We start from the raw sequence: 55528 nt of genomic DNA, 5'->3' as shown, positions 1-55528 counted from the left end.
TTGTTGAGGCACACGTAGTTGCGCCGTCCCTTGACGAGCGCGTACGTGGGGCGACGCCCCAGGACCGGCGAGAGCGCGTCGGCCACGCGGGGCATGTCGCGGTCGACGATCTGCGCCTGCAGAGCCAGCGTCGCCGTCGCGACGACCGCCGGCTTGCCGGCCTCGAAGGCGTGCGCGACCGCGGGCACCAGGTAGGCGAGCGACTTGCCGGTGCCGGTCCCGGCCTGGACGAGCAGGTGCTCCCCCTCGTCGATGGCGTGCGCGACGGCCCGCGCCATCGCGACCTGCCCGGGCCGCGTCGCGCCCCCGACCCCCGACACCGCGGCGTTGAGGAGGTCGTCGAGCGCGGGTCGCTTGGCCATTGGGTCAGCGTATGCCGCCCGGCTCGTCTCCCGTCGCACCCGTCCCCCGCTCGCCGGCTCTCGCCCGGCCGACCCGCGCAGGACGAACTGGGGCGAAGGTCACCAAGGGGATCTGGCGATTGTGCGGCGCGCCCGCTCGGACGGGAGTTTCATCGGATCATGAGCGCACCCCTGCCCACCGACCTCGCGATCGCGAACGCGGCGACCCTGCGTCCGCTTGCCGAGGTCGCCGCCGACCTCTGCGTCGGCCCGGACCACCTCGAGCCCTACGGCCGGGACGTCGCCAAGATCGACCTGGCGGTCCTCGACGAGCCGAGCTCACGTCCCCCGGCGAAGTACGTGGTCGTCACGGCGGTCACGCCGACGCCGCTCGGCGAGGGCAAGACCACGACGTCGGTGGGGCTCGCGCAGGCCCTGCAGCGCCTGGGCAAGCGCGCCGTCGTGGCGCTGCGGCAGCCGTCGATGGGCCCGACGTTCGGCATCAAGGGAGGCGCGGCAGGTGGCGGTTACAGCCAGGTCGTGCCGATGGAGCGGCTCAACCTGCACCTCACCGGCGACTTCCATGCCGTCACGGCCGCGCACAACCTCCTCGCCGCGATGCTTGACAACCACCTGCACCACGGCAACGCGCTCGGTATCGACGTCCGCAACATCACCTGGCGGCGCGTCCTCGACGTCAACGACCGCGCCCTGCGCAACATCGTCATCGGACTCGGTGCCCGGCAGGACGGCGTGGCCCGGGAGACCGGGTTCGACATCACCGCGGCCAGCGAGGTGATGGTGCTGCTCACCCTGGCCACCTCCCTCCGCGACCTGCGCGAGCGCCTGGGCCGGATCGTCGTCGGCTACACGACGCAGGGCAGGAGCGTCACGGCCGAGGACCTGCGCGCCGCCGGGGCCATGGCCGCCATCCTCGCCGACGCCTTGAAGCCGAACCTGCTCCAGACCCTCGAGGGCGGCCCGGCGATCATCCACTGCGGCCCCTTCGGCAACATCGCGACCGGCACCTCCTCGGTGACCGCCGACCTGATCGCCATGCGAGGGAGCGACTACGCGATCACCGAGGCGGGCTTCGGGGCCGACATGGGCGCCGAGCGCTTCTTCGACGTCAAGTGCAGGGTGAGTGGGCTGAAGCCCGACGTCGCCGTCATCGTCGCGACCGTGCGAGCCCTCAAGACCCACTCCGGGCGGTATGCCGTGAGCGCCGGCAAGCCGCTGCCCGCCGGGTTGCTCGAGGAACGGCCCGAGGACGTCGAGGCGGGCCTGGTGAACCTGCGCAAGCACGTCGAGATCGTCCGCCGGTTCGGCGTGCTGCCGGTCGTGGCCGTCAACGCCTTCCCGACGGACCACGCGTCGGAGCACGAGGTGATCCGCCGGTTCTGCAACCGGCTCGGCGTCCGGTCGGCGGTCACGCGGCACGTGGCGGAGGGCGGCGCCGGAGCACTGGAGCTCGCGCAGGTCGTCATGGAGGCCGCCCACGAGCCGACGAGCTTCGAGTTCCTCTACCCGCTGGACCTGCCGCTCGAGCAGAAGATCGAGGCGGTCGCCACCCAGGTCTACGGCGCGGACGGCATCGACGTGAGCCCTGCCGCAGCGCGCGCACTGCAGGACTACGAGAAGCTCGGCTACGGCGGCCTGCCCGTCGTGATCGCCAAGACCCACCTGTCCATCTCGTCGGACCCCACGCTGCGGGGCGCGCCCCGGGGCTGGCGCATGCCGGTGCGCGAGGTGCGCGCCGCGGTCGGCGCCGGCTACGTCTACGCGATCTGCGGTGACATGCGGACCATGCCGGGCCTGTCGAGCTCTCCCAACGCCGAGCGGGTCGACCTCGACGAGGACGGCGCGATCACCGGCCTGTCCTGAGTCCTGCCGCCTCGAGCCGGCTGCCCGTCGACCCTGGGAGCCGTCGGGACCGACGGCCGTCGGGCACGTCAGGCTCCTGCTGCTCGACTCAGCCCAGCGGCTGCCCGTCGACCCGGCGGGCCATCGCGACGTCGTCGCGGTAGTCGGTCGCGGTCAGGCGCAGGCCGCGCGGCAGGCGACCGACCTCGCTCCACCCCGCCTTGGCGTAGAAGGCTCCGAGGCCCAGCCCGCCGCGGTAGTCGAGCCGCAGCAGCTCCACCTCGGGCAGCTCGCGCCGTGCGATGCCGACCATGCCGCCGAGCAGGATCCGTCCGAGGTTGCGGCCCTGGGCGGCGGGGTCGACCATGAGCCGCCCCAGCCGGGCGACGTGCTCGTACGGGAACCCGAGCGAGTGCTGCCAGAAGCCGAGGCCGCGCACCGGGCCGTCCGGGTCGCGCAGCACGCAGAGCACGGAGCGCCCCTCCTGCACCTCCCCGAGGTGCCGGTCGAGCGCCGCGCCGACCTCGTGCGGTGAGGCACCCGGCAGGAAGCCGACCGAGCCGCCGGCGTCGTTGACGCGCACCCAGAGCCCGAGCGCGTCCCGCCGCAGCTCCTCGTCGACGTCGGCCCGCGGCACGGTGTCGACCCGCGGCGCCTCGAGGTACGCCATCGGCTTGCCGTCCGGCTCGTCCCGCATCGGGCGCACGCCCACCTGCACGAGCCCGGCCGAGGTCGCGGTGCGCAGCGACGCCGTGTTGACGCCGTCGACCATGGCGGTCACGAGCGAGTCGGGGCGGTGCTCCACCGCCCAGGCGACGACGGCCCGTGAGATCTCGCGGCCGAGCCCGGCTCCGAGCCGGTCGTGGGCCAGACGGTAGTAGAGGTTCAGCGCCCCGTGGTCCGAGTCCTTGTGGCGCAGCCCCGCCCACCCGATGACCTCGCCCGACGCGCGGTCGCGGACGGCGGCATACCCCAGGTGGTCGTGCTCCCAGTCGGTCAGGTCGCCCTCGAGGCGCTCCCGACAGCGCTCGGGGCCGGGCATGCTCGAGGGGGCGTGCGCGTAGGTGCGGGGGTCGGTGTGCAGGCGCACGTAGTCGTCGAGGTCGTCCTCGCGCGGACGGCGCAGCACGACCCGTTCGGTGGCCAGCCACACGTCGCCGGGTGCCTGTGGTTCTCCCGCTCCGGTCACCGTGACCGGCGAGCCCGCGCTCCTGAGGTCCATGCGCTCATCCTCGCCCACCGCACGGACAGCAGGACGGAGGGCCCGAGCGGGCCCTCCGTCCGTGTGCTGTCGGTTCAGCTGGCGACGACGGCGTACGCCGCCAGGTCGGGCTCCAGGGTCGGCGTGACCTTCGCGCGCACCCGGGTGCCCTCCGCCACGTGCTCGCTCTCGAGGATCTCGCCCTCCTCGTGCAGGCGCGAGACGAGGTCACCGCGGTCGTACGGCACGAGCACCTCCACCTCGACGTCCGGCTTGGGCAGCTCCTCGTCGACGAGGGAGCGCAGCTCGTCGATGCCGGCGCCGGTGCGTGCCGACACCGTCACGCAGTGCCGCTCGTGGCGCCGGATGCGGTCGAGCACCTCCGGGTCCGCGATGTCGGCCTTGTTGACGACGATGATCTCCTTGATCTGGTCGCCGCCGACCTCCGCGAGCACCTCGCGGACGGCCGTGATCTGGCCCTCCGGGTCGGGGTGCGAGCCGTCGACCACGTGCAGCAGCAGGTCGGAGTCGGCGACCTCCTCCAGCGTCGAGCGGAACGCCTCGACGAGCTGGTGCGGCAGGCTGCGGACGAAGCCGACGGTGTCGGCCAGGGTGTAGCCGCGGCCGTCGGCCGTCTCGGTGCGGCGCACCGTCGGGTCGAGGGTCGCGAAGAGCTGGTTCTCCACCAGCACGCCGGCGCCGGTGAGGCGGTTGAGCAGCGAGCTCTTGCCGGCGTTGGTGTAGCCGGCGATGGCCACGGACGGGACGCCGCCGGCCTGGCGCGAGTGCCGGCGCGTGTCGCGGCTCGTCTTCATGCCCTTGATGTCGCGGCGCAGCTTGGCGATGCGCGTGTTGATGCGACGGCGGTCGAGCTCGATCTTGGTCTCACCGGGGCCACGGGAACCGATGCCCTCACCGCCGGCGACCCGACCACCGGCCTGTCGGGACATCGAGTCACCCCAACCGCGCAGGCGCGGGAGGAGGTACTGCAGCTGGGCCAGCTCGACCTGGGCACGGCCCTCGCGACTCTTGGCGTGCTGGGCGAAGATGTCGAGGATCAGCGCGGTCCGGTCGATGACCTTGACCTTGACGACGTCCTCGAGGGCACGGCGCTGGCTGGGAGCGAGCTCACCGTCGCAGATGACGGTGTCGGCGCCCTCGGCCACGACGACGTCGCGCAGCTCCAGGGCCTTGCCCTTGCCGAGCCAGGTGGCAGGGTCGGGCCGCTGGCGGCGCTGGATGACGCCCTCGAGCACCGTCGAGCCGGCGGTCTCGGCGAGGGCGGCGAGCTCACGGATGGAGTTCTCGGCGTCGTCGGCGCTGCCGTCGGTCCAGACGCCGGCCAGCACGACGCGCTCGAGGCGCAGCTGGCGGTACTCGACCTCGGTGATGTCCTCGAGCTCGGTGGACAGGCCGTGGACGCGCCGCAGGGCTGCGCGTTCCTCGCGGTCGAGCTGGTCTCCGTCGTAGAGGGCGACCGCGGTGTCCTGCCCGTCGGCCTCGGCGGCGAGGGCCTCGGCGCGGGTGGCGAAGAGGTCCTGGTCGCGCGCGGCGCGGGCGGAGTCACTGGTGCGCTTCATGTGGTTGCTGGTCATGTTCTCCTTATCGTCCCACTGGTCCAACGCCACGAGCCACTCGTTTGTGCCCATCGACCGTGCCCGGTTGAGGCATACCCGCGGCGGCGAGCGGCCACGCCGGTGGCACGGGTCCCGGCCGGTACCGTGACCCGTGATGAGCGAGCCGACCGACCACTACTTCACCGCAGACCCGGCCACGCCCGAGGAGCGCCGCACCATCGAGGTGTCCCTCGAGGGTCGTCGCCTGCGCCTCACCACGGCCCGCGGCGTCTACTCCCCCGACCGGCTCGACCCGGGGACCGCCGTGCTGCTGGCCGGCGCGCCGGACCCGAGCGCGACCGGCGACCTGCTCGACATCGGCTGTGGCTGGGGCCCGATCTCCCTCACCCTGGCGCTGCGGTCCCCGGAGGCCCGGGTGTGGGGCGTCGACGTCAACCGTCGGGCCCTCGACCTCGCGCGCCGCAACGCCACCGCGGCCGGCGTGCGCAACGTGACCTTCTGCGAGCCCGACGAGGTGCCCGCCGACGTCCGCTTCTCGACGATCTGGTCAAACCCGCCGATCCACGTGGGCAAGCCGGCGCTCCACGCCCTTCTCGAGCGGTGGCTGCCGCGTCTCGCCGACGACGGCGTCGCCTACCTCGTCGTGCAGAGGCACCTCGGCTCGGACTCGCTGCAGAAGTGGCTCAACGACCAGGACTGGGGCCTGGCGTGCCGCCGCCTGTCGTCGGCCAAGGCGTTCCGCATCCTCGAGGTGCGCCGCGCCTGACCGCCGGGAGCCGGCAGCCGGCGAGGCTCCCGCTAGAGCGGGAAGTCGCCGTCGGCGACGAGCGCGGCAGGTCCGGCCAGCTCGACCCGCTGGCCGGGCAGCGGGGTCACCGTCAGGCGCCCGCCAGGGACGTCGACGGTCCAGGGGCTGAGGTCCTCGATGCCCGACCAGAAGCGCGTGGCGAGCGCGGCGGCCGCCGCCCCGGTCCCGCACGACCTCGTCTCCCCGACGCCGCGCTCGTGCACGCGCATCGCGATGTGGCCGGGTCCGACGGCCCGCACGAACTCGACGTTGACCCCCTCGGGCTGGTCGGGCTGGACCTCGGGTGCGGCTGTCAGGTCGAGGTGCTCGAGCTCGATGCCCTCGGGGAGCATGACGACGGCGTGCGGGTTGCCCATGTCGACCGTCAGGGCCGGGACCGGCTTGCCGTGGCGCGGTCGGACCATGACGTCGAACCCGTCCCGGCGGGCGGCCTGCTCGTCGCCGAGGCGCCATGGGCCGAGGTCGACGGCATACCCCTCCTCCACGACGCGGACGGTCTTGGTCCCGGCGCGGGTGGCGATGGTGAACTGGCGACCGAAGGCCAGCCCCTCGCGGCGCAGGTAGTCCGCGAAGACGCGGGTGCCGTTGCCGCACATCTCGGCGAGTGAGCCGTCCGCGTTGCGGTAGTCCATGAACCACTCGGCCTCGCGGGACTGCGCGCGCACCGCCTCGTCGGTCGACAGCGCCGCGCGCACGACGCGGATCACGCCGTCGGCGCCGAGCCCGGCATGCCGGTCGGCGATCCGCTGCACCTGGGCGGGCGTGAGCTCGAGGGTGCCCTCGAGGTCGGGGACCAGCACGAAGTCGTTCTCGGTGCCGTGGCCCTTCGTGAAGCGCGTCATGTCACCCATTCTCCGGTATGCCGTGTCGCGGGCCCGCGTCCGCCTCGCGTACCGCCGCGAGCGCCCGGTCGAGCAGGTCGGGGGCCTGGGCGTCGAGCCACACGATGCGCGGGTCGGGACGGAACCACGACTCCTGGCGCCGGGCGTAGCGCCGTGTCGCCTGGGCGGTGTCCTCCCGGGCCTCGCTCTCGCTCAGCTTCCCGTCGATGACCGCCACCGCCTGGCTGTAGCCGATCGCGCGGCTGGCGGTCACGCCCTCGCGGAGGCCGGCAGCCAGGAGGGTCTCGGTCTCGGCCGCGAGCCCGTCGTCCCACATGCGGTCGACCCGGCCCGCGATGCGCTCGTCGAGGACGGGGCGCTCGGTGCGGAGCCCGAGAATCACTGCCGGAGAGGCGAGCTCGCGGGTCGGCATGCTCGCGCTGAAGGGGCGCCCGGTCAGCTCGATGACCTCGAGGGCGCGCACCACCCGCCGCAGGTTGCCCGGCAGGATCGCCGCGGCGGCTGCAGGGTCGAGCTGCCGCAGCCGTGCGTGGAGGGCGTCGCCACCGACGCGAGCCGCCTGGGCCTCCAGGCCGGAGCGGACGTCCGGGTCGGTCGGGGGGATCTCGAGCCGGTCCAGGGCCGCGCGGACATAGAGGCCCGACCCGCCGACGAGGAGTGGGCGGTGGCCCCGGGCGGCGATGTCGGCGAAGTGACCGCGCGCGGCCACCTGGTAGGCAGCCACGCTCGCCTCCTCGGTGACCTCGAGGACGTCGAGCTCGTGGTGCGGGATTCCGCGCCGCTGCGCGACGGGCAGCTTCGCGGTGCCGATGTCCATGCCCCGGTAGAGCTGCATCGCGTCGGCGTTGACGACCTCACCGCCGAGCCGCCCCGCCAGGTCGAGGGCCAGGTCGGACTTGCCCGTCGCCGTGGGCCCGACCACCGCGACGATCGGCACGCTCGGCAGGGTCGGCTCGTCGGGACGAACCCGCTCGACCAGGGAGCTGCTCGCGGGTTCAGGCGTCACGGCATACGGCCGGCCGGCCGGTGCGGGAGGTACGCGTCACGTGCCCGAGCGCTCAGCCGATGAGCTCGTCGGAGTGCCGGTCGCCGGCGTCCCCGCCGCGCTGGTACGCGGGCTCACTGCCGTGCTCGTGCTGGTCGTGGTCGTCGTGCTCGTCATGGCCGAACGGGTCGCGGTCGACTCCCGGGTGCCACGAGTTCCCCGGCTTGCCCCAGCCGTTGCGCTTGACGGCCTTGCGCGCCTTCTTGGCCTGGCGGTCGTCGAGGCGGTCGACGTAGAGCGTGCCGTTGAGGTGGTCGTACTCGTGCTGCATGCAGCGGGCGAACCAGCCCGTCGCGTCGAACTCGACCCGGTTGCCGTCGAGGTCCACACCCACGACGTGCGCGCGGTCGGCCCGCTTGAGCGGGAACGCCTCACCGGGCACGGACAGGCAGCCCTCGGTGTCCTCGTCGGGGTTGGGCCGCTCCTGCGGGATGCGAGGGGTGGTGACGGTCGGGTTGATGACGTGTCCCTGCTCGGGGACGCCGTCCTCGTTGGCCATCTTCCAGACGAAGACACGCAGCCCCACCCCGACCTGGGGCGCGGCGAGGCCCACGCCGTTGGCCGCGACGTTGGTCTCGTACATGTCCTCGACGAGGGTGCGCAGCTCGTCGTCGACCTCGGTGACGAGAGCCGCCGCTCGGTGCAGGACGGGCTCACCGGTGATGACGATGGGGCGCACGCTCATGCGCCAAGTCAAGCACGAGCGAGCGCACCGACCCGAATCGGCTCAGGCGATCGAGCACCCCTGCGCCACGGGCGCGGCAGCAGGCCTGCCGATCGAGGGCATCCCGAGGCTGACCGCCGGCTTGCCGGTGCCGTGCGGGTTGTCCTGCAGGGCCGCCCACGCGTCGCCGCCGCGGGTGCGCCGGACGGCATACGTGCCCCCCTGCACGCCGGAGTCGGCGACGAGGTGGTGCGGGGCGCCGTAGGTGACCTCGACGGTGACCATGTCGCCTGGGCGGGGCACCTCGGCGCCCTCGGGGACCGCGAAGTGCACGAGCCGGTTGTCGCGGGCACGGCCGGAGAGCCGCTTGGTCTCCCCGTCCTTGCGGCCCTCGGACGGCGCGACGAGCACCTCGACCTCACGGCCCTCGAGGGCCCGGTTGCCGGCCCAGCTGACCTCCTCCTGGAGGGCGATGAGCCGCTCGAAGCGCTCCTGGACGACCGCCTTGGGCACCTGGTGCTCCATGGTCGCGGCGGGCGTCCCCGGGCGGATCGAGTACTGGAAGGTGAAGGCGCTGGAGAAGCGGGACTCGCGGACGACGTCGAGGGTGCCCTGGAAGTCCTCCTCGGTCTCGCCCGGGAAGCCGACGATGATGTCGGTCGTGATCGCGGCGTCGGGGATGTGCCGGCGGACGTTCTCGATGATGCCGAGGAACTTGGCGCTCCGGTAGGAGCGCCGCATCTCCCTGAGCACCTTGTCCGAGCCGGACTGCAGCGGCATGTGCAGGCTCGGCATGACGTTGGGCGTCTCGGCCATGGCGAGGATGACGTCCTCGGTGAAGGCGGCCGGGTGCGGGCTGGTGAACCGCACGCGCTCGAGCCCCTCGATCTCGCCGCAGGCCCGCAGGAGCTTGCCGAAGGCCAGCCGGTCGCCGAACTCGACGCCGTAGGTGTTGACGTTCTGGCCGAGCAGCGTCACCTCGACGACGCCCTGCGCCACCAGCGCCTCGATCTCGGCGAGGATCTCACCGGGCCGGCGGTCCTGCTCCTTGCCGCGCAGGCTCGGGACGATGCAGAACGTGCAGGTGTTGTTGCAGCCCACCGAGATGGAGACCCACGCGCTGTAGGCGGAGTCACGCCGGGTGGGCAGCGTGGAGGGGAAGACCTCGAGGCTCTCGAGGATCTCGACCTCGGCCTTCTTGTTGTGGGCTGCGCGGTCGAGCAGGGCGGGCAGCGACCCGATGTTGTGGGTGCCGAAGACGACGTCGACCCACGGCGCGCGCTGGACGATCGTGCCGCGGTCCTTCTGGGCCATGCAGCCGCCGACGGCGATCTGCATGTCGGGGTTCTTCTGCTTGGCCGGCCGCAGCTGCCCCAGGTTGCCGTAGAGCTTGTTGTCGGCGTTCTCGCGCACGGCGCAGGTGTTGAAGACGACGACGTCGGCGACCTCCGGCCGCTCCGCCTCCGGGAGGCTCGAGACGTCGACGTAGCCGGCGGTCTCGAGCAGACCGGCGAGGCGCTCGCTGTCGTGGACGTTCATCTGGCACCCGTGGGTGCGCACGTCGTAGGTCCTGCTCCGGGCGGGCGCCGGCGCGGCGTCGACGGCTGTCGGGGTGGTGGTCTGCGATGTCATGGCACCGACAAGAGTACGACCCGCTGCGCCCGCCTCACGACGAGAGCAGACGCCGCGCCCAGGGGCCCCGGAATAACCGCGACCACCCGCCCGTTCCATTGCTTGACAGTTCAACAACTCCCCCTCATCATGGTTGTTGAAAGTTCAATCACTACCGAAGGATTTCATCATGGGCCTGTTCAACCGAATCAAGGGCGAGACCGTCACCGAGACCCCCTCCGTCGCCGTCGCGGACATCTCCGGCGACTACACGATCGACCCGAGCCACACCCGCATCGGCTTCTCGGCCCGCCACGCGATGGTGACCAAGGTCCGCGGCAACTTCGAGCAGTTCGAGGGCAGCGCGCACGTCGACACCGTGAACCCCGCCAACTCCTCCGTCACCGTGACGATCCAGGCCGCCAGCGTCACCACCGGCAACGAGCAGCGCGACGGTCACCTCAAGACGCCCGACTTCTTCGACATCGCCAACTACCCGCAGATCACCTTCGTCTCGACCGACGTCGAGCGCGACGGCGCCGAGTGGGCCATCACCGGCGACCTCACCATCAACGGCGTCACCAAGTCCGTGACCGTCCCCTTCGAGGAGACCGGGTCGGCGAAGGACCCCTTCGGCAACACCCGCGTCGGCTTCGAGGGCGAGGTCACCATCGACCGCACCGAGTGGAACCTGTCCTTCAACGCGGCCCTGGAGACCGGCGGCGTCCTCGTCAGCGAGAAGGTCAAGCTCGAGTTCGACGTCTCGGCCATCGCCAACGTGCCCGCCGAGGTCTGAGCCGAACGCAGAACCAGCTCGACACCCAGGGGGTGAGGACCACACGGTCCTCGCCCCCTTGTGCTGCGTCGGGGGGCCGACGGCGCCGCGTCGCTCAGTCGCGCCGGTGCTCGGGCAGGCCGTCGATCGCGTCGCGGATGACGGGCCACGCGATTTCGCCGGAGTAGCCCTTGCGGGCGAGCATCCCGGCGAGACGGCGGGACTGGACGGCGGGATCGAGCCCACGCATCGTCCGCAGCTTCTTCTGGACGAGCAGCTCCGCACGCGCGCGCTCGTCGCCGGCGCCCACCTGACCGAGCGCCTCGTCGGCGATCTCCTGGTCGATGCCCTGCTTGCGCAGCTCGTGGGCGAGCGCCTTGCGAGCAAGGCCCTTGCCGGACTGCTTGGAACGCACCAGCATCTGGGCGTACGCCTCGTCGTCGACGAGTCCCACCTCGGTGAACCGGTCGAGGACCCGCGCCGCGACATCGTCGTCGCACCCGCGCTGCCGCAGCTTCCTCTCGAGCTGCGAGCGGCTGCGTGGCGCCATGCTGAGCTGGCGCAGGACGATGGCGCGAGCAACCGCATCGGCGTCGGCGTCAGGCGCCTCGGCCGCGATGTCGTCCGGCGGGGGCACCGGACCCGAGAGCTCTTCCGGGCCCTCCGGCACGGCCCAGTCCGGCCGCTCCCCCGGGTCGACGGCGCCCCAGCCCTTGCCGCCGACCTTCCTGCGCGAGTCGCGCGGGGGTGGGCGGTCGTCGGCCTCGGGCCGCGGCACACCGCTGGCCCGCGCCCGGGCCACGACCTCGGCTTCAGCGAGGGCGGCCGCAGCGCGGGCCAGACGGTCCTGCGTGGTCTCCTGCTCGGAGAACCCCATGATCAGAAGTCGACGGGCACGTCCGCGGCCTGGGCGGGCTGGTCGACGCGCGGCCCGACCCCGAGCTTCTCCTTGACCTTCTTCTCGATCTCGTCGGCGAGGTCGGGGTTGTCCTTGAGGAAGTTGCGGGCGTTCTCCTTGCCCTGGCCGAGCTGGTCGCCCTCGTAGGTGTACCAGGCGCCGGCCTTGCGGACGAAGCCGTGCTCGACGCCCATGTCGATCAGGCCACCCTCGCGCGAGATGCCGTGGCCGTAGAGGATGTCGAACTCGGCCTGCTTGAAGGGCGGGGACACCTTGTTCTTGACGACCTTGACACGGGTGCGGTTGCCGACCGGCTCGGTGCCGTCCTTGAGGGTCTCGATGCGGCGGACGTCGAGGCGCACGGACGCGTAGAACTTCAGCGCCTTGCCACCGGTCGTGGTCTCGGGCGAACCGAACATCACGCCGATCTTCTCGCGGAGCTGGTTGATGAAGATGGCCGTGGTGCCGGTGTTGTTGAGGGCACCGGTCAGCTTGCGGAGAGCCTGGCTCATCAGGCGCGCCTGGAGGCCGACGTGGCTGTCTCCCATCTCGCCCTCGATCTCGGCCCGGGGCACCAGGGCCGCGACCGAGTCGATGACGATGATGTCGATGGCTCCCGAGCGGATGAGCATGTCGGCGATCTCGAGCGCCTGCTCACCGGTGTCGGGCTGCGACACGAGCAGGGCGTCGGTGTCGACGCCGAGCTTCTTGGCGTAGTCGGGGTCGAGCGCGTGCTCGGCGTCGATGAAGGCGGCGATGCCGCCGGCCCGCTGCGCGTTGGCGACCGCGTGGAGCGCGACCGTCGTCTTGCCCGAGGACTCCGGGCCGTAGACCTCGATGATGCGACCGCGCGGCAGGCCCCCGATGCCGAGCGCGACGTCGAGCGCGATCGAGCCGGTCGGGATGACCTCGATGGGCGGCCGGACGTCGTCGCCGAGACGCATCACCGCGCCCTTGCCGTAGCTCTTCTCGATCTGGCCCATCACCGAGGCGAGGGCCTTGTCCTTGTCCTTTTCCTGCACCGATGCCATGTCGGTCACCTAACTGCCGTCTGCGCTGCGGTCGTCTACCTTCGACCCGGGCGACGGCTCGGAATGGAGATTCGCTGTCGGGTCAGACGTTAGGTGCCGGCGCCGACATCGGGTGGACCACGAGACGGCCTGTGGACGATGCGGGTGGTGGCGCAGGACCTGTGGACAACAGTACCGAACACGTGTTCGAAGTGTGCGCCGACACGCCGTCAGCGGCTCGACCGCCCGGCCTGTCCCGCCTGGCCGCCCTGCGCGCCGCGAGCGACGCGGGTGTCCCGGCCGAGGCGCCGCTCGGGCGGCACGTCCATGTCGACGCAGATCGCCTCCCACACCGCGCGCGGCGGCTCGCCGTCCGCCAGCGCCTGCACCACGGTGCGGTTGCCCAGCGCGCCGAGCACGTGGTCGCGAGCGAGGGACCCGGCATACGCCGCGCCGAACTCGTCGTCCATCAAGGTCCAGAAGTGGCTGATCCGCACCCCAGCAGTCTGCCACCGGGCGGGGGGGAACCGTGACGCTCCACCGTGTCGTCGCAGGTTCACCGCAACCGCACACGCAGTGCCGCCGCGGCCGGTATGGTCCATTCGTCCCGCGCCGGAGCGGGAGCACCGACTCTTCAGGGGGAGCACCAGCATGTCCGAGTCCAGTTCCGGGGCGAGCCAGCCCTACACCTATCCGCTGCCTCCAGGGGTGACCCCGACCGTGCCGGGCGAGGTCTCCCTCTCGGACGACCCACAGCCGAACAGGCCCGCCGGCCGCCGGCGTCCCGTCCTGCTCGTGGGGGCGGTCGTGGCCGCCCTAGCCCTGGGCGGCGCGGGCGCGCTGGCCTTCCAGAAGTTCGGCGGGGGCGGCTCCCAGCCGGCCGAGGTGCTGCCGGGCGACGCGTACGCGTACCTCCGCCTCGACATCGACCCTTCAGCCGGGCAGAAGATCGCGGCCGTGCGCTTCCTGGGCAAGCTGCCCCAAGTCAAGGACACCCTCGACAGCGGCGACCCGCGAAAGAAGCTGTGGGAGCTCGCCTCGAAGGATGCGAGCAACGACTGCGTCGCCAAGTTCGACTACGACAAGGACATCGCCCCCTGGCTCGGTGACCGCGTGGGCGTCGCCGTCCGACCCGGCGGCACCGAGAAGGCCCCCAACCTCGCCGTGGCCATCCAGGTCAAGGACGATTCCGCCGCCAAGGACACCCTGACCCGCCTCTTCGCCTGCGACAAGGGCAGCTCCGACTCGGAGGTGCGGATGAAGGACGGCTACGCGATCGTGACGCCCCCCGGCGTCGGCGACTCGACGATGGCAGCGGTCGACAAGGGCTCGCTCGCGGCCAACCCGACCTTCACCCAGGACATGGCCGCCCTCGGCGAGCAGGGTGTCATGTCCGGCTGGTTCGACATGGGTACCGGCGCCAAGGAGCTCGAGAAGCTCGGTGGAGCCGCGGGCCTGGGCGCACTCACCGGGATGACCGGGATGAGCGGCATGAGCAGCAGCATGGGCGGCCTGGGCTCGATGCCGGGAGCCGCGAGCGCCAAGGGCCGCACCGCGATGGCCCTGCGCTTCGAGGCCGACTACGTCGAGCTCGCTGCCGTCTCGCGTGGTCTCGACGGGGCGAAGGCCGTCAAGGGCTCCGGCAGCGAGCTGGCCTCCCTCCCGGCGAACACGATGGCGGCGCTCAGCGTCGCGGGCGGCGACCAGATGGTCAAGAACGCGTGGCCGACCCTCGAGAAGCAGCTCCAGGGCTTCGGGGGCCTGGGAACGGGCTCGTCGGACGTCGTCGGCGAGATCGAGCAGCAGCTGGGGGTCAAGCTGCCCGACGACCTCGCGGTCCTCCTCGGCCGCTCGTTCACGCTCGCCCTGCCCGGCCAGACCTTCGGCCCCGACACGCCCACCATCGGCGCGAAGGTGGTCTCCGACGACGCCAAGGCGGCTGACGCGCTCGTCGGCCGTCTGCTGGAGCGTCTCGGCGCCCCCAGCGATGCCCTGACGCACAGGGTCGCCGGCGACAAGCTCTTCCTCGCCACCAAGCCCGGCTACGCCGACGACCTCCAGGCCGGCGGCAAGCTCGGCGACTCCGACGCCTTCAAGCTCGCCGTGGGCGACGTCAGCAACGCCAACCTGTCGATGTTCGTCGACCTCGACAAGGTCGACGAGGTCGTCAAGGGCGACGTGCACGGGGAGGCCAAGTCGTTCCTCGAGTCGCTGCGGGCCGTCGGCGTCAACGCCTCCTCAACCGGCGACGGCCAGGGCACCTTCACCCTCCGGCTCGTCGGCGACTGAGCACGACAGCACGACAGCACGACAGCACGACGAAGGGCCCCGCTACGCGCGGGGCCCTTCGTCGTCTCGGTGGAGCGGCTCAGGCGTCGGCCGTGAGGCGGGAGATGCCGAAACCGCCCGTCGCCGGGACGTAAATCTCGTTGCGGCAGTAGGAGACTCCCCCGACCACGGGTGAGGCTACCGACCACCACGCGGCGTCGAGGTCACTCACCTCGGTCGTGGGCTCGGCGGCGACGAGCGCGGCCGCTGCTCCCACGCCGATGTGGCTCTCCATCATCGAGCCCACGATCGTGCGCAGGCCCTCGTCGTGGGCGCGGCGCAGCATGTCGCGACCGACCGTCAGCGATCCGCACTTGGCGAGCTTGACGTTGACGAGGTCGGCGGCTCCGAGCCGGATGATGCGCTCGAGGTCGTAGGGCCCGTAGCAGGACTCGTCGGCCATGACCGGCAGGCCGACGCGCTCGCGCACCCACGCGAGACCCTCGACGTCCTCGGCGACCACGGGCTGCTCGACGAACTCGACGCCGAGGTCCGCGACCTCGAGCGCCCGGATCACCTGCACGGCCTCCTCGCGGGTCCACCCCTGGTTGGCGTCGAGGCGGATCGCCACGTCCGGACCCACGGCGTCGCGGACGGCGGCCACGCGCTGCACGTCGGTGCTCGCATCGGTGCCGACCTTCATCTTCAGGGTGGTGAAGCCCTCGGCGACGCGACGCCGAGCGGTGTCGGCGAGGGCGTCGGCAGCGCCCGCCGAGAGCGTCACGTCGGTCGTCAGCACGTCACGTATGCCGTCCGCCCGGGTCGTCAGCACCGACGCCACGGACGTGCCCTCCGCCTGTGCGAGCAGGTCGTGCAGTGCCGCGTCGACCGCGGCCTTGGCGCCGAAGTTGCGGGCCACGGCGCGCTGGACGGCCGCGGAAGCGGCCGCGAGGTCGTCCCGCTCGTCGAGGCGGCGGCCCTGCACGGCCGGCGCGAGCATCAGCTCGATGCACGCGGTGGCACTCGCCAGGGACTCCCCCGTGACCTGCCACACCTGCGGGGCCTCACCCCATCCCGTGCGCCCGTCGCTGTCGGTGACGGTGACGACCACCGTGTCGGTGGTCTCGGTGCGACGGAGCGACGTCACGAAGGGCGTGTGCAGCCGGACCGACGAGGGCGTCGTCGTGACCCGCTCGATCGTCGTCATGGCTGTCCCTCTTCTGCCGGGTGCTCGGCTCTCCACACCTCGCGGGCGACCTCGGCGACCAGGGCGGCGGCCGGCGCCTCGTCGAGGTCGACGGTGGTGCAGACGGCGAGGACGAACGGGTCCTCACCGTGCGGGCGGACGAGGGCGACGTCGTGCGAGACCCCGGGGATCCACCCGGACTTGCTCGCCGTGGGGGTCCCGGCCGGCAAGCCGGCGGGGACCTGGTCGAGGTGCACCTGTCGGCTCAGCAGCTCCTCGACGGGCCCGAGCACCGCCTCGCCGCCGAGCCGCGGCTCACGCCGACCGACGGCGGCCATGACCAGGCCCAGGTCCGAGGCCGTCACGGTGTTGGTGAGGCCGGCCCGACGGGCGACCCCGTCCTCGATGCCCCGGGTGACGACCGTGGCCGGTGAGCACCCCACGACGCGCAGCACCTCGGCCACCTCGGCGAGGCCGACGACGTCGATGAGCAGGTTGGTGGCGATGTTGCTCGACTGCGTGATGGCAGCTTCAGCCAGCTCGGCGACGGTGCGGGTGCCCCCGAGCGCGGCCCAGGTCTGCGGGTCCTGGTCGTCGGCCTCGTCGAGCGCGAAGGACGAGCCGTCCAGGACCGAGGCGAAGGTGCCCGTCACCCGCACGGGCGACGCCAGGTCCAGCTCGCCGCGCACCGCTCGCCGGAAGGCGGCGATGACGAGGGGGAGCTTCATCGTCGAGGCGGCATAGTGCGGGGCCAGGGCGGCCCGCTCGTAGCGGGGGCGACCGTCGAGGTCGCCCAGCCACACGGAGACGACCGGATCGACGTGGTCGCCGTCCGGGGCTGCGGCGGTTCGCCGCGCGATGGCGTGGTCGAGCCGTGCGTCGAGCTCGGTCTGCAGCGCAGGGGGTGGGGTCGGCACCCCAGAAGGCTAGAAGATCAGGCCGCGGAGGCGGACACCACGTCGCTCGACGGCACCGGGAGTGCCACCGTCGGGGCGAGCCCCTCGCTCTCGGCCATCCGGTTGGAGACGTCGACGAGGACCTCGGACAACGGCAGCCGCAGGGCCCCGCAGATCGAGGCCAGCAGCTCGGAGGAGGCCTCCTTCTCGCCACGCTCGACCTCGCTGAGGTAGCCGAGGGACACCGAGGCCGTGGCCGACACCTCGCGGAGGGTCCGGCCCTGGGCGCGCCGGCGCTCGCGCAGGACGTCACCGAGCTCGCGTCGCAACAGTGTCGTCATGCCGTCCTCCTTCAGGTCGCGGGCGTCGTGCGGTCGGAAGCGGAGCCACCGCCGGGGTGACCCGACAGCCCTACCGTACCCCGAGCCTGCGACGGCGGCGCAGGGGTTTGGGTCGTGGCGCCGACCCGGCCCACCGCGAGCCGGAGCACCGCCTCGACCGTCGCAGAGCGGATCTGCGCCCTGGTTCCCTTCAACTGCAGCGGGCGCGTCACTGTTCCCCGAGGACCGGCCACCGCGACGTGCACGGTGCCCGCGGGCTTGCCCTCGCTCGGCCCCGGGCCGGCCACCCCGGTCGTCGACAGGCCCCACGTGGCCCCGAGCCGACGGCGTACGCCCTCGGCCATCGCGACGGCCACGGCGGGGTCGACCGTGCCGACCCGGGCGATGAGCTCGTCGGGGACGTCGAGGAGCAGCGTCTTCACCTCGGCCGCATAGGCCACGACGCCGCCGAGGAGCACCACCGAGGCTCCGGGGGTGTCGGCGATGGTGGCGGCCACGAGGCCCGCCGTGAGCGACTCGGCGCACGCCACGGTCTGTCCCGACCCGGTGAGCGCCGAGACGAGCCGGGCACCGGGCGTGCGTGCCTCGTCGTCGGGCGCGGGGCTCGAGCCGGACATGTCAGTCGTGGTTGGCCGGTCGTCCGGGCTGGGTAGGCTCACCCGTGGTGCCGGGGACGTCGTCGTGCTGCGCGGCGGCTCGGCGAGCCCGCGTGCGCTCGCTCGTCTCGCGAAGGCGCGCCGCCTTGAAGACGTAGTCGACTCCCGTGACGACCGTCAGGACGAGGGCGGCGCCCAGGACGACGTAGGCGACGAAGAGCCAGGCGCCACCCAGTGGCAGCACCCACAGCGGGAAGGTCAGCGCGCCCAGCGAGAGCGTCTGCAACATCGTCTTCAGCTTGCCGCCGCGGCCCGCCGGCATGACCCCGTGGCGGATCACGACGAAGCGCAGCACCGTGATGCCGATCTCGCGGACGAGGATGACCACCGTCACCCACCACCAGACGACACCGAGCACCGAGAGGCCGATGAAGGCGGTGCCGGTCAGCGCCTTGTCGGCGATCGGGTCGGCGACCTTGCCGAAGTTGGTGATCTCCCCGCGCCGGCGGGCGAGCTTGCCGTCGACGCCGTCCGTCACGGCGGCGACGGCGAAGACGACCCACGCCCAGAAGCGCCACCACGGCTGGGTGCCGCCGTCCTGGAAGAGCAGCACGGCATACACCGGGACGAGCAGGAAGCGCAGGACCGTCAGGGCGTTCGGCAGGTTCCAGTCCGTGGGCCGCGGCGCCGGCCCCTCCCCCCGGTGGAAGGTCTGCGGCGTCATCGCGGCTCCGCGAGCAGGTCGATCCCCTCGGTGCCGACGACGACGGCCGGCACGAGGTCGCCCACTGCGGGAACCGGTGCGCCCTCGGGCACGTGCACGATGGTCACCCCGTCGACGTCGGGGCCCTGGAAGGCCGCGCGCCCGACGACGGACCCGTCCTCGTCGTCGATCTCCTCCACGAGGACCACGACGTGCTCGCCGATGCGCTCCTCGGCGCGCTGCGCGTTGAGCTCCTCGACGAGCCGGGTGAAGCGGTCGAGGCGCTCGGCGACGACCTCGGGAGCCAGGTGGCCGGCATACGACTCGGCCTCGGTCCCGTCCTCGTCGGAGTAGCCGAAGACCCCGACGACGTCGAGGCGCGCCTCGGTGAGGAAGGCCTCGAGCTCGCCGAGGTCGGCCTCGGTCTCGCCCGGGAAGCCGACGATGACGTTGCACCGGATGCCGGCCTCGGGCGCATCGGCGCGGACGCGCGCGAGCAGGTCGAGGAAGGCATCACGTGAGCCGAAGCGGCGCATCGAGCGCAGCAGCGGCTCGGAGGCGTGCTGGAAGGAGATGTCGTAGTAGGGCACGACGCCCGGCGTGTCGGCCATGGCGCGCAGCAGGCCGGGTCGGATCTCGGCCGGCTGCAGGTAGGAGACGCGGACCCGCTCGATGCCCTCGATGGCCGTCAGCTCGGGGAGCAGTTTCTCGAGGAGGGCGAGGTCGCCGAGGTCCTTGCCGTAGCTCGTGGAGTTCTCGGAGACGAGGAAGAGCTCCTTGACGCCCTGCTCGGCGAGCCAGCGTCCCTCGGCGACGATGTCGGCCGGGCGGCGCGACACGAAGGCGCCACGGAACATCGGGATGGCGCAGAACGAGCAGCGGCGGTCGCATCCCGACGCGATCTTCAGCGGCGCCCAGGGGCGGCCGTCGAGGCGGGCGCGGATGACCCGGGGACCGGAGGCCGGGATCGGGACGTCGGCGTCCGCGAGGTCGGGCCGGTCGGGTTGCGTGTCGCCGTGGCCGGGGAGCGCCACGGATGCGGCGCCCTGCTGGCGCTCGACCGGGGTGAGCGGGAGCAGGGTGCGCCGGTCTCCGGGCGTGTGGCTCTCGACGTTGCCGCCGGCCAGGATGGTCTGCAGGTGGGCGCTCATGTCGCGGTAGGAGTCGAAGCCGAGGACCGCGTCGGCCTCGGGCAGCTGGTCGGCCAGCTCCTTGCCGTAGCGCTCGGCGAGGCACCCGACCGCGACGACCTTCTGCGTGCGGCCGCCCTCCCCCTTGAGGTCGGAGGCCTCGAGGAGCGCGTCGATCGAGTCCTTCTTGGCCTGCTCGACGAAGCCACAGGTGTTGACCACCGCGACGTCGGCCTCGGCGGCGTCGTCGACGAGACGCCAGCCCTCGGCCAGCAGGCGGCCCGCCAGCTCCTCGGAGTCGACCTCGTTGCGCGTGCACCCGAGGGTGACGAGTGCGACGCTCTTGTCGGCGCTCGGGTGTGGAGGGGTCATGCGACCACTCTAGATGGCGGGGTGTTCAATGGCCGACATGCCGGCAACCGCCCCCCTCGGCCACGACGACGCGCTCACGAGGGCACGCGAGCTGCTCAGCAGTCATCCGCTCGTCGACGGCCACAACGACCTTCCCTGGGCCGCACGCGAGCTCACCGGCTACGACTTCGACGCGCTCGACATCGCCGAGCGGCTCACGACGACCCAGACCGACCTCCCGAGGCTTGCCGACGGCGGCGTCGGCGGCCAGTTCTGGTCGGTCTTCGTGCCCAGCACCCTGCAGGGCGACTCGGCGGTGACAGCCACGCTCGAGCAGGTCGACGCCGTCCACCGCATGGTCGGGGCGTATGCCGACCGGCTGGCCCTCGCACGCACCGCCGACGAGGTGGAGGCGGCCACGAGCTCGGGGCGCGTGGCCTCGCTGCTCGGCGCCGAAGGCGGCCACTCCATCGGCTGCTCCCTCGGGGCGCTGCGCATGCTGCACGTCCTCGGCGTGCGCTACCTGACGCTGACGCACAACGACAACACTCCGTGGGCCGACTCGGCGACCGACGCCCCGGTCGTGGGTGGCCTGAGCGAGTTCGGCCGCGAGGTGGTCCGCGAGATGAACCGTCTCGGCATGATGGTCGACCTCAGCCACGTGGCGGCGACGACGATGCGAGCCGCCCTCGAGACGACCGACGCGCCCGTCATCTTCAGCCACTCCTCGGCGCTGGCCCTGTGCGACACGCCTCGCAACGTCCCCGACGACGTGCTGGCGGCGCTCCCGGACAACGGCGGCGTGTGCATGGTGACCTTCGTGCCCGAGTTCGTCTCCCCCGCCACCGCCGCGTGGCGCGTCGAGGCCGCCGCCGCGGCCGCGCAGGTCGGGGTCGAGGCGCGGGACTGGGAGGCCTTCGGACGGTTCACCGCAACCTGGCAGCAGGAGCACCCGAAGCCCGACGCCACCATCGAGCAGGTCGTGGCGCACCTCGAGCACGTGCGGGAGGTTGCCGGCATCGACCACGTCGGCATCGGCGGGGACTACGACGGCACCGACACCTTCCCCGTCGGCCTGGAGGACGTCAGCGGCTACCCGCGGCTCGTCGCCGCGCTGCTCGAGCGCTCCTGGTCGGAGGCCGAGGTCGCCGGGCTCGTACGCGGCAACACCCTGCGCGTCATGCGCGACGTGGAGGCGGTGGCGCGTGACCTGCAGCAGACCCGCGCCCCGAGCCTTCGGACCTTCGCCGAGCTCGACGGCGGTCGCTGAGCGCCGTGACCACCCGCCGCGGCCTCTTCGTCGCCCCCTTCGACGCCCTGGCCGACCCGAGAGTCATCGGCGACCTCGCCGCCGCTGCGGAGGCTGCCGGCTGGGACGGCTTCTTCCTCTGGGACCACCTGCAGTACGGCGACCGGGTCGCCGAGATCGCCGACGTCTGGACCTGCTGCGCGGCGGTCGCGATGCGGACCGAGCGGCTGCTCGTCGGGCCGATGGTGACGCCGCTCGCACGCCGCCGGCCGCAGCTGCTCGCCCGGCAGGCGGCGAGCCTGGCGGTGCTGTCGGGCGGCCGGTTCGTGCTGGGCCTCGGACTGGGCGACGACTGGGTCGGCGAGTTCAGTGCGTACGGCGACGAGCCGGATCCCCGTGTCCGGGCCCGGATGCTCGACGAGGGGCTGGACGTCCTCGCCGCCCTGCTCTCGGGTGAGACGGTGTCGCACGCCGGCGCCCACTACACAGCCCGGGACGTGCGGTTCCTTCCGGCGCCCGAGGTGCCGATCTGGCTCGCGGGCCGGTTCGGGAACCGGGCACCCCTGCGCCGCGCCGCGCGGTACGACGGCTTCTTCGTCATCGACCTCGACCGGCCCGAGGACCTCGAGGCGGTGACCGCAGCGCTCGCTGGGCACCGGCCGAATCCGGGCTTCGACGTGGTGCTCGACCTGCTGCCCTCGCAGGACCCGGCACCGTGGCTCGACCGCGGCGCCTCCTGGGTGCTGACCAGGATCGGCCCGTTCGACCTCGACCTCGCCGAGGTCCGGCGCATCGTCGAGGCAGGCCCCTGAACGACGTGGGGGTTCTCCCCGCCCCGGCAGAGCCGGGAGCACCCTTCCGTAGCGGTCCCGGCCGACGCCGGCCTCTCCGTCACTCGTCGGGGAGCAGGACCGTGGTCAGCAGGCGCCGGGTGCGGCCCGCGGGGGGCAGCGACATCCGCCGCGACACCACCTCCCTGAGGTCGTCGACCAGGGCGAGCACCTCGTCGTCGGTCAGGTAGAGGGCGGCCTTCCGGTAGCCGACGACGTCGTCGCCGAGGTCGAACCCCGGCCGCGCGGTGTAGCGGTCGAAGTCGTCCAGAACGCCGGCGACGAAGGTGGTGAACGCCTGGCGGTGCTCCTCCGGCGTCAGGCGGCGGGCCTCCTCGGGGCCGACGTGCGCCGATTCGGTGCGGAGCCGGTAGGTCCGCTCGGTGGCGCCTCGCACGCGCCGCTCCTCGACGACCTCGAGCAGGCCCGCTTCCGCCAAGGTGGCCACCTGACGGTAGAGCGTCGCGGTGGAGACGTCCGGCAACAGCTCGCGCACCTCCCCGGTGGTGAGCGTCCGGTCGCCGAGGAAGGCCTGCACGATGCGGAGGCGCACCGGATGCAGCAACAGCTCTGCCGAGGTCATGGGCGGTTCCTCACGGCTATCCATTCTCATGATTGACATTGGTCTCACTCATGAGAATACTGTGAACCATGAGCGCTGTACACCTGAACCCCTCCGAGCTCACCGTCGAGCTCACCCCCGCGGAGAAGGTCGCCGGGCTCCACGGCGACGTGACCATCCCTCTCGCCGCAGTCACCGCCGTCGACGTCGTGCCGGACGCCCTTGCGGCCACTCACGGGCTGCGTGCGCCGGGCCTCTCCCTGCCGGGCGTGCGCAAGGTCGGCACGTGGCGGACCGGCAACGGCTCGGAGTTCGTCGTCGCGACTCGCGGCCAGGGCGGCGTCCGGCTCACCCTCACCGGTCACGAGTTCGCCTCCGTCCTCCTCGGCGACGACGACGCCGAGGCGCTGGCCACGCGCATCCGGACCGCCCGATGAGCGTGCGGGCCGGCGGCGCGGCGCGCTCGGTGGAGCTGCGCTTCCCCGGTCCCGACCGCGACCTGGCCGCAACGCTCCTGGTCCCCCCGGGCCCCGGACCGTTCCCCGCTGCCGTGCTGGTCAGCGGGTCCGGCCCCGTCGACCGGGACTCCAACGCACCCAAGCTCGCCATCGACTCCACCCGCCAGCTCGCCCACGCCCTGGCCGAGGCCGGCATCGCGTCGCTGCGCTACGACAAGCGCGGCGTGGGCGGCAGCCGCCTGCTGCGTGACGGCACCACCGAGGGGAAGGACGCCTGGAAGCGGGTCGGCCTCTTCGACAACGCCGACGACGCGTCGGCCGCCTATGCCGCGCTGGCCGCACGCCCCGAGGTCGACCTGTCGCACCTCTTCCTCGTCGGACACTCCGAGGGGGCCACGCTCGTGGCCCACGTCGGCGCCCGGCTGGTCGCAGAGGGCGCCGGGCCGCGCCCCGCCGGGGTCGTGCTGCTGGCGATGGCCGCGGTGCCCGGTGACGCCGTGCTGCGCTGGCAGACCTCCGCCGTGCTGCCCACGCTGCCGGCCCCCGTCCGCGCACTGCTGAAGCTGCTGCGCGTCGACGTGGTCGCGAAGGTGTCACGCAACCACGACCGCCTCCGCTCCACCACGACCGACGTCGCCCGCATCGGAGGCGCCGCGATCAACGCCAGGTGGTTCCGCGAGTTCCTCGACCACGACCCGCGACACGACCTCCGCGCCCTCACCGTGCCCGTGCTGGCCGTCACCGGCAGCAAGGACCTGCAGGTCGACCCCGCGGACCTGGACGCCATCGCGGCCCTCGTCCCGGGACCGGTCGAGACCTGGTGCGCCCCGGACGTCTCCCACCTGCTGCGCACCCAGTCGGGTCCGGCGTCGCTGCGCGCCTACAAGACGGAGGTACGCCGCCCGGTCGAGCCGGCGGTCCTCGAGCGGGTCACGTCGTGGCTGGCCGGCCAGGCCGCCGTCGGGTCCCCGTGGACAGCGCCGACCGGCCGACCGCGGTAGAGGGACCACCCGGCCGCAGCGGCTCGTCATCGCGCCGATGCACCCGGCATACGACCCCTGGCGTGGCGCGGCCGCCCTACTGACGGAAGCGGGCGATCGTGAGTCCGACGAGGCGGGCCACGACGAGCGCGACGTAGAGCATCCCTGCAATCTGCTGGAGCAGCACGAACGCCCGGGCGTGCGCCTCGACGGCGATGATGTCGGACAGCCCGGTCGAGGTCATCGTCGTGATCGAGAGGTAGAGCAGCTCGAACCAGGTGCGCGTGCCCGGGTTGGTCTCGCCGTAGATGGTGAAGGAGTTGCCCCAGACGAGCTGGACAGCGGCGTAGAGGTAGGCGAAGCCCCAGGCGACCACCGTGAACGTCGCACCGGTCGCGTACAGCTCGTCGCGGGTGACCCAGTTGTCGGCGAACATGTAACGGATCAGGGCGTAGCCCGTGTAGAAGTAGAAGAGCGCGTGCAGCAGGGCGCTCCAGAAGGCGACCACGTCGTCGGTCGGCCAGATCGCCTCGGCGATCGTGAGCAGCACCACGGGTCCGCCGAGCAGCACCGCGACCCACGTGAGGGCCGGCGTCGCCCGCACCGCCCGGACGGCGAGGAAGAGCACGAGCAGCCCGATGATGCCGAAGATCGCCCGGCCGGTCTCGCGCACGTCGCCGGCGCGCGTCTCGATGAACGGGTAGGCGACCAGGGCTATGAGCTGGACGAAGAGCAGCAGGGCGCACGGCAGCTCGGAGATCTTGCGGCGCAGGCGGTCCAGCCGCGACGGCGCCGACCCGCGGGGCGATGACGGCCAGAGCTCCAGCGACGCACTCACGTCTCGGAGCCTATCGGCAGGGGTGGGGCGCAACGGTCGTCAAGAACCCGTCAAGGCCCGTCAGCCGGGCGTCAAGTGTCCGGGGAGACCAGGCCGCCGGACATAGGAAGGTCCCATGGTCACCGACATCCTCCTGGGACTCGTGGCGCTCAGCCTGCTCGCCTACCTCGTCCACGTCCTCCTGCACGCGGACCGCTTCTGATGAGCGACACCGTCAGCGGGCTGCTCACCATTGCCGTCCTCGTCGCGGCCCTCGCGATCGTCCACGTCCCACTCGGCAACTGGATGGCGAGGGTCTTCACCGACGAGAAGCACTGGCGTGCAGAGCGTCTCGTCTACCGTCTCGTCCGCGTCGACCCCACCTCCGAGCAGGGGTGGTCGACGTATGCCGTCGCCGTCCTCGCGTTCTCCGCCGTCGGGGTCGTGCTGCTGTTCCTCATGATCGTCCTGCAGGGCGTACTGCCGTTCGCCCGCCGCGCCGCCATGAACGCCGACACCGCGCTCAACACGGCCGTCTCGTTCGTCACGAACACCAACTGGCAGTCGTATGCCGGAGAGTCCGGCACGTCACCGTTCGTCCAGACGGTCGGTCTCACCGTCCAGAACTTCGCCTCGCCCGCCGTCGGCCTTGCCGTGTCCGTGGCACTGGTGCGCGGACTCGCCCGCTCGACCGGCTCGACCCTCGGCAACTTCTGGGTCGACCTGACACGCGGCCTCTTCCGCGTCATCCTCCCCCTCGCCGTCGTGGGTGCCGCCGTCCTGCTGCTCGGCGGCGCCATCCAGAACCTCGCCGGGCCGACGACCGTCACGACACTCTCCGGCGGTCACCAGGTCCTTCAGGGCGGCCTCGTCGCCTCGCAGGAGGCGATCAAGGAGCTCGGGACCAACGGCGGCGGCTACTTCAACGCGAACTCCGCGCACCCGTTCGAGAACCCGACGCCCCTGACGAACCTCGTCCAGATCTTCCTGCTGCTCGTCATCCCGTTCTCGCTGCCACGCACCTACGGCGTCATGGTCGGTGACCGGCGTCAGGGCTGGACGGTGCTCGGCTTCATGGCGACCCTGTGGACCCTGATGCTCGTCGTGGTCACGTGGGCCGAGGTCCACGCCGCTGGCGGGCCGCTCGGGGCCATGGAGGGCAAGGAGCTGCGCTTCGGGGTGTGGTCCTCGGCGCTCTTCGCCACGAGCACGACCTCGACGTCGACCGGCGCGGTCGACTCGATGCACGAGAGCTTCTCGGCGCTGGGCGGCGGTGGCGCGCTCTTCAACATGATGCTCGGTGAGCTGTCACCGGGTGGCGTGGGGACGGGCCTCTACAGCGCCCTGCTCGTCGCCGTGCTCGCCGTCTTCCTCGCCGGGCTCATGGTCGGGCGCACGCCGGAGCTGCTCGGCAAGCAGATCGGGCGCCGCGAGATCACCCTGACTGCCCTGGCTGTCCTGGTCATGCCGTTCCTCGTCCTCGTCTTCACCGGCATCGGCATCGTGGCGCCGCTCGTGTCGTCGCAGATGCTCGCCACCGGACCCCACGGCCTCACCGAGGTGATGTATGCCTACACCTCGGCTGCCAACAACAACGGCAGCGCCTTCGCAGGCTTCTCCGCCGACACCCCGTACACCAACCTCACGCTGGCCCTGTGCATGCTCCTCGGCCGGTTCGTGCCGATCGTCCTCGTCCTGGCACTGGCCGGTTCCCTGGTGGCGCAACGCCGCAGGCCCGTCACCGCCGGCACCCTGCCCACCCACACCCCCACCTTCATCGGCCTGTTCGTCGGGGTCGCCGTCATCGTCGGCGGTCTCACCTTCTTCCCCGCCCTGGCCCTGGGTCCCCTCGCGGAGGCACTCTCATGACCCGGTCGTCCACGACCAAGACCCTCGCCACTGCCCCGAAGCCCGGCAGCACCACCCCGGTCCCGCACCACGACGGCGCAACCGGCGAGCTCATCCGCCCCGGGCGCGCGAGCACCTCGTACGCTCAGCTCGGGCGGCAGCTCGTCACGACCTTCCCGCAGGCCCTCGTGAAGCTCGACCCGCGGCACGTCTGGCACAGCCCGGTCATGTTCGTCGTCTGGGTCGGCTCGCTGGTCACCACGGTGCAGGCGGTCGCCGACCCGTCGTGGTTCGCGTGGGCCGTGACCGTCTGGCTCTGGGCGACGGTGCTCTTCGCCAACATGGCCGAGGCCGTCGCGGAGGGCCGCGGCAAGGCGCAGGCCGCCACGCTCAGGGCCACCCGCAGGACGACCACGGCGCGGCGCCGGATGCCCGACGGCTCCGTCGAGACCGTCGCGGCCTCCGACCTCGCCATCGGCGACGTCGTGGTCGTGCGCCCCAACGAGGTCATCCCCGGTGACGGCGACGTCGTCGAGGGCATGGCCACGGTCGACGAGTCGGCCATCACCGGTGAGTCCGCTCCCGTGATCCGCGAGTCCGGTGGCGACCGCAGTGCCGTGACCGGCGGCACGACCGTGCTGTCCGACGGCATCGTGGTGCGCATCACGACCCGGCCGGGTGAGACCTTCATCGACCGGATGATCGCCCTCGTCGAGGGGGCCTCGCGGCAGAAGACCCCCAACGAGATCGCCCTGACGATCCTGCTCACGGTCCTGACCATCATCTTCCTGCTGGCCGTCACGGCGATGCAGCCGATGGCCATCTACTCCGGGCAGGCCCAGTCACCGGTCGTGCTCGTCGCGCTGCTCGTGTGCCTCATCCCCACGACCATCGGCGCGCTGCTGTCGGCCATCGGCATCGCCGGCATGGACCGGCTGGTGCAGCACAACGTCCTGGCCATGTCCGGCCGCGCGGTCGAAGCCGCCGGGGACGTCTCGACGCTGCTCCTCGACAAGACCGGCACCATCACCTACGGGAACCGGCGGGCGACCGAGCTGCTGGCCGTGCCCGGACACGCGAGCGCCGACATCACGCAGGCCGCCTACATCTCCTCGCTCGCCGACGAGACGCCCGAGGGTCGCTCGATCGTCGCGCTGGCCGGCACGGCCCTGGAGCCGGGGACCCGCGGAGCCTTCGACCGCCTGCCCCGGGACGGCGCCACGTTCGTGGAGTTCAGTGCCGCCACACGTATGTCTGGTGCCGACCTCCCGGACGGGACGGCATACCGCAAGGGTGCCGCGGACTCGGTCGCGAGCTGGGTGCGTGGCGACGGCGGCGAGGTGCCGAACGGCGTGTCCACCGTGGTCGACGGCATCGCGTCCTCAGGGGGCACGCCCCTTGTCGTCGCCGTCCACGAGCCGGGGAGGGCGCCGCGGGTCCTCGGCGTCATCCACCTCAAGGACGTCGTCAAGCCCGGCATGAAGGAGCGCTTCGCGCAGCTGCGAGCCATGGGCATCAAGACCGTCATGATCACCGGCGACAACCCGCTGACGGCCAGGTCCATCGCGGCAGAGGCCGGCGTCGACGACTACCTCGCCGAGGCCACGCCCGAGGACAAGATGGCCCTGATCAAGCAGGAGCAGCACGGCGGCCGGCTCATCGCGATGACCGGCGACGGCACCAACGACGCACCTGCCCTTGCCCAGAGCGACGTCGGCGTGGCCATGAACACGGGCACGTCCGCGGCCAAGGAGGCGGCCAACATGGTCGACCTCGACTCCGACCCGACCAAGCTCATCGACATCGTCTCGATCGGCAAGCAGCTGCTCATCACCCGTGGCGCGCTGACGACGTTCTCGATCGCCAACGACATCGCGAAGTACTTCGCGATCATCCCGGCGATGTTCGTGATGATCTTTCCCGGGTTGCACGCCCTGGACATCATGGGCCTGGCGTCGCCGAAGTCGGCGATCGTCTCCGCGGTCATCTTCAACGCGCTCATCATCATCGCGCTGATCCCCCTGTCACTGAGGGGAGTCCGCTATCGGGCCATCGGCAGCACGGCCCTGCTGCGACGCAACATCTGGGTCTACGGGTTGGGCGGCATCGTGGCCCCGTTCCTCGGGATCAAGCTGCTCGACCTCATCGTCAGCCACCTACCCGGAATGATGTGATCCCCGTGAACGGCACCATGCACTCCTTCGTCAAGCAGTCCTGGGCCGGCCTGCGGGCCATGCTCGTCCTCACCGTCGCACTCGGGCTGCTCTACCCGGCGCTCGTCTGGGGTCTCGGGCAGGCTGTCGCCCGTGACCAGGCCGCCGGGTCCCTCGTCCGCGTGGATGGCGCGGTCATCGGGTCGAGCCTGATCGGGCAGCAATGGAACGGGGACGAGTGGTTCCACGGTCGCCCCTCGGCCAGCGGCTACGCCGGCGACACGAGCGGCGGCTCCAACCTCTCCGGCAGCGCCCTCGCCGCAGAGGTCACCAGACGTGCCCAGACCTCGCGGCTCGACCCGGCCACGGCGCCCGCCGACGCGCTCACCGCGTCCGCCAGCGGCCTCGACCCGGACGTCTCGCCGGCGTACGCGTCGAGCCAGGTCGCGCGGGTCGCGAAGGCTCGCGGGCTGGACCCCGCCCGCGTGCGGGCCCTCGTCCTCGACCACACGTACGGGCGCCAGCTCGGCTTCCTCGGCCAGCCGCGCGTCAACGTGCTCCAGCTCAACCTGGCCCTCGACGCGCTCGCCGCTCCCATGGCTCCCGCGGCCGGCTGACCTGCGAGGATCGAGACATGTCAGCAGGCGCGGCGCAGCCGTTGACCGGGGCGGTCCCCGGCCGGTCCGAGGCCGCAGCGATCCCGCTCCACGGGCGCGGCCGCCCACGGGGCTCCCTGCGGATCTACCTCGGCGCCGCCCCCGGCGTCGGGAAGACGGTCGCCATGCTCGACGAGGCGCATCGCCGTCGCGAGCGCGGCACCGACGTCGTCGTCGGCCTCGTGGAGACGCACGGCCGGGCCCACACCGCCGCACTGCTCGAGGGCCTGGAGATGCTTCCCCGCCGCCGGGTGCGCTACCGCGGCAACGTCCTGACCGAGCTCGACGTCGAGGCCGTGCTGCGGCGGCAACCACAGGTCGTCCTCGTCGACGAGCTGGCCCACACCAACGTCGTGCCGGACGAGCCCACCGGAGCGGGCGCCGGACCTGCGGCCGCCACCGAGGCAGGGTCGGCGGTGCACGAGAAGCGCTGGCAGGACGTCGAGACCATCCTGGAGGCGGGCATCGACGTGCTGTCGACGGTCAACATCCAGCACCTGGAGTCGCTCAACGACGCCGTCGAGTCCATCACCGGGGTGCGGCAGCGCGAGACCGTCCCCGACGAGGTGGTGCGCCGGGCCGAGCAGGTGGAGCTGGTCGACATGACCCCACAAGCCTTGCGGCGCAGGCTCGCCCACGGCAACGTCTACGCGCCCGAGAAGGTCGACGCCGCCCTCGCGAACTACTTCCGGATCGGCAACCTCTCGGCGCTGCGCGAGATCGCACTGCTGTGGCTCGCCGACCGCGTCGACGAGGCCCTGGAGCGCTACCGCGCGGACGAGGGGATCGCCGTCGCCTGGCCGGCTCGCGAGCGGGTGGTCGTCGCGGTCACGGGCGGCCCCGAGAGCGAGACCCTGCTGCGCCGCGGGGCCCGCATCGCCACCCGGGCCGCGGGCGGTGACCTCATCGCCTGCCACGTCCGGTCGTCCGAGGGGCTCTCCACGACCGACCCGGGTGCGCTGGCGCGGCTGCGGCGCATCGCCCGGGACGTGGGCGCGGAGTTCCACGAGGTCTCCGGTCAGGACGTGCCGGCGGCGATCCTCGACTACGCGCGGGGCGTCAACGCGACTCAGATCGTCGTAGGCGTCAGCCGCCGCAGCCGCTGGCAGCACGCGCTGCGGCCGAGCATCGCGTCCGAGGTGGCCGACGCATCCGGTGAGATCGACGTGCACCTCGTGACCCACGAGGGCTCGAAGATCAGCCATGGCTCCCGGCGGCCCGGGCGCACCTGGGCCTTGCCGCGACGCCGGGTCGTCGGCGGCTTCGGCCTCGCTCTCGTCGGGCTCGTTCTGCTCACGGTCGTGCTCGTCGAGACCCGACAGGGCCTCGCGCTGTCCCTCGACCTGCTGCTCTACCTCGCACTCACGGTGGCGTGCGCTCTCATCGGTGGCATCTGGCCGGCCCTCTTCTGCGCCGTCGTGGGATCACTGGTGGTCAACTGGTTCTTCACCGCGCCAGTCGGAACCCTGACCATCAGCGACCCTCCGAACGCGGTCGCCCTCGCCGTCTTCGTCCTCGTTGCGGTGGCGGTGTCGTCGGTGGTCAACCTGGCGGCACGGCGCACCGAGCAGGCACTCGACGCGGAGCGGGAGTCAGCAGCCCTGGCTGCCCTCAGCCGGGATCTGCTCGCCGAGCCGCGACCGTTGCCCGCCGTCCTCGAACGGGCTCGTGTGGCTCTCGGCATGCGGTCGGCCTCGCTCGCCCGCCTCGACCCCGCCGACACCGTCCCGAACGGGGTCGCCGGGGAGGTCCTCTTCTCGACGGACCCCCTGCTCCTCCCGGGCACCCGGCTCCCGGCCGGGCAGTCGTGGGCGGTCGACGTCGCCCTCGACGACGACGTCCACCTCCTCCTCGAAGGTCGCCCCGTGGCAGCCGAGGACCAACGGGTGGTCAACGCGTACGCCGCGCACGCGGCGATCCTCCACGGCCGCGAACAGCTCGTCGAACAGGCCCGTCGCGCGGTGGGGCTCGCGCGCGACAACGCCGCTCGCACCACGTTGCTCGCCGCCGTCTCGCACGACCTGCGCACCCCGCTGGCGAGCATCAAGGCCGCGGTGTCGACGCTGCGACAGACGACCTTCGAGCTGCTGCCTGACGACCGGGCCGAGCTGCTCGAGTCGATCGAGCAGTCGAGCGACCAGCTCGACTCGCTGATCGGCAACATCCTCGACCTCTCCCGCATCCAGACCGGAGCGGTGCGTCCGCACACGCAGACAGTCGACCTGGTCGACGCCGTGGTCACCGCCCTGCGCACCACCTCGGACCCGTCCCAGGTCGAGCTCGCACTCGACCCCGACGTGCCACCTGTTTGGGCCGATCCCGGCCTGCTCGACCGGGTCCTCGCCAACGTGGTCGAGAACGCGCTGCGCCACCGCGGAGGCGCCATGGTGCGTGTCACGGCCGGACGCATCCACGACACCGTCCAGCTGCGCGTCGCCGACCGCGGACCCGGCGTCGCCGACGAGGACAAGGAGCGGATCTTCGAGGCCTTCCAGCGCGTCGGCGACTCACCGCGGGGCGAGGGGCTGGGGCTCGGCCTGGCGGTCTCCCGAGGCCTGATGACCGTCATGCACGGCACGCTCGTGCCCGAGGACACCCCAGGCGGCGGTCTCACGATGGTCGTCGAGCTGCCCGCCGCGCCCGTCGAGCACGTCACCCTCGTCCAGGACGCCGGCGAGACGAGGCCGACCGGCACGGTGGAGCACGGCATACCGGCGCTGCGCCCGCAGGGGCCCTCGGACGGCGCCTGCGTCGACGCCGCCGGTCGAGACACCCCATGAGCCGCGTGCTCGTCGTCGACGACGACCCGCGCCTGCTGCGCACCCTCTCGATCGCGCTGCGCGGGCACGGGCACGAGGTGCTCACCTCGGCCGACGGCCGCGGCGCGGTGCAGGCCGCGCTCGAGGACGACCCCGACGTGGTCATCCTCGACCTGGGCCTACCCGACATCGACGGCGTCGAGGTGCTCCAGCAGGTTCGCCGGGCGTCGATCGTGCCGGTCATCGTCCTGTCAGCGCGGCACGACTCGGACGACAAGATCGAGGCGCTCGACCTCGGCGCTGACGACTACGTCACCAAGCCGTTCGGTGTCGAGGAGCTGCTGGCCCGCGTCCGGGCCGCGGTGCGCCGCTCGAGCGAGGGCACCCGAGCCATCGGCACGGTCTCGACCGACCGGTTCACCCTGGACTTCGCCGACCGGCGCGCCACCGTGGAGGGTGAGGTCGTGCGCCTGACGCCCACGGAGTGGCGGCTGCTCGAGACCCTGTGCCGCAACCCCGGGCACCTGGTCTCGCAGCAGGACCTGCTGCGCCAGGTGTGGGGGCCGTCGTACGGCCGCGAGTCCAACTACCTGCGGGTCTACGCCAACCAGCTGCGGCGCAAGCTCGAGAGCGACCCCAGTCGCCCCATGCACCTGATCACCGAGCCCGGGCTCGGCTACCGCTTCGTCCTCTGAGGGCCGACCAGCCGGAGCGAGATGCAGGAACCGCTCCTGGCGGTGGGTTCTGCGCCTCGTTCCGGCTGCTCGGCCCGCTGGGCCGCCGTCAGTAGCGCTCGCGACCGCCGCGGTCGGTGAGGTTCCAGGCATCCTCGGACTCCTCGTCGTCCTCGTCGACCGTCGGCGTCATGTCTCCCGGCGTCCACCGGGCCGTGGGCATCACGGTCGTCTCGTCGTCGAACCGGTGCTCGCCGCGCTCGGCGACGATCGCGGCGGTGCGCTGCGGCGCCGCCTCCTGCTCGGGCTCCCCCGGTCCGTCGGCGTACCCGGCCGAGACCTCCGGGGGCTCGATGTCGACGGGCGGGGCGGCATACGGCTGGACGGGCTCGGCCACCTCGGCCACCTCGGGCAGGTCGTCGGCCGGCTCGTTGGGGTGCGGCACGTCCTCGCCGCGCAGCAGCGCGAGCGTCTGCTCGAGGTCGTCGGGGCGCACGAGGACGTCCCGGGCCTTGGAGCCCTCGCTCGGGCCGACGACGCCGCGCGACTCGAGCAGGTCCATGAGGCGCCCGGCCTTGGCGAACCCGACGCGCAGCTTGCGCTGGAGCATCGACGTCGAGCCGAACTGCGTCGTGACGACCAGCTCGGTGGCCTGCAGCAGCACGTCGAGGTCGTCGCCGATGTCGTCGTCGATCTGCTTCTTGGGCGCCGCGACCGTGACGTTCTCGACGTAGTTGGGCTTGAGCTGGGTCGTGACGAACTTGACGACCTCGTGGATCTCCGACTCGTTGACCCACGCGCCCTGCACACGCATCGGCTTGCTCGCGCCCATCGGCAGGAAGAGCGCGTCGCCCTGGCCGATGAGCTTCTCGGCGCCGGGCTGGTCGAGGACGACGCGGCTGTCGGCGAGCGAGGAGGTCGCGAACGCCATGCGCGAGGGCACGTTCGCCTTGATGAGACCGGTGACGACGTCGACCGACGGGCGCTGCGTGGCAAGGACGAGGTGGATGCCGGCGGCGCGGGCGAGCTGGGTGATGCGCACGACCGACTCCTCGACGTCGCGCGGGGCGACCATCATGAGGTCGGCGAGCTCGTCGACGACGACGAGGAGGTACGGGTACGTCGTCAGCTGCCGCTCGGAGCCGGGCAGCGGCTTGACCTTGCCGGCGCGCACCGCCTTGTTGAAGTCGTCGACGTGCTTGAACCCGAACGCCGCGAGGTCGTCGTAGCGCTGGTCCATCTCCTTGACGACCCAGGCGAGCGCCTCCGCGGCCTTCTTCGGGTTGGTGATGATCGGCGTGATGAGGTGCGGGATGCCTTCGTATGCCGTGAGCTCCACGCGCTTCGGGTCCACGAGGATGAGGCGCACCTCCTCGGGCGTGGCGCGCATGAGGATCGAGGTGATCATCGAGTTGACGAAGCTCGACTTTCCGGAGCCGGTCGCGCCGGCGACGAGCAGGTGCGGCATCTTCGCGAGGTTGGCGATGACGTAGGCGCCCTCGACGTCCTTGCCCACACCCATGACCATCGGGTGCTCGTTGCTGCGGGCGGTGTGGCTGCGCAGCACGTCGCCGAGCGCGACGTTCTCGCGGTCGGTGTTGGGGATCTCGATGCCGATGGCGGACTTGCCCGGGATGGGGCTGAGGATGCGCACGTCGGCCGAGGCCACCGCATACGCGATGTTCTTCGACAGGGCGGTGACGCGCTCGACCTTGGTGCCCGAACCGAGCTCGACCTCGTAGCGGGTGACCGTCGGCCCACGCGTGAAGCCGGTGACGGCCGCGTCGATGTCGAACTGGTCGAAGACGTTGGTCAGCGACTCGACGACGCGGTCGTTGGTCTCGCTGCGCGTCTTGTGGGGCGCGCCGGGCGTGAGCATGGCCTGGTCGGGCAGGCGGTAGGTGATGTCGCCGCCGAGGCTGAGCTGCTCCACGCGAGCGGGCAGCTCGGACATGGGCGGCGGGATGAGCTCGGCCTTGGGGCCGACCTTGCTCGTGTCGGGCGCGCCGAGGGTCTTCGGGTCGGTGGCGTCGATGACCTTCTCGCCCTTGCCGCCCGGACGCGGGACGACGAGGCCGGGAGGGGTCGGGCGCTTCTCGCCCGGGCGGGGACCGGCCGACTGGTCGTCCTCGAGCGCCTTCTGCGCGGCTTGGCGGAAGGCCTCGTCGCCGTCGCGGTCGGCAAGGTCGACCGGCTTGCGGCGGGCCCGCTTGACCGCGGCGGCGGGAGCGTCGTCGGGCTCCAGGTGGTCGTGGTCGTCGGCGTGACCGTCGTGGATGACGAGGGCGCGCAGCTGGCGCAGCCGGACGGGGATCATGGCGACCGGCGTGGCCGTGACGACGAGCAGCCCGAAGATCCCGAGCAGGATGAGCAGCACCAGCGCCCCGACCGGCGAGACGGCTGCGACCAGTGGGCTGGAGGCGAGGAAGCCGAGGATGCCGCCGGCGGCCCGCATGCCGTCGGCACCGTCGGGCGGGTTGGGGATGCCGTCGGCGAGGTGGGACAGGCCGCAGGCGGAGAAGGTGAGCGCGATCGTGCCGACCACGATGCGGTTGGTGGCCGCCTCGTCCTGAGGGGCGCGCAGCATGCGCAGGCCGAGCGCGAGGAGCACGAGTGGGACGGCGTAGGCGACGCGCCCGAAGGTGCCGGCGAAGACGGCGTGCACCACGTCGCCGAACGTGCCGGCGACGCCCCACCACTCGCGGGCGGCGACGATCACGGCGAGGGCGATGAGGGCGAAGCCGATCCCGTCACGGCGGTGCTCGGGCTCGAGATCGGCGGCGCTGTGGCCGACGCGGCGCACCGCGCCGCCGGCCAGGTGCGAGACGCCCATCCACGTGTTGCGCACGGCGCCGAGCGGGAAGGGCAGGCCCCCGCCGCGTGCCTTGGACGCTCCCTTGGCGGCCGGCTTGCGGGCTGCCGGCTTGCGCTGGGCCGGCCGGGTGGAACGAGCGGCCGGGGGGCGCGACGAGGCACCGCCGGACGACCCCTTGGCACGGGTGGCCGCGGCGGTGGTCGATCGCTGGCTGGTGGAGGGACGTGACGCCATGCTGGCACCGTACGTCAACGCACCGCTGAACTCACGTGTCACACGCGCACCACCCGCGTCCGGCTGCGACCGAACGCCGGGAGCACGTGGTGGCCGCTCCTACGCTGGAGGCGTGAGCGCGGGGCCGCCACCGACCGACGGACACGACGAGGGCCGGGCCCTCACGCCGTCCGGCGGCCCCGCCCTGCGTGCGCTGCTCGGCATCAGGCCCTTCCGCGCCCTCTTCGCCGCAGGCACGGTCTCGAGCTTCGGCGACTGGCTGGCCCTGCTCGCGACCACGGCCTTCGCCGCCGAGCTGGCGTCCGGTGGGGTCGCACAGTACCTCGCCGTGTCGGGGGTCTTCATCCTGCGCATCGCGCCCGCCGTCGTCCTCGGCCCCCTCGCCGGCGTCGTGGCCGACCGGCTGGACCGACGCCTCACGATGGTGACGGGCGACCTGCTGCGCTGCGCGCTCTTCGTCTCCATCCCGGTCGTCGGGACGCTGTGGTGGATGTACGTCTCCGTCGTGCTCGTCGAGTGCGTCTCGCTCTTCTGGAACCCCGCCAAGGACGCGACCGTGCCCAACCTCGTGCCGCCGGAGCGGCTCGAGCTGGCGAACCAGCTGGGTCTCGTGGGCAGCTACGGCACGGCGCCCGTCGCCGCGCTCGCCTTCTCGGGCCTGTCGCTGCTCGCCGCTCCCCTGCACTCCCTCCTGCCGGGTCTCGACGCCGAGGGGATCTTCCTCGCGATGTACGTCAACGGCGCGACGTTCCTGCTCAGCGCAGTGCTCGTCTGGCGGCTCACCTTCCCGGCCCGTGGGGAGCGGGAGACCCTCGCCGGCCAGTCGGTCGTGCGGATCATCACCGACGGCCTGCTCGTGGTGAAGGAGCGCCCGTTCGTGCGCGGCCTCGTCGGCGGCATGCTGGGGGCCTTCGCGGCGGGCGGCCTCGTGGTCGGCCTGGCGACGAGCTTCGTCGCCGACATGGGCGCCGGCGCCCCGGGCTACGGGATGCTGTTCGTCGCCGTCTTCACCGGCATGGCGGCCGGCATCGTCGGTGGCCCGCGGCTGCTCGCCGGGCTCTCCCGCCCCCGTGTCTTCGGCGCGGCCCTGACCAGCGCCGGGGTGCTCCTGCTCGTCCTCGCCCTCGTCCCGCTGCTGCTCGTCGCGCTCGTGCTCGCGACGGTGCTCGGGGCCGTCATCGGCGTCGCGTGGGTCGTCGGCTACACCCTGCTCGGGCTCACCGTCGAGGACGAGGTGCGTGGCCGCACCTTCGCCCTGGTCCAGTCCCTCAACCGCGTCGTCCTCGTGCTCGTCCTCGCGCTCGCCCCGCTCCTGGCCGCCGGGATCGAGTCGGCACTTCCCCTCCCCCGCACCGTGGACGTGGCGTCCCTGGCCCTGACCTACACGGGGGCGACGGCCGCCTACCTCCTCGCCGGTCTGGCGATGGGCGCAGCCGGCATCGCCGCCTGGCGGTCGATGAACGACAAGCCCGGGGTCACCGTCCTCGCCGAGCTGCGGGACGCCCGACGCGCGCGCCGTGCCCGCTGACCCCGGCCCGCTTGCTCCGTGCCACGCGCGGCGTCTCGGATGGCGACACGCGCAGCCCGTCTGGTGGACACGCGCTGGATCTCCCGCCTATGGTCCTGCGCAGGTCATGAGTGCCAGTGACAAGCCCCGGCTCGCTGGCCAGCAACCCTCCTCCGCGGTGGGGTGCTCCGGGTGACGACCAGGCCACCCTCGGTCCGTTCGCCTGATCGAGGTCGGCAAGCGCGGACCCGCACCGGGTGGGTCCCCTGACCCAGGAGCACTGACATGTCGGTCCTTCCCTCGCCCCACACACTCCCCTCGCCGGCCGGCCCCTCCGCGTCCCCGGCGGCCTCGCCGTGTGGCGGCTCTCCCGCACCGGCGGTCCGTACGCGTGCACTGCACGTCGTGCCCGAGGCGCGGTCGCTGCCTCCTGTCGTCGGCGCGGGACTGCGCGTGCCGACGCTCCGCGGCGAGACGGCATACGCGAACCTCGACCACGCGGCCTCCACGCCGGCGCTCGAGACGGTCAAGGCTGCCGTCGACCGCGCGCTGGAGACGTACTCGTCCGTCCACCGCGGCGCCGGCTTCGCGTCGCGCCTGACGAGCGCGTGGTACGAACAGGCGCGGGCCGAGGTCGCCGAGTTCGTCGGTGCCAGGGAGGGCGACTCGGTCGTCTTCACCCGCACGACGACCGACTCGTGGGCCGTGCTCGGCAAGGCGCTTCCGAGCCGCACCACGGTCTTCGTCTTCGGCAGCGAGCACCACTCCACCCTGCTGCCCTGGGGCCGGTTCCGCACCGTGCGGCTGCCGGTGCCACGGACGCTCGACGACGCGTACGCCCTTCTCGACGAGGCGCTGTCCGAGCACCCCTCGCGCCACCGCCTGGTCGTCATCACCGCGGCCTCCAACGTCACCGGCGAGGTCTGGCCCGTCGCGCGCTTCGCCGGCCTCGCCCACACCCACGGCGCCCGGATCGCCGTCGACGCCGCCCAGCTCTCCGCCCACCGCCGCATCGACCTCGCGGCGTGGGACGCGGACTACGTCGCCTTCTCCGGGCACAAGACGTATGCGCCCTACGGAGCCGGCGTGCTCGCGGGCCGCTCCGACTGGCTCGACGCCGGCACCCCCTACCTCTTCGGCGGTGGCGCGACCCGCTCGGTGAGCGAGGAGGGCACCACCTGGGCGACCGGCCCGGCCCGGCACGAGGGCGGCAGCCCGAACGTCATCGGTGCCATCGCGCTCGCGGCGGCCTGCGCGACGATCCGCCGCCACGCCGAGGCCATCGAGGACCACGAGACGCGCCTGCTCGACCGGCTGCGGTCCGGCCTGGCCGACGTGCCCGGGGTCGAGGTGCTCTCCATCTTCGGCGACGACAGCGACCGCGTCGGCGTCGTCGCCTTCACCGTCGACGGCTGGGACTCGGCCCTCGTGTCGCAGGTGCTCTCGGTCGAGCACGGCATCGGTGTGCGCGACGGCAAGTTCTGCGCCCACCTGCTCGTCGACGAGCTGCTCGAGGACCCGTGGGGTGAGCGGCCGGACACCGCCGTGCGGGCCAGCATCGGCCTCGGCACCACCGTCGAGGGCGTCGGCCGCCTCGTGTCGGCGGTGGCCGGACTGGTCGAGCACGGCACCGCGGCCACGTGGACCCGGACCGAGGCCGGCTGGGTCGTCGATGGGCCCGACCCGCGCGACGTCGAGGTCGAACGGCCCTGGTGAGTCCGGTCAGGCGCCCCGCGGGCTCTCGACCCCGGAGGCGTCAGCGGGCCGGCAGGGCGTAGCTCGCCCAGACCGCCGCATGGTCGGCGTGGTTGTACGCCACCTGCCCGGCGGCGACCACCGTCAGCCCGCGACTGAGCAGGTGGTCGAGCTGGACGTAGGCCGGCAACCGCTGACCGGCGAAGGGCCACGTGCGCACCCAGCCCTGGCCGTCGGCGCGCTGGGCGTCGTCGAGGCCGTCGGCGAGGTCGCGGAAGCCCGGGTGGCCGAATCCGGCGTTGAAGTCCCCCGCCAGGACGATCGGCTCACCACTCCCGGCCGCCTGCACCCACGTCTGCAGCGCCCGCAGGCCCGCGCGCCACTCGTCGGTGTCGCCCGGCAGCGGCGCCCTGGGGTGGGCCACCTTCAGCCGGACGGTGCCCCGCTTCGTCGCCACGTCGAGCTCGGGCTCGACACTGGGGGTGCGCTCGCGTGCGGGGTCGGCACCGAGGTCGCGCACCGTGACGGGGTAGCGCGAGAGCACCATCGTCCCCGTGAACGTGCCCGAGCGGGCCACACCCTCGCGCCGGCTGAAGTAGTCGCCCGCCCCTGCCTCGTCGAGGCGGCGCAGCATCGCCGGCGTCGCCTCCGTGAGGACCAGCACGTCGACCGAGTGGTAGCGGACGGCCTCCATGAGCTGGTCGGCGTTGGCCGAGCCGATCCACACGTTGGCCGCCATCACCGTCAGGTCGGCGTCGGACTTCGGCGAGGTCGTCGCCCGGAAGGCGGGGGCGGCCACCGTGGCCGCCACCGCGAGGACGGCGACGACGGGGATCAGCATCCACCACCTGCGCAGCAGGAGGGTGGCGACCACGAGCAGGCCGAGGCCCACGACGACGAAGGGACCGGTCGTCTGGAGGACGACGACGGGGTATGCCGTGGAGTCGACCCAGCGCAGCGAGCCGACCACGACGAGCCCGAGCAGGACGAGGCCGATGGCGAGGTCGAGCCAGCGGCGCCCGCCACGCCCCGAGCCACGGCGCCAACCGCCGCGCCGACCACCGCGCCGACCACCGCGCCGACCACCGCGCCGACCGCCGCGCTGGTCGACGGGCAGGGACTTCCCGGCGCCGTCGGCGTCCTCGCCCGTCACCTCAGGCCTGCAGCACGACCGGGATGATCATCGGCCGGCGGCGGATCTTGCCCCCGACCCAGGAGCCGACGGCCCGCCGGATGACCTGCTGCAGCTGCTGGTCGTCGCGGACGCCGTTGGCCACGGCCTCCTCGACGGCGCGCTCCACCTTGGGGATGACCTGCTGGAAGATCTCCTCGTTCTCGACGAAACCGCGGGCCGTGATCTCGGGACCGCTCGCGATCTTGCCGGTCGCAGCGTCGAGCACGACGACGCACGTGATGAAACCCTCGTCGCGCAGGATGCGGCGGTCCTTCAGGAGCGCCTCGTCGGCGCCCCCGACGCTGCTGCCGTCGACGTACACGTAGCCGCAGTCCACGACCCCGCTGATCGCGGCCTGCCCGTCGACGAGGTCGACGACGACGCCGTCCTCGGCGAGCACGACGTTGTCCGCCGGGACTCCGGAGGCGATGGCGAGCTGGGCGTTGGCATACATGTGGCGCCACTCGCCGTGCACGGGCAGCACGTTGCGCGGCTTGACGATGTTGTAGCAGTAGAGCAGCTCGCCGGCGCTGGCGTGGCCCGAGACGTGCACCTTGGCGTTGCCCTTGTGCACGACGTTGGCGCCGAGGCGCATGAGGCCGTTGATGATGCGGTAGACGGCGTTCTCGTTGCCGGGGATGAGGCTGCTGGCGAGCAGGACGGTGTCGCCGGGGCCGACGTTGATGCGGTGCTCGCGGTTGGCCATCCGGGACAGGGCCGCCATCGGCTCGCCCTGGGACCCGGTGCAGATGAGGACGACCTCGTCGTCGCGCAGGTCGTCGAGCTTCTTGATGTCGACCAGGATGCCGTCGGGCACCTTGAGGTAGCCGAGCTCGGCGGCGATGCCCATGTTGCGCATCATCGACCGTCCCACCATGGCGACCTTCCGGCCGGCCTTCTCGGCGGCGTCGAGCACCTGCTGGACGCGGTGCACGTGGCTGCTGAAGCAGGCGACGATGATGCGCCGCTCGGCGTGCCGGAACACCTTGTCGATGGCGGGGGCGATCTCGAGCTCGGGGGTGGTGAAGCCCGGGACGTCGGCGTTGGTGGAGTCGGTCAGGAAGAGGTCGACGCCCTCCTCCCCCAGCCGCGCGAAGGCCCGCAGGTCGGTGAGCCGGCCGTCGAGGGGCAGCTGGTCCATCTTGAAGTCGCCGGTGTGCAGCAGGGTGCCGGCCTCGGTGCGCACGAAGACGGCGAGCGCGTCGGGGATCGAGTGGTTGACGGCCACGAACTCGAGGTCGAAGACGCCGAGCCGCTCGCGCTGCCCCTCCCTGACCGCCATGGAGTACGGGCGGATGCGGTGCTCCTTGAGCTTGGCCTCGACGAGAGCCAGCGTGAGCGTCGAGCCGATGATCGGGATGTCGCCCTTGAGCTTGAGCAGGTAGGGGACGGCGCCGATGTGGTCCTCGTGGCCGTGGGTCAGCACGATCGCCTCGATGTCGTCGAGGCGGTCACGGATGTAGCTGAAGTCCGGCAGGATCAGGTCGACGCCCGGGTGGTGGTCCTCGGGGAAGAGGACGCCGCAGTCGATGACGAGCAGGCGGCCCTTCGTCTCGAGGACGGCCATGTTGCGTCCGACCTCGCCCAGCCCACCGAGCGCGACGACCCGCAGGCCGTTGTCGGGAAGTGCAGGGGGCGTGGTCAGCTCGGGGTGGGGATGGCTCACAGGTGTCCTGTCGTTCGGTGGTGCTGCCGGGCCTGTCGGAGGCTCCGGTCAGAGGTGGTGGGGACGGTCATCCGACCGCAGAGATGCCGGCGCGCACGAGGGCGGTCTGCTCCTCGTCGGCGGGCACGAGCGGCAGCCGGACCGTGGGCGAGTCGATGAGGCCCTGCGCGGCGAGGCCGGCCTTGGCCATGATGGCGCCCTGGGTGACGTTCATGACGGCGTCCACGAGCGGCGCCAGGCGGCGGTGCACGGCGCGGGCGTCGTCCCAGCGGCCCGCGACGACGGCGTCGGCCATCTCGCGGTATGCCGTGGGCGCGACCTGCGAGGTGACGCCGACGAAGCCGACCGCGCCGTTGCCGAAGTGGGCGAGGTTCATCCCGTCGTCGCCGGAGTACCAGTCGAGGCCGGTCTCCTGCATGAGTCTGCTGGCGAACCACAGGTCGCCGCGGGCATCCTTGACGGCGGTGATGCGCTCGTGCTCGGCGATGCGCAGGTAGGTCTCGCGGGCGATGGCGATGCCCGAGCGGCCGGGGATGTCGTAGACCATGACGGGCAGGTCGCTGGCGTCGGCGAGTGCCGTGAAGTGTGCGACGAGACCGGCCTGCGGCGGCTTGTTGTAGTACGGGGTGACGGCGAGGACGGCGTGGGCGCCCGCCTTCTGCGCCAGGGCCACCGACTCGACGCTCTTGGCGGTGTCGTTGCTGCCGGCGCCGGCGATGACGACGCACCGGTCGCCGACCGCCTCCAGGACGGCGCGCAGGAGCGCGTCCTTCTCGTCGGCCGAGGTGGTGGGCGACTCGCCGGTGGTGCCGGAGACGACGAGCCCGTCGTGCCCGGCGTCGACGAGGTGGGTTGCGACCCGCTGGGCGGCGTCGAGGTCGACGGAACCGTCGGGGCGCATGGGCGTCACCATCGCCGAGAGGACACGTCCGAGGGCGGGTGCGTCAGCCATGGGCCCAAGGTTAGCGCCCGTCGCGGGGGGCACGGCCCCCCGCCCACGCCGACCAGCCGGTGCCGGAGCGCCGGGCCGGCCCGCCGCACCAGGCCCGGACATGCGAACGAGGCACTACCCGCTCGGGGGTCCGGGTAGTGCCTCGTCGCCTCCTACATCGCGGCTGCCCGACGGGCGTTACATCCCCTTCCGGGGTTTTTTCCGGGGCCTCGAGGTCGCGTGGGTTCAGGAGCGCCGCTCATAGGTGACCCAGGCGAAGCCGGGTCGTGGCTCGCGGGCGGTCTCGACCCACTCCTGCGGGTCGATCGGGGGGAAGGTGACCGAGCCCTCCGGCGACTGGTCGACCTCCGTCACGAGGAGGCGCGCGGCATACGGCATGGCCTGGCGGTAGATCTCTCCCCCGCCGACGACGAAGACCTGCTCGTCCCCCGCGACCATGGCCAGCGCGTCCGGCAGGGAGTGCGCGACCTCGACGCCGGGCGCACCCCAGTCGTGCTGGCGCGTGATGACGATGCTCCGGCGGCCGGGCAGGGCACCCATCGAGTCGAAGGTGCGCCGGCCCATCACCATCGGGTGGCCCATCGTGGTGCGCTTGAAGAACCTGAGGTCCTCGGACAGGTGCCACGGCATCGTGTGCCCGTCGCCGATGACCCCGTTGCGTGCGACGGCGACGATCATCGCGACGTTGGGCAGCGGCGCGGGCGGCTCACTCATGGCGCCAAGGCTCCCAGACGTCGGCCTCAGACGGCGATGGGGGCCTTGATGCCGGGCTCGGCGACGTAGTCGAGCAGCTCGAAGTCGTCGAGGTCGAAGTCGTCGATCGCCTTCTTCGCGGGGTTGATCCGCATGGTCGGCAGCGGGTGCGGCGTGCGGGTCAGCTGCAGCCGCGCCTGGTCGAGGTGGTTGAGGTAGAGGTGCGCGTCGCCGAGGGTGTGCACGAACTCGCCCGGCTCGAGGTCGGTGAGCTGGGCGACCATCTGGGTCAGCAGGGCGTAGCTGGCGATGTTGAACGGCACCCCGAGGAAGATGTCGGCGCTGCGCTGGTAGAGCTGGCAGGACAGGCGGCGACGACCGTCGGGCCCGGGCGGCGAGACGTAGAACTGGAACATCGTGTGGCACGGCGGCAGCGCCATGTCGTCGACGTCGGCGACGTTCCAGGCCGAGACGATGAGCCGGCGGCTGTCGGGGTTGGTGCGGATCTGCTCGATGACCCTGGCGATCTGGTCGACCCGCCGGCCGTCGGGCGTGGGCCAGGAGCGCCACTGGTAGCCGTAGATCGGGCCGAGGTCGCCCGTGACGGGGTCGGCCCACTCGTCCCAGATGGAGATGCCGCGCTCCTGGAGCCAGCGCACGTTGGTGTCACCGCGCAGGAACCAGAGCAGCTCGCCGATGATCGAGCGCAGGTGCAGCCTCTTGGTCGTCAGGGCCGGGAAGCCGTCGGCGAGGTCGAAGCGCATCTGGTGCCCGAAGACGCTGAGCGTGCCCGTGCCGGTCCGGTCGGACTTCTCCTGACCGTTGGTCAGGACGTGGTCGAGGAGGTCGAGGTACTGCCGCACGGTCGCAGCCTAGCCCGCGGGTGCGACAGCCCGGCCGTGCGCTCAGCGCGCCACGCCCAGCGCGCCGTCGAGGAAGGCGCCCACCCGTCGGCTCCACTGCTCCGGCGCGGCGGCCAGGGCGCCGGTGTGCCCGCCGGGAGCGAGCCACACCGTGACCGAGGACGGTGACCCTGCTGCGATGAAGCGGGCGGCCGCGACCTCGTCGGCGGACCCGGCCGAGGCCACGAGCAGGAGGGGACGTGGTGCCGCGGCGGCCGCGGACGCCCGGAGGGTGGGCGGTGGGCCTGCCGGTGTGAGCAGGTCGGTGGCGCCGTAGGTGAGGCGGTCGAGCAGCTGCTGGAGCCACCCGCGCACACCCAGCTCCTCGGTGAGCCACGCCTTGTCGTCCGTGACCCGGTTGGTCGCGCCCTCAGCGACGGCCGCCCTGACGCGAGTGTCGCTGCCGAGGGCGCCGATGGCCTCCTCGCCGCCCATCGACAGCCCCACGAGGCCGATGCGGCCCCGGCTGACGTCGGAGCGGGTGGCGAGCACGTCGACCGCTGCCCGCAGGTCCAGATCGCCGTACCAGCCGAACTCCATCGGCCGGCCCGCACTGCCGCCATGGCCACGGGCGTCGAGCAGCAGCACTCCGAAGCCCTGCCTGGAGAGGGCTGCTGCGTGCGCGAGCAGGTCGGACCTCGTCGACCCGGAGCCGTGGCAGAGCACGACGGCAGCGCCGTTCGTGGACGGGACGTACCACCCGGCGAGCCGCACCCCGTCGGCCGTCCGCGCCGTCACGTCCTCGTAGCGCAGTCCCACGCTCGCCGGGGTCCGGTCACCGAGCGGTGCGTGCGGGCCGAGCGTGGCGGCCACCGCCTGGCCGAGAGTCAGCCCGGCCACCGCGACGAGGACGACGGCGACGGGCCCTACGAGCAGCCTCGAAGCGAGGCGGCGGGTCCGCCAGGCCGAACGCACGCCGAGGCCGATCAGCACGAGCCCGACGACGGCCAGGAGCACCGCCAGCACGGAGCTCACGCTGAGGCCCTCCGCGGGCACGTGTGGAGCGAGGCCCAGACCGACGGCGAGGCAGGTCGCACCGACGACGAGCAGGACGAAGGCGAGAAGGGAGCTGGCCGGCAGGCCGCGGCGGCTCGAGCTCTGCGTGCCCTGCCCGCCGGTCATGCTCAGGCGTCGTAATCGAGGCTGACCGCGTCGGTCACCGGATGGCTCTGGCAGGCCAGCACGACCCCGGCCGCGACCTCCTCGGGCTCGAGGGCGTAGTTGCGGTCCATCCGGACCTCGCCCGCCACGACCCGGGCCCGGCAGGTGCCGCACACGCCGCCGGTGCACGAGTACGGCGCGTCGGGCCGGGCCCGCAGCGTCGCGTCGAGGATCGTCTCCTCCTTGCTCGGCATGGGGATGACCGTGGTGCGCCCGTCGAGGTTGATCGTGACGGTCGCCTCGGGCGGCGCACCGACGTCGACGACGACGACCTTGCGCTTCGGCTCGGTGCCGTCGTCGACGTGGAAGATCTCGTGGTGGATGTGCCGGGGGTCTACGCCCTGCTCCGTGAGCAGCGCCTCCGCACCGGTCACCATCCCGAAGGGCCCGCAGAGGTACCACTCGTCCACCGACCCGACCGGCACGAGCGACCCGAAGATGGCCGAGAGCCGCTCGCGGTCGAGGCGGCCGTGGAAGAGCTCGACGTCCTGCGCCTCGCGGGAGAGCACGTTGACGAGGTGGAAGCGACCCGGGAAGCGGTTCTTGAGGTCCTCGAGCTCCTCGAGGAACATGATGGAGCTCGTGCGGCGGTTGCCGAAGAGCAGCGTCGCCCGCGAGCCCGGCTCCTCCTCGAGCGCGGAGGTGAGCAGCGAGAGCACCGGCGTGATGCCCGACCCCGCTGCGATGGCGACGTGATGGCGTATGCCGTCCGGCCGGGTCGCGCACGTGAAGGACCCCTGCGGGGTCATGACGTCGACGACGTCGCCCACCGTCACGACGTCGTTGAGCCAGGTCGACATGCGCCCCTCCGGCACCCGGGCCGCGGCGACGCGCAGCCGGCGCCCGGTGGGGTCGGCGCGACGGGACTGGCAGATCGAGTAGGACTGGCGCACGTCCTCGCCGCCGATCGTGGCCCGCAGCGTCAGGTGCTGCCCGGGCTCGAAGGCGAACTCGTCGACAAGGTCCTCGGGCACCTCGAACGTGACGGCGACGGCCTCGTCGGTGAGCCGCTCGACGGAGGCGACGGTGAGCGGGTGGAAGCGCGCCCGGTGACGCGCGCCGGGCGCGCCGGTCGCGCCGGACGTGCCGGTCGCGCCGGCAGGGACCGCGGTCGTGGTGTCGGTCATTCAGATGGCCTTGAACTCGTCGAAGGGCTCGAGGCAGGCGTTGCAGCGGCGCAGGGCCTTGCACGCGGTCGAGCCGAAGTGGCTGATCTCGGTGGTGTCGGCGGACCCGCAGTGCGGGCAGGTCACGACGTGGCGGCTGATGCCGACCGGCACGGGTCCACGCGACTCCCCTTGTCCCACGGCGCCCGGAGGCGCGATCCCGAAGCGGCGCAGCGCTTCCCGTCCGTCGTCCGTCATCCAGTCCGTGGTCCAGGCGGGCGACAGCTGGGTGCGGATCTCGGCGGCATACCCCTGCAGGTCCGCCTCGAAGGCGATGCGCGAGGCGATGGCCTCCATGGCCGGGCAGCCGCTGTAGGTGGGCGTGATGGTGACGGCAACCGTGTGCGCCTGCTCGTCGACCTCGACCGACCGGAGGATGCCGAGGTCGGCGATGCTGACGACGGGGACCTCCGGGTCCGGGATGCGCGAGATGGCCTGTGCGACAGCGGAGTCGACTGCCATCGCGCTCACCACGTGGCGCCGGGGTAAGAGCGCGCGATGTGCTGCAGCTCGGCGAGGAGATAGCCCATGGGCCGGGAGTGGATGCCGGCCCGCCCACCGCGGGACCGCCACTTCGACGACTCCGGCAGGCTCAGCGTGGCCTGCATGACGACGCGCGAGACCTGCTCGACGACCCCGTCGCGCAGGCTCGAGGGCAGCACGCCGACCCCCAGGTCTGCTGCGACCACCGAGGCCTCGTCGTCGTCGAACAGCTCGGCCAGGTATGGCTGCACGCGCTCGAGCGCCGCCTGCATGCGCCGGTGCGACTCCTCGGTGCCGTCGCCGAGGCGCACGACCCACAGCGAGGCGTGGTCGAGGTGGTAGCGCACCTCCTTCAGTGCCTTGCCCGCGACGCCCGCCACGACCGCGTCGGTCGAGCGACCCAGCGCCGTCTGCAGCTGCACCTGGTAGGCCGAGAACCACAGCAGCCTGGCCATCTCGTCGGCGAAGTCGCCGCGCTCCTGCTCGACGAGGTGGACGTTGCGCCAGTCCCGTTCGCCCCGCTGCATCGCGAAGTCGTCCTCCCCGCGCCCGGTCCCGTCGATCGCGCCGATGTGGGGGTACAGGGCGCGGGCCTGGCCGAGGAGGTCGAGCGCGATGTTGCCGAGCGCCATGTCCTCCTCGATCTGCGGGGCGTTGGTCATCCACTCGGCGAGGCGCTGGGCGTAGACGAGCACGTCGTCGGCGAGACCGACGAGGTAGGCGGCATACGGCTGCGTGGGGCTCGCCGCGGCGGCGGGAGCGTCGCTCAGCTGGTCGGTCAGGTGGTCGCTCACAGGTACTCGACATCCTCGGGCACGTCGTAGAAGGTCGGGTGCCGGTAGATCTTGTCGGCGGCCGGGTCGAAGAACGAGTCCTTCTCGGCGGGACTGCTCGCGGTGATGTCGTCGGCCTTGACCACCCAGATCGACACGCCCTCCTGGCGGCGGGTGTAGAGGTCACGGGCGTTGCGCAGCGCGAGCTCCGCGTCCGGGGCGTGCAGCGAGCCGACGTGCACGTGCGACAGGCCCCGCTTGCCGCGCACGAAGACCTCCCACAGGGGCCAGCTCTTCTCGGTCGCGCTCCCGGTGGCGTCGGTCACGCGGCACTCTCCCTGCCGGTCGCGGTGACGGTCGACGCGTGCTTGGCGGCGTACGCGTTGGCGGCCTCGCGCACCCAGGCGCCGTCCTCGTGGGCGCGGCGGCGGTGCGCGATGCGCTCGGCGTTGCAGGCGCCGTCGCCGCGCAGGACCCGCCAGAACTCGTCCCAGTCGATCTCGCCGAAGTCGTAGTGCCCGCGCTCCTCGTTCCAGCGCAGCTCGGGGTCGGGCAGCACGATGCCGAGCTTGTCGGCCTGCGGCACCATCATGTCGACGAACTTCTGGCGCAGGTCGTCGTTGCTGAAGCGCTTGATGCCCCAGGCCATCGACTGCTCGGTGTGGCCGCCCTTGGCGGCCTCCCCCGTGTCGGGCGGCCCGAACATCGCCAGCGCGGGCCACCACCAGCGGTCGGCGGCGTCCTGGGCCATGGCCTGCTGCTCGGGGGTGCCCCGCATCAGCGTCCAGAGGATCTCGAAGCCCTGCCGCTGGTGGAAGGACTCCTCCTTGCAGACGCGGATCATCGCGCGGGCGTACGGGCCGTAGGAGCAGCGGCACAGCGGCACCTGGTTCATGATCGCCGCGCCGTCGACGAGCCAGCCGATGGCGCCGCAGTCGGCCCACGTCAGCGTCGGGTAGTTGAAGATCGAGGAGTACTTCTGCCGGCCGTCGTGCAGGCGGTCGAGCAGCTCGGCGCGGTCGACCCCGAGGGTCTCGGCGGCGGAGTAGAGGTAGAGCCCGTGGCCGGCCTCGTCCTGCACCTTGGCGATGAGGATGGCCTTGCGCCGCAGCGACGGGGCCCGGGTGATCCAGTTGCCCTCGGGCTGCATGCCGATGATCTCGGAGTGCGCGTGCTGGGCGATCTGCCGGATCAGCGTCTCGCGGTACTTCTCCGGCATCGCGTCGCGCGGCTCGATGCGCTGGTCCGCCGCGATGAGGGCGTCGAAGTCCTCGCCGACCGCGTCACGCTGGTCGTCGTGCGCCGCGGCCGCGTCGTACGCGTCGGTCTCGGCCGCGTTCAGCGGTTGCGTCGGGTCGATGACGTCGTTGCCATACATGAGTCCAGTATGCGAGATGGTGCCGGGGGCGTCCAAAGCCGGGGGTGGGCCGATGGGCGGGAGCCGTCCTCGCCGCCTGAGAGGATGCCGGGGTGGCCCACGACGAGCAGACGCCCCACCAGCACGATCACGACCACCCGCATGAGCATGCGCATGAGCACGAGCAGGCGCGCGGACCGGTCGCCGATGCGTCGGTCCGGGTCGCCCGCGCCTCCGACGCCCCCGCGGTCGGGCTCGTGCAGGCCGTCGTCTTCCGTGAGGCGTATGCCGGCGTGCTCGCCCCCGAGGTCATCGCCTCCTTCGAGCCGCGGCCGTTCGCGAACGCCTGGCGGGCCACGCTCGAGGGCGAACACGCCGGCGACGGTGTCCTGCTCGTGGCGTGCGCGGGCGAGCAGGTCGTCGGTTTCGCCGCGGTCGGCGCCTCCGACGACGCGGACACCGACGCCGCCACGGCCGAGCTCATCGTCCTGGCCGTCCACCCTGACGCGCGCCGCCAGGGGCACGGTTCGCGCCTGCTGCACGCAGTGGTCGACACCGCGCGGGGACGGGGCCGGTCCGAACTGGCCGCGTGGGTGCTCGCGACGGACGACACGACGCGCGGCTTCCTGACCTCCGCGGGCATGGTGGCCGACGGCGCGCGCCGCGAGCGCGTCGTCGCGGAGGACGGGCGCACCGCCACCGAGGTGCGCCTGTCGGCCCTCCTCGCCGACGCCGGCGAGACAGCCGACGCCCCCGTAACAGCCGGCGCGGCGAACACACCCGACACGGCCGACGCGGCACCGGCTGCCGCCTCGGACGGGGGCCCGGAGCCGAGGTGACCGCAGCCGCAGCCCCGGGGGCGCGGCGAGCGGTCGTGCGCCAGAGCCTGTCGGTCGGCGTCGCCACCGGTGCCTACGGCATCAGCTTCGGCGCCCTGGCCGTCGCGGCCGGGCTCAGCACGTGGCAGGCGATGGTCCTGTCGCTGCTGATGTTCACCGGCGGCTCGCAGTTCGCCTTCGTCGGCATCATCGCGAACGGCCTCGGCGCGGCTCCGGCGGCGATCGCCGCCTCCTCGATGCTCGGCATCCGCAACGGCCTCTACGCGCTCGAGCTCACCCACCTGCTCGGCGTGCGGGGCGCCGGGAGGGTGGCTGCCGCCCACCTGACCATCGACGAGTCGACGGCCGTGGCGGTGGCACAGGGCGAGGAGCGCACCTCGCGCCTCGGCTTCTGGCTCACCGGCCTGACGGTCTTCGTCCTGTGGAACCTCACGACGCTCGCCGGCGCCCTGATCGGCAACCTCATCGGTGACCCGCGCACCTACGGGCTCGACGCGGCGGCGTGCGCCGCGTTCACGGCGCTGCTCTGGCCCCGGCTGCGCAGCAGGGACGCGGTCGCGATCGCCGTGGTGGGGGCCGTCGTGGCGGTGGTGCTCTCCCCGACGATGCCACCCGGCATACCCGTCGTGGCTGCGGCCGGGGCGTGCCTCCTCGCCTGGCGCAGCCCGAAGGAGGTGCAGCGGTGAGCCTGTGGGTCGCCATCCTCCTCGCCGCGGCGATCGCCTTCGGCACCTAACTCGCCGGCCACCTCGTGCCCGCTCACCTGCTGGAGCGGCCGCGGGTGCGCCGGCTCACCGGCGCCCTGCCGATCGCGCTGCTCGCGGCGCTCGTGGCGACGCAGGCCTTCACCGGCCCGGGCGGTGCGTTCGTCCTCGACGCTCGGGCGGTCGCGGTGGCCGTCGCGGTCGTGGCGCTGCTCCTGCGGGCGCCGTTCCTCGTGGTGGTCGTGCTCGGTGCCGCCACGGCCGCCGTCCTGCGCGCGCTGGGCTGGGCCTGAGCCACAGCCCTCCTCAGGCGTGAGCGTCGCAGACGGGCTGGAGCGGACGCCCCGGCAGGTCCTCGCGGTTGTGCATCCGGCTCGTCGGCGCGTCACAGACGTGGCACGTCGCCAAGTGCACGGCCTCGTCGCTGAAGGCGACGCTCATCCGCTCGTCGAAGACGTGGAGCCGGCCCTCCCACAGCCCCCCGTCGCCGCGCTGCTCGCCGTAGCGCACGATGCCGCCGTCGAGCTGGTAGACCTCCTCGAACCCGCGCGAGCGCATGAGGCTCGTCAGGACCTCGCAGCGGATGCCGCCGGTGCAGTAGGTCACGACGGGCCGGCCCTTGAGCTCGTCCCAGCGCCCCGAGTCGAGCTCGCGCACGAAGTCGCTCGTGTGCCGGACGTCGGGCACGACCGCCCCGCGGAACCGGCCCACCTGCGCCTCGACGGCATTGCGTCCGTCGAGGAGCACGACCTCGTCGCCGCGCTCGGCCACGAGGCGGTCGAGCTCGTCGGGCGTCAGGCGGGTGCCTCCGCCGACGACGCCCGCCTCGTCGACCACGACCTCGTCGGGCACCCCGAACGAGACGATCTCCTCGCGCACCTTGACGACGAGACGCGGGAAGTCGAGGCTGCGGCCCTCGGCGTCCAGACCCGTCCCGTCGCTCCACTTCACGTCGAGGCCACGGAACGGCGCGTACTCCCGCGTCTTGCGGACGTACGTCTTGAGCACCGTCACGTCGCCCCCGACGGTCGCGTTGATCCCGTGACGGGACAGCAGGATCCGGCCGCGAAGTCCGAGCCCCTCGCACAGGTCGCGCTGCCACAGCCGCAGCGCGTCGGGGTCGGCGATTGGTCGGAAGGCGTAGAAGAGGACGACCTTGGGGATGGCCACGTCAGGGTTCTCCGGCGGAGGGCGGCGGGGGTCAGGCCAGGCCGAGGTAGTGCTCAAGACCGACCGTGACGCCGGGATGGTCGGCGACGGCACGGACCGCCGCGAGGACTCCCGGCATGAAGCTGCCGCGGTCGAACGAGTCGTGGCGCAGCGTCAGCATCTCGCCGGCGTTGCCGAGCAGCACCTCCTGGTGGGCAGTGAGCCCGCGCAGACGAACGGAGTGCACCGGTATGCCGTCGACGCGGGCTCCGCGGGCACCGTCGGGGTCGTGCGTCGTCGCGTCGGGCACCGCGTCGCAGCCGGCCTCGTCGCGGGCCCGGCCGATCATCGCCGCCGTGCGGGCCGCCGTGCCCGAGGGCGCGTCGACCTTGCCGGGGTGGTGCAGCTCGATGACCTCGACGGACTCGAAGAAAGGAGCGGCCTTGGCGGCGAAGGACATCATGAGCAGGGCGCCGACGGCGAAGTTGGGTGCGATGAGCACCCCCACCGCTCCACCGGTCACCGCTGCAGGCGCGTCGGCCACCTGGGCCCGCAAGGTCTCGAGCCGCGCCTCGTCCCACCCGGTGGTGCCCACGACCACGTGGACGCCGCGGGCGACGCAGTGCGCCACGTTGCCCGGTGACGCGGCCGGGACGGTGAGCTCCACCGCGACGTCGGCGCCACCGAGGTCGCCGAGGTCGTCACCGGAGCCGTGGGCAGCCACGAGCGAGAGCCCGTGCGCTGCCTCGACCGCCCGCACCGCCTCGGATCCCATCCGGCCGTGCGCGCCGATGACGGCGACCTTGAGCTCACGGGCGGGCCGGGCTGTCGTCTCAGTCACCGGCCCAGCCTAACGAGGGCTCCGGACTCCCCCGACCCTCGTCCTGCTGGGCGGCGTGGCCACGGCGTGGTCCCAGCCGAAGTACAGATCTGGCGGGAATGATGACCGCGTGTCCGAAGAGAACCCCGTTGTCGGTCGACGAGCAGTCATCGGCGGAGGCCTGGCCTCCGCCGTCGGGCTCGGGATCGCCGCCTGCTCGCCGAGCAGCCCCGAATCGCAAGGCTCCTCGCGAGGCGCCGCCCCGACGCAGCCTTCGACGTCGCCGACCGCGGGGGCGCCGACCCCCGGAGGTGGCGCCGCGACGTCGCCCGGCGGGTCGCCGCCCGCGTCCGGGACTCCCGCTGCGGTGCCGGCGATCCTGCGCACCCCGGGACCGGACGTGCGGCGAGGCCCCACCTCGGTACCTGCCGTGGCGCTCACCTTCCACGGGGCGGGCGACCCGTCGCTCACGCACCGCGCGCTCCAGATCCTGCGCGACCACGGGGCACACGTCACGGTCTTCGCCGTGGGCACGTGGCTCGCGCAGCACCCCGAGCTCGGCCGGGCCATCGTCGCCGCCGGTCACGACCTCGGCAACCACACGTGGTCGCACCAGACGATGCCCCGGCTCTCGGCCTCGGCCGCGGCGTCCGAGATCGACAAGGGCGCCAAGGCCGTCGCCGCCATCGACGGGTCCTCCCCCTACCTCTTCCGCCCCTCCGGCACCCCCACCTCGACCCCGACGATCCGTGCGGCTGCGCGGGCCAGCGGCTATGCGCGGTGCATCTCCTACGACGTCGACCCCTCGGACTACCTGGACCCAGGGGCTGCTGCGGTCTCCTCCCGGACCCTCGCCGGCGTCCAGGCCGGCTCGATCGTCAGCCTGCACCTCGGTCACGCCGGGACCGTCGACGCCCTGCCGACCATCCTGCGAGGTCTCGCATCTCGGTCCCTCGAGGCTGTTGCGATGACTAGGTTGGTGGCATGAATCGGGTCAAACCGCACCGCTTTGTGGCTTTCGTCGGGGGCGCCACCTGCCTGCTCTCCCTCGTGCTGGCCGGGTGCACGAGCCCGCAGACGAGTGCGGAGACCCAGACCTCCGTCAACCGGACCGCCGGCACCTCGAGCCCGAGCACCACCACGCCGGCGGCGCGGGCGACGACGGCGAGCCCGACCACCGGCACCGGCGGCACCGCCGCGCCCTACGCCCAGACCGGGGCGGGCGAGCTCACCGGGGCTGCCCTGCACGCCAAGCGGCTGGTCTACGTGCCCAACCAGGTGGCCGGCACGCTGCAGATCATCGACCCCGCCACCCGACGGGTCATCAAGCGGGTGCGCGTCCCCAGCTCGCCCGAGCACGTCGTGCCCAACTGGGACATGACTCGCCTGTGGGTCAACTCCGACAAGGGCGACGCCCTCACGCCGATCGACCCGGCCACGGGTGCGGTGGGCACGCCCATCCCGGTGCGTGACCCCTACAACCTCTACTTCACACCCGACGGCAGGTACGCGCTCGTGATGGCCTCCCGGTTCCGGGCCATCGACGTGCGTGACGCGCACACGATGAAGCTGGTGCGGTCCCTGCCGGTCCCCGCGTGCGCCGGCGTCAACCACGCGGACTTCACCGCCGACCTCAAGACGTTCGTCGCCAGCTGCGAGTTCAGCGGACGCCTGCTCGTCGTCGACGCCGCCGCCACCCGTGTCGAGAAGGTGCTCGACCTCAACCAGGTCAAGACCCCCGGCGCCACCCCGCCGAACAGCCCCATGGGCGGCCCGCGCAACGAGCTCGCCCGGGGCGCGACGGCCATGCCCCAGGACGTGCGCCTCAGCCCCGACGCCAAGTGGTTCATGGTCGCCGACATGCTGCGCAACGGTGTCTGGTTCATCGACGCCAAGACGTTCGGCATCGACCACTTCGTCCACACCGACATGGGGGCCCACGGCATCTACCCCTCCCGGGACGCGCGACGCATCTTCGTGTCCAACCGGGACGCCGGGACGATCAGTGTCTTCGACGCCGCGACCGACCGACCCGTGGCGATGTGGAAGCTCCCCGGTCACGCGACACCCGACATGGGTGGCGTGACCGCCGACGGGAGCCAGCTGTGGCTGAGCGGCCGCTACAGCTCCGAGGTCTACGTCATCGACACGCGGGACGGCCACCTCATCTCGCGGATCCCCACCGACGCGAGCCCGCACGGCCTGCTCGTCTGGCCGCAGCCTGGCCGCTTCTCCCTCGGGCACACGGGCAACATGCGCTGACCACGAGGCTGACCACGAGCCGGCGACGACGGCATACTGCCCATGACGTCCGCCGCAGACAGCGGAGCGGCCCGCCACCCCTCA

General features: G+C 72.4%; 53 protein-coding genes and 1 riboswitch (1 of these 54 cut by a window edge). Of the genes, 21 read left to right on the top strand and 32 right to left on the bottom strand.

The features are described from left to right. Positions 1 to 362 carry the 5' portion of an ATP-dependent DNA helicase gene (locus ABD241_RS04085; protein WP_344058687.1) on the bottom strand. It extends 1879 nt beyond the left edge of the window, so the window shows 362 of its 2241 coding nt (coding positions 1–362); the start codon lies at positions 360 to 362; its stop codon lies off the left edge, out of view. A 159-nt stretch (positions 363 to 521) separates the two neighbouring features. On the opposite strand from ABD241_RS04085, the gene ABD241_RS04080 reads away from it, so the two are divergent. Continuing rightward, positions 522 to 2225 (top strand): formate--tetrahydrofolate ligase, encoded by a 1704-nt coding sequence (locus ABD241_RS04080; protein WP_344058685.1) that lies wholly within the window; start codon positions 522 to 524, stop codon positions 2223 to 2225. 88 nt (positions 2226 to 2313) lie between these two features. Here ABD241_RS04080 and ABD241_RS04075 read toward each other — a convergent pair whose 3' ends face one another. Continuing rightward, a complete protein-coding gene (locus ABD241_RS04075; protein ID WP_344058683.1) occupies positions 2314 to 3426 on the bottom strand; it encodes a GNAT family N-acetyltransferase in 1113 nt (370 codons plus the stop codon). A 74-nt stretch (positions 3427 to 3500) separates the two neighbouring features. After that, entirely contained in the window at positions 3501 to 5000 is a 1500-nt protein-coding gene (gene hflX, locus ABD241_RS04070; protein WP_344058681.1) for a GTPase HflX, read from the bottom strand. A gap of 136 nt (positions 5001 to 5136) precedes the next feature. Between hflX and ABD241_RS04065 the strand changes: the two genes are divergently transcribed. Then, positions 5137 to 5748: a class I SAM-dependent methyltransferase gene (locus ABD241_RS04065; RefSeq protein WP_344058679.1), complete on the top strand. Its 612-nt coding sequence runs from the start codon at positions 5137 to 5139 to the stop codon at positions 5746 to 5748. Between the two features lie 32 nt (positions 5749 to 5780). Here the strand turns inward: ABD241_RS04065 and dapF are convergent, their stop codons facing one another. Genes dapF through miaB form a run of 4 tightly spaced genes read right to left on the bottom strand, consistent with a single transcriptional unit; the run spans position 5781 to position 9973 of the window. Next, positions 5781 to 6632, bottom strand: a complete 852-nt coding sequence (gene dapF, locus ABD241_RS04060; protein ID WP_344058677.1) for a diaminopimelate epimerase — start codon at positions 6630 to 6632, stop codon at positions 5781 to 5783. A 1-nt stretch (position 6633) separates the two neighbouring features. Further along, positions 6634 to 7638: a tRNA (adenosine(37)-N6)-dimethylallyltransferase MiaA gene (gene miaA / locus ABD241_RS04055; RefSeq protein ID WP_425580673.1), complete on the bottom strand. Its 1005-nt coding sequence runs from the start codon at positions 7636 to 7638 to the stop codon at positions 6634 to 6636. 52 nt (positions 7639 to 7690) lie between these two features. Then, positions 7691 to 8362, bottom strand: a complete 672-nt coding sequence (def, locus tag ABD241_RS04050; protein ID WP_344058675.1) for a peptide deformylase — start codon at positions 8360 to 8362, stop codon at positions 7691 to 7693. Between the two features lie 42 nt (positions 8363 to 8404). After that, a complete protein-coding gene (miaB, locus tag ABD241_RS04045; protein WP_344058673.1) occupies positions 8405 to 9973 on the bottom strand; it encodes a tRNA (N6-isopentenyl adenosine(37)-C2)-methylthiotransferase MiaB in 1569 nt (522 codons plus the stop codon). A gap of 169 nt (positions 9974 to 10142) precedes the next feature. On the opposite strand from miaB, the gene ABD241_RS04040 reads away from it, so the two are divergent. After that, positions 10143 to 10748 (top strand): YceI family protein, encoded by a 606-nt coding sequence (locus tag ABD241_RS04040; RefSeq protein WP_344058671.1) that lies wholly within the window; start codon positions 10143 to 10145, stop codon positions 10746 to 10748. Positions 10749 to 10842: 94 nt separating this feature from the next. On the opposite strand, the gene ABD241_RS04035 is transcribed toward ABD241_RS04040, so the two are convergent. The 3 genes from ABD241_RS04035 to ABD241_RS04025 all read right to left on the bottom strand — a co-directional run bounded on the left by ABD241_RS04035 (position 10843) and on the right by ABD241_RS04025 (position 13132). Then, on the bottom strand, positions 10843 to 11604 hold the full coding sequence (locus ABD241_RS04035) for a regulatory protein RecX (RefSeq protein ID WP_344058668.1): 762 nt from the start codon (positions 11602 to 11604) through the stop codon (positions 10843 to 10845). A gap of 2 nt (positions 11605 to 11606) precedes the next feature. Next, the gene (gene recA, locus ABD241_RS04030) at positions 11607 to 12656 is read right to left on the bottom strand and encodes a recombinase RecA (protein ID WP_344058665.1); all 1050 of its coding nucleotides are present in this window, start codon (positions 12654 to 12656) and stop codon (positions 11607 to 11609) included. A 209-nt stretch (positions 12657 to 12865) separates the two neighbouring features. Next, positions 12866 to 13132, bottom strand: a complete 267-nt coding sequence (locus ABD241_RS04025; RefSeq protein WP_142183978.1) for a DUF3046 domain-containing protein — start codon at positions 13130 to 13132, stop codon at positions 12866 to 12868. 154 nt (positions 13133 to 13286) lie between these two features. Between ABD241_RS04025 and ABD241_RS04020 the strand changes: the two genes are divergently transcribed. Beyond that, on the top strand, positions 13287 to 14924 hold the full coding sequence (locus ABD241_RS04020; RefSeq protein ID WP_344058661.1) for a DUF3352 domain-containing protein: 1638 nt from the start codon (positions 13287 to 13289) through the stop codon (positions 14922 to 14924). A 79-nt stretch (positions 14925 to 15003) separates the two neighbouring features. Here the strand turns inward: ABD241_RS04020 and ABD241_RS04015 are convergent, their stop codons facing one another. Genes ABD241_RS04015 through rimO form a run of 6 tightly spaced genes read right to left on the bottom strand, consistent with a single transcriptional unit; the run spans position 15004 to position 20127 of the window. After that, positions 15004 to 16110, bottom strand: a complete 1107-nt coding sequence (locus ABD241_RS04015) for a mandelate racemase/muconate lactonizing enzyme family protein (RefSeq protein WP_344058658.1) — start codon at positions 16108 to 16110, stop codon at positions 15004 to 15006. Then, positions 16107 to 17006 carry a serine hydrolase gene (locus ABD241_RS04010; protein WP_344058655.1) on the bottom strand — a complete coding sequence of 300 codons (900 nt, stop codon included), beginning with the start codon at positions 17004 to 17006 and terminating at the stop codon, positions 16107 to 16109. Before ABD241_RS04010 ends, ABD241_RS04015 begins: the two co-directional genes overlap by 4 nt. Before the next feature lie 17 nt (positions 17007 to 17023). After that, on the bottom strand, positions 17024 to 17326 hold the full coding sequence (locus tag ABD241_RS04005) for a helix-turn-helix domain-containing protein (RefSeq protein ID WP_142183986.1): 303 nt from the start codon (positions 17324 to 17326) through the stop codon (positions 17024 to 17026). An 11-nt stretch (positions 17327 to 17337) separates the two neighbouring features. Then, positions 17338 to 17943: a CinA family protein gene (locus ABD241_RS04000; protein WP_344058652.1), complete on the bottom strand. Its 606-nt coding sequence runs from the start codon at positions 17941 to 17943 to the stop codon at positions 17338 to 17340. Position 17944: 1 nt separating this feature from the next. Then, positions 17945 to 18646, bottom strand: coding sequence for a CDP-diacylglycerol--glycerol-3-phosphate 3-phosphatidyltransferase (gene pgsA, locus ABD241_RS03995; protein WP_344058650.1), 702 nt, complete (start codon positions 18644 to 18646; stop codon positions 17945 to 17947). Then, positions 18643 to 20127, bottom strand: coding sequence for a 30S ribosomal protein S12 methylthiotransferase RimO (gene rimO, locus ABD241_RS03990; RefSeq protein WP_344058648.1), 1485 nt, complete (start codon positions 20125 to 20127; stop codon positions 18643 to 18645). Before rimO ends, pgsA begins: the two co-directional genes overlap by 4 nt. 28 nt (positions 20128 to 20155) lie before the next feature. Between rimO and ABD241_RS03985 the strand changes: the two genes are divergently transcribed. Both ABD241_RS03985 and ABD241_RS03980 read left to right on the top strand, forming a co-directional pair. After that, on the top strand, positions 20156 to 21376 hold the full coding sequence (locus ABD241_RS03985; RefSeq protein ID WP_425580671.1) for a dipeptidase: 1221 nt from the start codon (positions 20156 to 20158) through the stop codon (positions 21374 to 21376). A 5-nt stretch (positions 21377 to 21381) separates the two neighbouring features. Next, positions 21382 to 22167, top strand: coding sequence for an LLM class flavin-dependent oxidoreductase (locus ABD241_RS03980; RefSeq protein WP_344058644.1), 786 nt, complete (start codon positions 21382 to 21384; stop codon positions 22165 to 22167). Between the two features lie 79 nt (positions 22168 to 22246). On the opposite strand, the gene ABD241_RS03975 is transcribed toward ABD241_RS03980, so the two are convergent. After that, on the bottom strand, positions 22247 to 22768 hold the full coding sequence (locus ABD241_RS03975) for a helix-turn-helix domain-containing protein (RefSeq protein WP_344058642.1): 522 nt from the start codon (positions 22766 to 22768) through the stop codon (positions 22247 to 22249). Positions 22769 to 22836: 68 nt separating this feature from the next. On the opposite strand from ABD241_RS03975, the gene ABD241_RS03970 reads away from it, so the two are divergent. Together ABD241_RS03970 and ABD241_RS03965 are read left to right on the top strand one after the other, a co-directional pair. Next, positions 22837 to 23184, top strand: coding sequence for a hypothetical protein (locus tag ABD241_RS03970; protein WP_344058640.1), 348 nt, complete (start codon positions 22837 to 22839; stop codon positions 23182 to 23184). Next, the gene (locus tag ABD241_RS03965; RefSeq protein ID WP_344058638.1) at positions 23181 to 24206 is read left to right on the top strand and encodes a serine aminopeptidase domain-containing protein; all 1026 of its coding nucleotides are present in this window, start codon (positions 23181 to 23183) and stop codon (positions 24204 to 24206) included. Before ABD241_RS03970 ends, ABD241_RS03965 begins: the two co-directional genes overlap by 4 nt. Before the next feature lie 76 nt (positions 24207 to 24282). Here the strand turns inward: ABD241_RS03965 and ABD241_RS03960 are convergent, their stop codons facing one another. Continuing rightward, entirely contained in the window at positions 24283 to 25023 is a 741-nt protein-coding gene (locus tag ABD241_RS03960) for an ion channel (protein WP_344058636.1), read from the bottom strand. Positions 25024 to 25138: 115 nt separating this feature from the next. On the opposite strand from ABD241_RS03960, the gene ABD241_RS20655 reads away from it, so the two are divergent. Genes ABD241_RS20655 through ABD241_RS03935 form a run of 6 tightly spaced genes read left to right on the top strand, consistent with a single transcriptional unit; the run spans position 25139 to position 33113 of the window. Next, positions 25139 to 25225, top strand: coding sequence for a potassium-transporting ATPase subunit F (locus ABD241_RS20655; RefSeq protein WP_142206387.1), 87 nt, complete (start codon positions 25139 to 25141; stop codon positions 25223 to 25225). Then, positions 25225 to 26871 carry a potassium-transporting ATPase subunit KdpA gene (kdpA, locus tag ABD241_RS03955; protein ID WP_344058634.1) on the top strand — a complete coding sequence of 549 codons (1647 nt, stop codon included), beginning with the start codon at positions 25225 to 25227 and terminating at the stop codon, positions 26869 to 26871. Before ABD241_RS20655 ends, kdpA begins: the two co-directional genes overlap by 1 nt. After that, on the top strand, positions 26868 to 29024 hold the full coding sequence (gene kdpB / locus ABD241_RS03950) for a potassium-transporting ATPase subunit KdpB (RefSeq protein WP_344058632.1): 2157 nt from the start codon (positions 26868 to 26870) through the stop codon (positions 29022 to 29024). Before kdpA ends, kdpB begins: the two co-directional genes overlap by 4 nt. Before the next feature lie 17 nt (positions 29025 to 29041). Continuing rightward, on the top strand, positions 29042 to 29620 hold the full coding sequence (kdpC, locus tag ABD241_RS03945) for a potassium-transporting ATPase subunit KdpC (protein ID WP_344059518.1): 579 nt from the start codon (positions 29042 to 29044) through the stop codon (positions 29618 to 29620). 17 nt (positions 29621 to 29637) lie between these two features. Further along, positions 29638 to 32439 (top strand): DUF4118 domain-containing protein, encoded by a 2802-nt coding sequence (locus tag ABD241_RS03940; protein WP_344058630.1) that lies wholly within the window; start codon positions 29638 to 29640, stop codon positions 32437 to 32439. Further along, a complete protein-coding gene (locus ABD241_RS03935; protein ID WP_344058628.1) occupies positions 32436 to 33113 on the top strand; it encodes a response regulator in 678 nt (225 codons plus the stop codon). Before ABD241_RS03940 ends, ABD241_RS03935 begins: the two co-directional genes overlap by 4 nt. 88 nt (positions 33114 to 33201) lie before the next feature. On the opposite strand, the gene ABD241_RS03930 is transcribed toward ABD241_RS03935, so the two are convergent. Continuing rightward, complete coding sequence (locus ABD241_RS03930; RefSeq protein WP_344058626.1) at positions 33202 to 36141, bottom strand: FtsK/SpoIIIE family DNA translocase; 2940 nt, start codon at positions 36139 to 36141, stop codon at positions 33202 to 33204. A 112-nt stretch (positions 36142 to 36253) separates the two neighbouring features. On the opposite strand from ABD241_RS03930, the gene ABD241_RS03925 reads away from it, so the two are divergent. After that, the gene (locus tag ABD241_RS03925) at positions 36254 to 37669 is read left to right on the top strand and encodes an MFS transporter (protein WP_344058624.1); all 1416 of its coding nucleotides are present in this window, start codon (positions 36254 to 36256) and stop codon (positions 37667 to 37669) included. 102 nt (positions 37670 to 37771) lie between these two features. Further along, a riboswitch (SAM riboswitch) is annotated at positions 37772 to 37897 on the top strand. Positions 37898 to 38053: 156 nt separating this feature from the next. After that, positions 38054 to 39364, top strand: a complete 1311-nt coding sequence (locus ABD241_RS03920; protein ID WP_344058622.1) for an aminotransferase class V-fold PLP-dependent enzyme — start codon at positions 38054 to 38056, stop codon at positions 39362 to 39364. A gap of 40 nt (positions 39365 to 39404) precedes the next feature. Here ABD241_RS03920 and ABD241_RS03915 read toward each other — a convergent pair whose 3' ends face one another. The 11 genes from ABD241_RS03915 to paaA all read right to left on the bottom strand — a co-directional run bounded on the left by ABD241_RS03915 (position 39405) and on the right by paaA (position 49691). Continuing rightward, complete coding sequence (locus tag ABD241_RS03915) at positions 39405 to 40496, bottom strand: endonuclease/exonuclease/phosphatase family protein (protein ID WP_344058619.1); 1092 nt, start codon at positions 40494 to 40496, stop codon at positions 39405 to 39407. 1 nt (position 40497) lies between these two features. Beyond that, positions 40498 to 42183, bottom strand: a complete 1686-nt coding sequence (locus tag ABD241_RS03910; RefSeq protein ID WP_344058617.1) for a ribonuclease J — start codon at positions 42181 to 42183, stop codon at positions 40498 to 40500. 67 nt (positions 42184 to 42250) lie between these two features. Continuing rightward, complete coding sequence (dapA, locus tag ABD241_RS03905) at positions 42251 to 43135, bottom strand: 4-hydroxy-tetrahydrodipicolinate synthase (protein WP_344058615.1); 885 nt, start codon at positions 43133 to 43135, stop codon at positions 42251 to 42253. Between the two features lie 225 nt (positions 43136 to 43360). Then, a complete protein-coding gene (locus ABD241_RS03900) occupies positions 43361 to 43849 on the bottom strand; it encodes a dihydrofolate reductase (protein WP_344058613.1) in 489 nt (162 codons plus the stop codon). A gap of 26 nt (positions 43850 to 43875) precedes the next feature. Next, positions 43876 to 44691: a thymidylate synthase gene (locus ABD241_RS03895; RefSeq protein WP_344058611.1), complete on the bottom strand. Its 816-nt coding sequence runs from the start codon at positions 44689 to 44691 to the stop codon at positions 43876 to 43878. 42 nt (positions 44692 to 44733) lie between these two features. Beyond that, positions 44734 to 45852: an alpha/beta hydrolase gene (locus ABD241_RS03890; protein ID WP_344058609.1), complete on the bottom strand. Its 1119-nt coding sequence runs from the start codon at positions 45850 to 45852 to the stop codon at positions 44734 to 44736. A 2-nt stretch (positions 45853 to 45854) separates the two neighbouring features. Then, positions 45855 to 47018 carry a 1,2-phenylacetyl-CoA epoxidase subunit PaaE gene (paaE, locus tag ABD241_RS03885; RefSeq protein ID WP_344058607.1) on the bottom strand — a complete coding sequence of 388 codons (1164 nt, stop codon included), beginning with the start codon at positions 47016 to 47018 and terminating at the stop codon, positions 45855 to 45857. Next, a complete protein-coding gene (gene paaD, locus ABD241_RS03880) occupies positions 47019 to 47519 on the bottom strand; it encodes a 1,2-phenylacetyl-CoA epoxidase subunit PaaD (protein WP_344058605.1) in 501 nt (166 codons plus the stop codon). A gap of 5 nt (positions 47520 to 47524) precedes the next feature. Next, positions 47525 to 48334 (bottom strand): 1,2-phenylacetyl-CoA epoxidase subunit PaaC, encoded by an 810-nt coding sequence (gene paaC, locus ABD241_RS03875; RefSeq protein ID WP_344058602.1) that lies wholly within the window; start codon positions 48332 to 48334, stop codon positions 47525 to 47527. Next, on the bottom strand, positions 48331 to 48639 hold the full coding sequence (gene paaB / locus ABD241_RS03870) for a 1,2-phenylacetyl-CoA epoxidase subunit PaaB (RefSeq protein WP_142222262.1): 309 nt from the start codon (positions 48637 to 48639) through the stop codon (positions 48331 to 48333). Before paaB ends, paaC begins: the two co-directional genes overlap by 4 nt. Further along, positions 48636 to 49691, bottom strand: coding sequence for a 1,2-phenylacetyl-CoA epoxidase subunit PaaA (paaA, locus tag ABD241_RS03865; protein WP_344058597.1), 1056 nt, complete (start codon positions 49689 to 49691; stop codon positions 48636 to 48638). The genes paaB and paaA overlap by 4 nt, the downstream gene beginning before the upstream one ends. A gap of 92 nt (positions 49692 to 49783) precedes the next feature. Between paaA and ABD241_RS03860 the strand changes: the two genes are divergently transcribed. The 3 genes from ABD241_RS03860 (at position 49784) to ABD241_RS03850 (ending at position 51506) form a co-directional block, all read left to right on the top strand. After that, positions 49784 to 50509 carry a GNAT family N-acetyltransferase gene (locus ABD241_RS03860; protein ID WP_344058595.1) on the top strand — a complete coding sequence of 242 codons (726 nt, stop codon included), beginning with the start codon at positions 49784 to 49786 and terminating at the stop codon, positions 50507 to 50509. Beyond that, positions 50506 to 51195: an AzlC family ABC transporter permease gene (locus ABD241_RS03855; RefSeq protein WP_344058593.1), complete on the top strand. Its 690-nt coding sequence runs from the start codon at positions 50506 to 50508 to the stop codon at positions 51193 to 51195. The genes ABD241_RS03860 and ABD241_RS03855 overlap by 4 nt, the downstream gene beginning before the upstream one ends. Before the next feature lie 65 nt (positions 51196 to 51260). Continuing rightward, positions 51261 to 51506, top strand: a complete 246-nt coding sequence (locus ABD241_RS03850; RefSeq protein WP_344058591.1) for an AzlD domain-containing protein — start codon at positions 51261 to 51263, stop codon at positions 51504 to 51506. Between the two features lie 13 nt (positions 51507 to 51519). Here the strand turns inward: ABD241_RS03850 and trhO are convergent, their stop codons facing one another. Together trhO and dapB are read right to left on the bottom strand one after the other, a co-directional pair. Then, positions 51520 to 52383, bottom strand: coding sequence for an oxygen-dependent tRNA uridine(34) hydroxylase TrhO (gene trhO / locus ABD241_RS03845; protein WP_344058589.1), 864 nt, complete (start codon positions 52381 to 52383; stop codon positions 51520 to 51522). Between the two features lie 31 nt (positions 52384 to 52414). Then, entirely contained in the window at positions 52415 to 53203 is a 789-nt protein-coding gene (gene dapB, locus ABD241_RS03840) for a 4-hydroxy-tetrahydrodipicolinate reductase (protein ID WP_344058586.1), read from the bottom strand. A 346-nt stretch (positions 53204 to 53549) separates the two neighbouring features. Between dapB and ABD241_RS03835 the strand changes: the two genes are divergently transcribed. Continuing rightward, the gene (locus ABD241_RS03835) at positions 53550 to 54170 is read left to right on the top strand and encodes a polysaccharide deacetylase family protein (protein WP_344059516.1); all 621 of its coding nucleotides are present in this window, start codon (positions 53550 to 53552) and stop codon (positions 54168 to 54170) included. After that, positions 54167 to 55444 (top strand): YncE family protein, encoded by a 1278-nt coding sequence (locus ABD241_RS03830; protein ID WP_344058584.1) that lies wholly within the window; start codon positions 54167 to 54169, stop codon positions 55442 to 55444. Before ABD241_RS03835 ends, ABD241_RS03830 begins: the two co-directional genes overlap by 4 nt. Positions 55445 to 55528: the final 84 nt, after the last annotated feature.

It is taken from the genome of Terrabacter lapilli (assembly GCF_039531305.1).
Lineage (GTDB): Bacteria > Actinomycetota > Actinomycetes > Actinomycetales > Dermatophilaceae > Terrabacter > Terrabacter lapilli.
Note: the sequence above shows the minus strand (reverse complement) of the source record. Positions and strands in the feature narration are given on the sequence as shown.

What these genes read in the sequence shown, in the direction of transcription:
- ABD241_RS04080 (WP_344058685.1), top strand. Translation starts at nt 522, where the DNA reads ATGAGCGCACCCCTGCCCACCGACCTCGCGATCGCGAACGCGGCGACC.
- ABD241_RS04075 (WP_344058683.1), bottom strand. Translation starts at nt 3,426, where the DNA reads ATGGACCTCAGGAGCGCGGGCTCGCCGGTCACGGTGACCGGAGCGGGA.
- hflX (WP_344058681.1), bottom strand. Translation starts at nt 5,000, where the DNA reads ATGACCAGCAACCACATGAAGCGCACCAGTGACTCCGCCCGCGCCGCG.
- ABD241_RS04065 (WP_344058679.1), top strand. Translation starts at nt 5,137, where the DNA reads ATGAGCGAGCCGACCGACCACTACTTCACCGCAGACCCGGCCACGCCC.
- dapF (WP_344058677.1), bottom strand. Translation starts at nt 6,632, where the DNA reads ATGACGCGCTTCACGAAGGGCCACGGCACCGAGAACGACTTCGTGCTG.
- def (WP_344058675.1), bottom strand. Translation starts at nt 8,362, where the DNA reads ATGAGCGTGCGCCCCATCGTCATCACCGGTGAGCCCGTCCTGCACCGA.
- miaB (WP_344058673.1), bottom strand. Translation starts at nt 9,973, where the DNA reads ATGACATCGCAGACCACCACCCCGACAGCCGTCGACGCCGCGCCGGCG.
- ABD241_RS04040 (WP_344058671.1), top strand. Translation starts at nt 10,143, where the DNA reads ATGGGCCTGTTCAACCGAATCAAGGGCGAGACCGTCACCGAGACCCCC.
- ABD241_RS04035 (WP_344058668.1), bottom strand. Translation starts at nt 11,604, where the DNA reads ATGGGGTTCTCCGAGCAGGAGACCACGCAGGACCGTCTGGCCCGCGCT.
- recA (WP_344058665.1), bottom strand. Translation starts at nt 12,656, where the DNA reads ATGGCATCGGTGCAGGAAAAGGACAAGGACAAGGCCCTCGCCTCGGTG.
- ABD241_RS04020 (WP_344058661.1), top strand. Translation starts at nt 13,287, where the DNA reads ATGTCCGAGTCCAGTTCCGGGGCGAGCCAGCCCTACACCTATCCGCTG.
- ABD241_RS04015 (WP_344058658.1), bottom strand. Translation starts at nt 16,110, where the DNA reads ATGACGACGATCGAGCGGGTCACGACGACGCCCTCGTCGGTCCGGCTG.
- ABD241_RS04005 (WP_142183986.1), bottom strand. Translation starts at nt 17,326, where the DNA reads ATGACGACACTGTTGCGACGCGAGCTCGGTGACGTCCTGCGCGAGCGC.
- ABD241_RS04000 (WP_344058652.1), bottom strand. Translation starts at nt 17,943, where the DNA reads ATGTCCGGCTCGAGCCCCGCGCCCGACGACGAGGCACGCACGCCCGGT.
- pgsA (WP_344058650.1), bottom strand. Translation starts at nt 18,646, where the DNA reads ATGACGCCGCAGACCTTCCACCGGGGGGAGGGGCCGGCGCCGCGGCCC.
- rimO (WP_344058648.1), bottom strand. Translation starts at nt 20,127, where the DNA reads ATGACCCCTCCACACCCGAGCGCCGACAAGAGCGTCGCACTCGTCACC.
- ABD241_RS03985 (WP_425580671.1), top strand. Translation starts at nt 20,156, where the DNA reads ATGGCCGACATGCCGGCAACCGCCCCCCTCGGCCACGACGACGCGCTC.
- ABD241_RS03975 (WP_344058642.1), bottom strand. Translation starts at nt 22,768, where the DNA reads ATGACCTCGGCAGAGCTGTTGCTGCATCCGGTGCGCCTCCGCATCGTG.
- ABD241_RS03970 (WP_344058640.1), top strand. Translation starts at nt 22,837, where the DNA reads ATGAGCGCTGTACACCTGAACCCCTCCGAGCTCACCGTCGAGCTCACC.
- ABD241_RS03965 (WP_344058638.1), top strand. Translation starts at nt 23,181, where the DNA reads ATGAGCGTGCGGGCCGGCGGCGCGGCGCGCTCGGTGGAGCTGCGCTTC.
- ABD241_RS20655 (WP_142206387.1), top strand. Translation starts at nt 25,139, where the DNA reads ATGGTCACCGACATCCTCCTGGGACTCGTGGCGCTCAGCCTGCTCGCC.
- kdpA (WP_344058634.1), top strand. Translation starts at nt 25,225, where the DNA reads ATGAGCGACACCGTCAGCGGGCTGCTCACCATTGCCGTCCTCGTCGCG.
- kdpB (WP_344058632.1), top strand. Translation starts at nt 26,868, where the DNA reads ATGACCCGGTCGTCCACGACCAAGACCCTCGCCACTGCCCCGAAGCCC.
- kdpC (WP_344059518.1), top strand. Translation starts at nt 29,042, where the DNA reads ATGCACTCCTTCGTCAAGCAGTCCTGGGCCGGCCTGCGGGCCATGCTC.
- ABD241_RS03940 (WP_344058630.1), top strand. Translation starts at nt 29,638, where the DNA reads ATGTCAGCAGGCGCGGCGCAGCCGTTGACCGGGGCGGTCCCCGGCCGG.
- ABD241_RS03935 (WP_344058628.1), top strand. Translation starts at nt 32,436, where the DNA reads ATGAGCCGCGTGCTCGTCGTCGACGACGACCCGCGCCTGCTGCGCACC.
- ABD241_RS03930 (WP_344058626.1), bottom strand. Translation starts at nt 36,141, where the DNA reads ATGGCGTCACGTCCCTCCACCAGCCAGCGATCGACCACCGCCGCGGCC.
- dapA (WP_344058615.1), bottom strand. Translation starts at nt 43,135, where the DNA reads ATGGCTGACGCACCCGCCCTCGGACGTGTCCTCTCGGCGATGGTGACG.
- ABD241_RS03900 (WP_344058613.1), bottom strand. Translation starts at nt 43,849, where the DNA reads ATGAGTGAGCCGCCCGCGCCGCTGCCCAACGTCGCGATGATCGTCGCC.
- ABD241_RS03890 (WP_344058609.1), bottom strand. Translation starts at nt 45,852, where the DNA reads ATGACCGGCGGGCAGGGCACGCAGAGCTCGAGCCGCCGCGGCCTGCCG.
- paaE (WP_344058607.1), bottom strand. Translation starts at nt 47,018, where the DNA reads ATGACCGACACCACGACCGCGGTCCCTGCCGGCGCGACCGGCACGTCC.
- paaD (WP_344058605.1), bottom strand. Translation starts at nt 47,519, where the DNA reads ATGGCAGTCGACTCCGCTGTCGCACAGGCCATCTCGCGCATCCCGGAC.
- paaA (WP_344058597.1), bottom strand. Translation starts at nt 49,691, where the DNA reads ATGTATGGCAACGACGTCATCGACCCGACGCAACCGCTGAACGCGGCC.
- ABD241_RS03830 (WP_344058584.1), top strand. Translation starts at nt 54,167, where the DNA reads ATGAATCGGGTCAAACCGCACCGCTTTGTGGCTTTCGTCGGGGGCGCC.